The organism is Tatumella terrea, assembly GCF_039523755.1.
GTDB lineage: Bacteria > Pseudomonadota > Gammaproteobacteria > Enterobacterales > Enterobacteriaceae > Tatumella > Tatumella terrea.
Genome location: NZ_BAAAFX010000006.1, coordinates 288,357 through 346,027, shown reverse-complemented (window position 1 = coordinate 346,027; position 57,671 = coordinate 288,357). Strand labels below are relative to the sequence as shown.

The 57,671-nt window shown below is 54.6% G+C and carries 55 protein-coding genes and 1 pseudogene (2 of these 56 cut by a window edge); 27 read left to right on the top strand and 29 right to left on the bottom strand.

The annotated features are described in order from the left end of the window. Both pmrA and pmrB read left to right on the top strand, forming a co-directional pair. Positions 1-151, top strand: partial view of a two-component system response regulator PmrA gene (pmrA, locus tag ABD035_RS04640; protein ID WP_212712798.1) — the 3' portion only. The gene continues 548 nt to the left of window position 1, outside the view; only the last 151 of its 699 coding nucleotides appear in the window; its start codon lies off the left edge, out of view; it ends in the stop codon at positions 149-151. Then, positions 135-1,238, top strand: coding sequence for a two-component system sensor histidine kinase PmrB (pmrB, locus tag ABD035_RS04635; RefSeq protein WP_343868228.1), 1,104 nt, complete (start codon positions 135-137; stop codon positions 1,236-1,238). The genes pmrA and pmrB overlap by 17 nt, the downstream gene beginning before the upstream one ends. A 221-nt stretch (positions 1,239-1,459) precedes the next feature. Here pmrB and phoC read toward each other — a convergent pair whose 3' ends face one another. Then, entirely contained in the window at positions 1,460-2,209 is a 750-nt protein-coding gene (phoC, locus tag ABD035_RS04630; RefSeq protein WP_343868052.1) for an acid phosphatase PhoC, read from the bottom strand. A gap of 122 nt (positions 2,210-2,331) precedes the next feature. Continuing rightward, entirely contained in the window at positions 2,332-3,231 is a 900-nt protein-coding gene (gene kdoO / locus ABD035_RS04625) for a Kdo hydroxylase KdoO (RefSeq protein WP_343868050.1), read from the bottom strand. Positions 3,232-3,657: 426 nt separating this feature from the next. On the opposite strand from kdoO, the gene ABD035_RS04620 reads away from it, so the two are divergent. The 3 genes from ABD035_RS04620 (at position 3,658) to dld (ending at position 7,821) form a co-directional block, all read left to right on the top strand. Then, complete coding sequence (locus ABD035_RS04620; RefSeq protein ID WP_212712795.1) at positions 3,658-4,275, top strand: trimeric intracellular cation channel family protein; 618 nt, start codon at positions 3,658-3,660, stop codon at positions 4,273-4,275. 136 nt (positions 4,276-4,411) lie between these two features. After that, a complete protein-coding gene (gene nfsB, locus ABD035_RS04615) occupies positions 4,412-5,056 on the top strand; it encodes an oxygen-insensitive NAD(P)H nitroreductase (protein ID WP_212712794.1) in 645 nt (214 codons plus the stop codon). A gap of 1,067 nt (positions 5,057-6,123) precedes the next feature. Then, positions 6,124-7,821 carry a D-lactate dehydrogenase gene (gene dld / locus ABD035_RS04610; RefSeq protein ID WP_343868046.1) on the top strand — a complete coding sequence of 566 codons (1,698 nt, stop codon included), beginning with the start codon at positions 6,124-6,126 and terminating at the stop codon, positions 7,819-7,821. A 28-nt stretch (positions 7,822-7,849) separates the two neighbouring features. Here dld and pqqF read toward each other — a convergent pair whose 3' ends face one another. The 11 genes and pseudogenes from pqqF to ABD035_RS04555 form a co-directional block, all read right to left on the bottom strand. Beyond that, the gene (gene pqqF, locus ABD035_RS04605) at positions 7,850-10,219 is read right to left on the bottom strand and encodes a pyrroloquinoline quinone biosynthesis protein PqqF (protein WP_343868044.1); all 2,370 of its coding nucleotides are present in this window, start codon (positions 10,217-10,219) and stop codon (positions 7,850-7,852) included. A gap of 4 nt (positions 10,220-10,223) precedes the next feature. Further along, entirely contained in the window at positions 10,224-11,363 is a 1,140-nt protein-coding gene (gene pqqE / locus ABD035_RS04600; RefSeq protein WP_343868042.1) for a pyrroloquinoline quinone biosynthesis protein PqqE, read from the bottom strand. Beyond that, positions 11,350-11,631 (bottom strand): pyrroloquinoline quinone biosynthesis peptide chaperone PqqD, encoded by a 282-nt coding sequence (pqqD, locus tag ABD035_RS04595; RefSeq protein WP_343868040.1) that lies wholly within the window; start codon positions 11,629-11,631, stop codon positions 11,350-11,352. Before pqqD ends, pqqE begins: the two co-directional genes overlap by 14 nt. 2 nt (positions 11,632-11,633) lie before the next feature. Continuing rightward, on the bottom strand, positions 11,634-12,389 hold the full coding sequence (gene pqqC, locus ABD035_RS04590) for a pyrroloquinoline-quinone synthase PqqC (protein WP_343868038.1): 756 nt from the start codon (positions 12,387-12,389) through the stop codon (positions 11,634-11,636). Positions 12,390-12,392: 3 nt separating this feature from the next. After that, positions 12,393-13,310: a pyrroloquinoline quinone biosynthesis protein PqqB gene (gene pqqB, locus ABD035_RS04585; RefSeq protein WP_212712787.1), complete on the bottom strand. Its 918-nt coding sequence runs from the start codon at positions 13,308-13,310 to the stop codon at positions 12,393-12,395. Positions 13,311-13,370: 60 nt separating this feature from the next. Beyond that, positions 13,371-13,442, bottom strand: coding sequence for a pyrroloquinoline quinone precursor peptide PqqA (pqqA, locus tag ABD035_RS04580; protein WP_071846626.1), 72 nt, complete (start codon positions 13,440-13,442; stop codon positions 13,371-13,373). A gap of 150 nt (positions 13,443-13,592) precedes the next feature. Continuing rightward, positions 13,593-14,621 (bottom strand): dipeptidase, encoded by a 1,029-nt coding sequence (locus ABD035_RS04575; RefSeq protein WP_343868034.1) that lies wholly within the window; start codon positions 14,619-14,621, stop codon positions 13,593-13,595. A 54-nt stretch (positions 14,622-14,675) separates the two neighbouring features. After that, positions 14,676-15,584: an NAD(P)-dependent oxidoreductase gene (locus tag ABD035_RS04570; protein ID WP_343868225.1), complete on the bottom strand. Its 909-nt coding sequence runs from the start codon at positions 15,582-15,584 to the stop codon at positions 14,676-14,678. A 42-nt stretch (positions 15,585-15,626) separates the two neighbouring features. Continuing rightward, positions 15,627-16,052, bottom strand: a complete 426-nt coding sequence (locus ABD035_RS04565) for a helix-turn-helix domain-containing protein (protein WP_343868032.1) — start codon at positions 16,050-16,052, stop codon at positions 15,627-15,629. After that, positions 16,049-16,348, bottom strand: a complete 300-nt coding sequence (locus ABD035_RS04560) for a type II toxin-antitoxin system HigB family toxin (protein ID WP_343868030.1) — start codon at positions 16,346-16,348, stop codon at positions 16,049-16,051. The genes ABD035_RS04565 and ABD035_RS04560 overlap by 4 nt, the downstream gene beginning before the upstream one ends. Before the next feature lie 225 nt (positions 16,349-16,573). Then, positions 16,574-17,175, bottom strand: a pseudogene (locus tag ABD035_RS04555) (LysE family translocator). Positions 17,176-17,462: 287 nt separating this feature from the next. Between ABD035_RS04555 and ABD035_RS04550 the strand changes: the two are divergent. Next, on the top strand, positions 17,463-18,041 hold the full coding sequence (locus tag ABD035_RS04550) for an NADPH-dependent FMN reductase (protein WP_343868028.1): 579 nt from the start codon (positions 17,463-17,465) through the stop codon (positions 18,039-18,041). Positions 18,042-18,138: 97 nt separating this feature from the next. On the opposite strand, the gene ABD035_RS04545 is transcribed toward ABD035_RS04550, so the two are convergent. After that, entirely contained in the window at positions 18,139-18,441 is a 303-nt protein-coding gene (locus ABD035_RS04545) for a putative quinol monooxygenase (RefSeq protein WP_343868026.1), read from the bottom strand. Positions 18,442-18,524: 83 nt separating this feature from the next. Between ABD035_RS04545 and ABD035_RS04540 the strand changes: the two genes are divergently transcribed. Together ABD035_RS04540 and ABD035_RS04535 are read left to right on the top strand one after the other, a co-directional pair. Further along, a complete protein-coding gene (locus ABD035_RS04540) occupies positions 18,525-18,761 on the top strand; it encodes a hypothetical protein (RefSeq protein WP_343868024.1) in 237 nt (78 codons plus the stop codon). A 717-nt stretch (positions 18,762-19,478) separates the two neighbouring features. After that, positions 19,479-19,676: a hypothetical protein gene (locus ABD035_RS04535; RefSeq protein WP_343868022.1), complete on the top strand. Its 198-nt coding sequence runs from the start codon at positions 19,479-19,481 to the stop codon at positions 19,674-19,676. Positions 19,677-19,911: 235 nt separating this feature from the next. Here the strand turns inward: ABD035_RS04535 and ABD035_RS04530 are convergent, their stop codons facing one another. After that, on the bottom strand, positions 19,912-20,244 hold the full coding sequence (locus tag ABD035_RS04530) for a hypothetical protein (protein ID WP_343868020.1): 333 nt from the start codon (positions 20,242-20,244) through the stop codon (positions 19,912-19,914). Positions 20,245-20,723: 479 nt separating this feature from the next. Here ABD035_RS04530 and pqqU point away from each other — a divergent pair, with 479 nt between their 5' ends. Continuing rightward, complete coding sequence (gene pqqU, locus ABD035_RS04525; protein ID WP_425579704.1) at positions 20,724-22,856, top strand: TonB-dependent receptor PqqU; 2,133 nt, start codon at positions 20,724-20,726, stop codon at positions 22,854-22,856. Positions 22,857-22,899: 43 nt separating this feature from the next. On the opposite strand, the gene ABD035_RS04520 is transcribed toward pqqU, so the two are convergent. After that, positions 22,900-23,955, bottom strand: coding sequence for an AbrB family transcriptional regulator (locus ABD035_RS04520; protein WP_343868018.1), 1,056 nt, complete (start codon positions 23,953-23,955; stop codon positions 22,900-22,902). Positions 23,956-25,013: 1,058 nt separating this feature from the next. Here ABD035_RS04520 and ABD035_RS04515 point away from each other — a divergent pair. From ABD035_RS04515 to ABD035_RS04505, 3 genes are all read left to right on the top strand, one after another. Then, complete coding sequence (locus ABD035_RS04515; protein WP_343868016.1) at positions 25,014-26,273, top strand: benzoate/H(+) symporter BenE family transporter; 1,260 nt, start codon at positions 25,014-25,016, stop codon at positions 26,271-26,273. A gap of 157 nt (positions 26,274-26,430) precedes the next feature. Beyond that, entirely contained in the window at positions 26,431-27,654 is a 1,224-nt protein-coding gene (locus ABD035_RS04510; protein ID WP_343868221.1) for an SrfA family protein, read from the top strand. Further along, the gene (locus tag ABD035_RS04505) at positions 27,654-30,575 is read left to right on the top strand and encodes a virulence factor SrfB (RefSeq protein ID WP_343868014.1); all 2,922 of its coding nucleotides are present in this window, start codon (positions 27,654-27,656) and stop codon (positions 30,573-30,575) included. The genes ABD035_RS04510 and ABD035_RS04505 overlap by 1 nt, the downstream gene beginning before the upstream one ends. Here the strand turns inward: ABD035_RS04505 and ABD035_RS04500 are convergent. The 5 genes from ABD035_RS04500 to ABD035_RS04480 form a co-directional block, all read right to left on the bottom strand. Beyond that, positions 30,567-30,878: a barstar family protein gene (locus ABD035_RS04500; RefSeq protein ID WP_343868012.1), complete on the bottom strand. Its 312-nt coding sequence runs from the start codon at positions 30,876-30,878 to the stop codon at positions 30,567-30,569. The genes ABD035_RS04505 and ABD035_RS04500 overlap by 9 nt on opposite strands. Before the next feature lies 1 nt (position 30,879). Beyond that, positions 30,880-31,350: a ribonuclease domain-containing protein gene (locus ABD035_RS04495; RefSeq protein WP_343868010.1), complete on the bottom strand. Its 471-nt coding sequence runs from the start codon at positions 31,348-31,350 to the stop codon at positions 30,880-30,882. A 797-nt stretch (positions 31,351-32,147) separates the two neighbouring features. Continuing rightward, complete coding sequence (locus ABD035_RS04490; RefSeq protein WP_212712640.1) at positions 32,148-32,498, bottom strand: helix-turn-helix domain-containing protein; 351 nt, start codon at positions 32,496-32,498, stop codon at positions 32,148-32,150. A gap of 177 nt (positions 32,499-32,675) precedes the next feature. Then, positions 32,676-33,170 (bottom strand): RrF2 family transcriptional regulator, encoded by a 495-nt coding sequence (locus ABD035_RS04485; protein WP_212712479.1) that lies wholly within the window; start codon positions 33,168-33,170, stop codon positions 32,676-32,678. A gap of 111 nt (positions 33,171-33,281) precedes the next feature. Then, positions 33,282-34,211 (bottom strand): ROK family protein, encoded by a 930-nt coding sequence (locus ABD035_RS04480; RefSeq protein ID WP_212712478.1) that lies wholly within the window; start codon positions 34,209-34,211, stop codon positions 33,282-33,284. Positions 34,212-34,400: 189 nt separating this feature from the next. On the opposite strand from ABD035_RS04480, the gene tus reads away from it, so the two are divergent. Further along, positions 34,401-35,342: a DNA replication terminus site-binding protein gene (tus, locus tag ABD035_RS04475; protein WP_343868218.1), complete on the top strand. Its 942-nt coding sequence runs from the start codon at positions 34,401-34,403 to the stop codon at positions 35,340-35,342. Here tus and fumC read toward each other — a convergent pair. After that, a complete protein-coding gene (gene fumC / locus ABD035_RS04470) occupies positions 35,334-36,743 on the bottom strand; it encodes a class II fumarate hydratase (protein WP_343868008.1) in 1,410 nt (469 codons plus the stop codon). The genes tus and fumC overlap by 9 nt on opposite strands. Positions 36,744-37,154: 411 nt before the next feature. Here fumC and ABD035_RS04465 point away from each other — a divergent pair, with 411 nt between their 5' ends. After that, entirely contained in the window at positions 37,155-38,645 is a 1,491-nt protein-coding gene (locus ABD035_RS04465) for a YdgA family protein (protein WP_343868006.1), read from the top strand. A gap of 121 nt (positions 38,646-38,766) precedes the next feature. Here ABD035_RS04465 and ABD035_RS04460 read toward each other — a convergent pair whose 3' ends face one another. After that, positions 38,767-39,015 (bottom strand): hypothetical protein, encoded by a 249-nt coding sequence (locus ABD035_RS04460; RefSeq protein WP_212712475.1) that lies wholly within the window; start codon positions 39,013-39,015, stop codon positions 38,767-38,769. A 230-nt stretch (positions 39,016-39,245) separates the two neighbouring features. Here ABD035_RS04460 and add point away from each other — a divergent pair, with 230 nt between their 5' ends. From add to dtpA, 9 genes are all read left to right on the top strand, one after another. Continuing rightward, positions 39,246-40,244 (top strand): adenosine deaminase, encoded by a 999-nt coding sequence (gene add / locus ABD035_RS04455; RefSeq protein WP_343868004.1) that lies wholly within the window; start codon positions 39,246-39,248, stop codon positions 40,242-40,244. 178 nt (positions 40,245-40,422) lie between these two features. Then, complete coding sequence (gene rsxA, locus ABD035_RS04450; protein ID WP_025901956.1) at positions 40,423-41,004, top strand: electron transport complex subunit RsxA; 582 nt, start codon at positions 40,423-40,425, stop codon at positions 41,002-41,004. Then, on the top strand, positions 41,004-41,582 hold the full coding sequence (gene rsxB, locus ABD035_RS04445; RefSeq protein WP_212712473.1) for an electron transport complex subunit RsxB: 579 nt from the start codon (positions 41,004-41,006) through the stop codon (positions 41,580-41,582). Before rsxA ends, rsxB begins: the two co-directional genes overlap by 1 nt. Next, positions 41,575-43,977: an electron transport complex subunit RsxC gene (rsxC, locus tag ABD035_RS04440; protein WP_343868000.1), complete on the top strand. Its 2,403-nt coding sequence runs from the start codon at positions 41,575-41,577 to the stop codon at positions 43,975-43,977. Before rsxB ends, rsxC begins: the two co-directional genes overlap by 8 nt. Continuing rightward, on the top strand, positions 43,978-45,036 hold the full coding sequence (gene rsxD / locus ABD035_RS04435; RefSeq protein WP_212712471.1) for an electron transport complex subunit RsxD: 1,059 nt from the start codon (positions 43,978-43,980) through the stop codon (positions 45,034-45,036). A 3-nt stretch (positions 45,037-45,039) separates the two neighbouring features. After that, entirely contained in the window at positions 45,040-45,669 is a 630-nt protein-coding gene (gene rsxG / locus ABD035_RS04430) for an electron transport complex subunit RsxG (RefSeq protein WP_343867998.1), read from the top strand. Continuing rightward, positions 45,666-46,388, top strand: a complete 723-nt coding sequence (locus ABD035_RS04425) for an electron transport complex subunit E (RefSeq protein ID WP_343867996.1) — start codon at positions 45,666-45,668, stop codon at positions 46,386-46,388. The genes rsxG and ABD035_RS04425 overlap by 4 nt, the downstream gene beginning before the upstream one ends. Continuing rightward, complete coding sequence (nth, locus tag ABD035_RS04420) at positions 46,388-47,020, top strand: endonuclease III (RefSeq protein ID WP_212712468.1); 633 nt, start codon at positions 46,388-46,390, stop codon at positions 47,018-47,020. The genes ABD035_RS04425 and nth overlap by 1 nt, the downstream gene beginning before the upstream one ends. 559 nt (positions 47,021-47,579) lie before the next feature. After that, complete coding sequence (gene dtpA / locus ABD035_RS04415) at positions 47,580-49,043, top strand: dipeptide/tripeptide permease DtpA (RefSeq protein ID WP_343867994.1); 1,464 nt, start codon at positions 47,580-47,582, stop codon at positions 49,041-49,043. 507 nt (positions 49,044-49,550) lie between these two features. Here the strand turns inward: dtpA and ABD035_RS04410 are convergent. Continuing rightward, positions 49,551-50,450: a LysR family transcriptional regulator gene (locus ABD035_RS04410; protein ID WP_343867992.1), complete on the bottom strand. Its 900-nt coding sequence runs from the start codon at positions 50,448-50,450 to the stop codon at positions 49,551-49,553. Between the two features lie 116 nt (positions 50,451-50,566). Between ABD035_RS04410 and ABD035_RS04405 the strand changes: the two genes are divergently transcribed. Then, positions 50,567-51,325, top strand: coding sequence for an SDR family NAD(P)-dependent oxidoreductase (locus ABD035_RS04405; RefSeq protein WP_343867990.1), 759 nt, complete (start codon positions 50,567-50,569; stop codon positions 51,323-51,325). Positions 51,326-51,450: 125 nt separating this feature from the next. Here ABD035_RS04405 and pdxY read toward each other — a convergent pair whose 3' ends face one another. From pdxY to anmK, 4 genes are all read right to left on the bottom strand, one after another. Beyond that, complete coding sequence (gene pdxY / locus ABD035_RS04400) at positions 51,451-52,314, bottom strand: pyridoxal kinase PdxY (protein WP_343867988.1); 864 nt, start codon at positions 52,312-52,314, stop codon at positions 51,451-51,453. 68 nt (positions 52,315-52,382) lie between these two features. Continuing rightward, a complete protein-coding gene (gene tyrS / locus ABD035_RS04395; protein ID WP_343867986.1) occupies positions 52,383-53,657 on the bottom strand; it encodes a tyrosine--tRNA ligase in 1,275 nt (424 codons plus the stop codon). Between the two features lie 134 nt (positions 53,658-53,791). Continuing rightward, complete coding sequence (pdxH, locus tag ABD035_RS04390) at positions 53,792-54,451, bottom strand: pyridoxamine 5'-phosphate oxidase (protein ID WP_343867984.1); 660 nt, start codon at positions 54,449-54,451, stop codon at positions 53,792-53,794. A 66-nt stretch (positions 54,452-54,517) separates the two neighbouring features. Beyond that, entirely contained in the window at positions 54,518-55,660 is a 1,143-nt protein-coding gene (anmK, locus tag ABD035_RS04385) for an anhydro-N-acetylmuramic acid kinase (protein ID WP_343867982.1), read from the bottom strand. A gap of 261 nt (positions 55,661-55,921) precedes the next feature. Between anmK and ABD035_RS04380 the strand changes: the two genes are divergently transcribed. Then, positions 55,922-56,389, top strand: coding sequence for an outer membrane lipoprotein (locus ABD035_RS04380; protein ID WP_212712460.1), 468 nt, complete (start codon positions 55,922-55,924; stop codon positions 56,387-56,389). A 165-nt stretch (positions 56,390-56,554) separates the two neighbouring features. On the opposite strand, the gene slyA is transcribed toward ABD035_RS04380, so the two are convergent. Continuing rightward, a complete protein-coding gene (slyA, locus tag ABD035_RS04375) occupies positions 56,555-56,992 on the bottom strand; it encodes a transcriptional regulator SlyA (RefSeq protein WP_212712459.1) in 438 nt (145 codons plus the stop codon). A gap of 147 nt (positions 56,993-57,139) precedes the next feature. Between slyA and ABD035_RS04370 the strand changes: the two genes are divergently transcribed. Together ABD035_RS04370 and ABD035_RS04365 are read left to right on the top strand one after the other, a co-directional pair. Continuing rightward, complete coding sequence (locus ABD035_RS04370) at positions 57,140-57,376, top strand: DUF1656 domain-containing protein (protein WP_212712458.1); 237 nt, start codon at positions 57,140-57,142, stop codon at positions 57,374-57,376. A 6-nt stretch (positions 57,377-57,382) separates the two neighbouring features. Continuing rightward, positions 57,383-57,671, top strand: partial view of an efflux RND transporter periplasmic adaptor subunit gene (locus ABD035_RS04365; RefSeq protein WP_343867979.1) — the 5' end (the start) only. 566 nt of this gene lie beyond the right edge of the window; the window shows 289 of its 855 coding nt (coding positions 1-289); it begins with the start codon at positions 57,383-57,385; the stop codon falls past the right edge of the window.

Genomic DNA, 57,671 nt, shown 5'->3' with positions numbered 1-57,671 from the left:
CGAGCCTGCCACTAACACCCTGGAGGTGCATATCCATAATCTGCGCAAGAAAATCGGCCGGTCATCGATCCGGACTCTGCGTGGATTTGGCTATGTCCTGATGAAGAATAAAAACCGTCCTGAGGAGCCGCACCCTGAACATATCGCCTAAAACGACCACGTTACGTCGCCGGCTGCTGATCACCGTAGGCTCGATATTGTTGTTTTGTCAGGCCATCAGCGTGCTGTGGCTATGGCATGAAAGCAAAGAGCAGATAGATTTACTGGTGAAAGGTGTACTGAGCCACCAGAATGAGCAATGGCATGTGGACAAAGAGATCCATGAAGCACTGGCCAGCCTGGCGATCCCCAGTGTTGTGATGATCAGTCTGGCACTGGTGCTCTGCTGGCAGGCGGTGCGACGGATCACTCAGCCCCTGTCTGATCTCTGTCTGCAACTGGAGAAACGCTCCGGGTCTTCTGCCGGGCCGCTGGAATTCCACAGCAGGATCACCGAAATTGACGCCGTCACCCATGCGATTAATGATATGGTCGCCCGTCTGACCGATACCCTGAACCGGGAACGGTTATTCACCGCTGACGTGGCCCATGAGCTACGCACGCCATTAGCGGGGCTACGTCTCCATCTGGAACTGATGGCCCGCCAGCACAAACTGGATATGTCTTCGCTGATCCTGAGGCTGGATCAGATGACCAGTAGCGTGTCGCAGTTATTGCAACTGGCGCGGATCAGTCAGTCCCTGACGGAAGGCCATGACCAGCCGGTGTTACTGCGTAAATCCGTAATTTTTCCGTTACGGGACAGTCTGCTGACCATGATTAAATTACGCCACCAGCAACTGATCCTGCCGGACGGGGACCGTGATTTCAGCGTGCAGGGCGACCCGACGCTACTGCAATTGATTGTGCGCAACCTGACCGAAAATGCCCATCGTTACAGTCCGGAACACAGTACCCTGAGCATCAGTCTGCAGCCTGCTGTCACAGAAGAAGGAAAACCGGGGGTTGAGCTGGCGGTGGAAGATGAAGGGCCAGGTATTGATGAAACCCGGGCCAGTGAACTGAGCCGGGCATTTGTGCGAATGGATAGCCGCTTCGGAGGCAGTGGCCTGGGTCTGAGTATTGTCAGCCGTATCTGCCAGCTGCATCATGCCCGTTTTACCCTGACTAACCGGACAGATCGTCAGGGCTGCCGGGCCTCGGTCATTTATCCGTTAAGCGGAGACACAACGGCTTAGAAACTGGTAAACCAGACCAGCAGAAAGAGCGCCACGGTACACAGACTGAGCAAGGTCACACTGAGTTCACTTGCGGAAAAAGCCGCTTTATTCTCCATCATTACTCTCCTGTCAGGGGGTGTCAGCAGAGTATTTCAGGCAATGATTAAATTAATATTAAGCCGGTGAAAAAATCACCGGCGATGACCCTGCCTGCAGCGAACAGAGTGAACGCAGTCCGGTCAGGCCTGAGGGCCGCCGGATTCAGCCTTCGCTTTTTGTAACTGAGCCGCAAACTGCGGCGACGTATGCAGCGTTGCCACCACCGCTGCCCCCACCAGCCTTGCCGCATCTACATCACTCTGCCAGTGATACCCGCAAATTACCCGACTCTGTCCGAGTTCATACCCGCGTTTCAGGATCTCATTCTGTCGCGCAGGGTTGATTTCGGCCAGAACCAGTGCGGTTGCCCAGCCGATGGCCGTATGTCCGGAAGGATAAGAGCCGTTAGACGCCAGCTCTGCCTGCTGACGCGTATTACAGGTCGCTACCTGATAAAAAGCAAACGGACGGATGCGCATATAGTGTTGTTTTGCTGACCGCGTCGCCAGATCACCGGCATCCTCAATCATATTGGTGAGTAATTTATACAGCTGCGGGGTGGCTGTGGCACTGATTTCACGACCAAATGCCCCGGAGAATGCCGTGGCAACCCCGCCACTGCTGAGGTTCGCATCTTCGGCGGCCAGTTTACCCCGTGGCGTCTCGCGTAACAGCCGGCCCTGTTCATACATCGCCTGATCGTTGAGAAACATCAGGCTGCCGGGGGCGGGCGGCGGCGGCAGTAAGGCCAGACTGTCAATCGCCTGACTGTTCGTCAGATAGTAGAGTTCAGGCCGGGTGGTGGCATCATCGCCAGCCGGGATGGCGGCCTGTAGAGTCCCGCTCAGCAGCCATGCCGAGACCAGTAACGCTGGAAGTTTTTTACCCATAGGGAACATCCTGTAAGAAACGGTGGGAGTTAACGACGTTACCATGTCACATTTCGATTAACTCCTGCACCGATCACAGTTCAGGCTTTCCCCGCCGGCAGCGACGGGCAGGAAGGCGGGGATCAGAGCAGCCGTGCCCCTGTCAGTTTTTCCAGTATTTTCAGCGGGGAGCGTTGCGGGTCCGCCATCGCCTCTGCGGGCAGTGCATAAGTCTGTTCCAGCATAAACTGTCCCGACATAGCGGCATGCGGTGTCTGATCAGAGAAACAAATCCAGCTGCTGCCGGGCGGAAAGCGCACCTCCAGTTGCAGGCCGGACAACTGATATTCCGCATCCGACTTCATGGCATCATGTAAGCCCAGCATCAGGTGGTCATAACGGGTGCGATACCGTTTGGTAATCCCTAGTTTGTGTTGGAGGGCGCACAGCCACGGAGAATAGTGACCGGTTTTCGGCAGAAAACGGGTTGCTACGGCGGTAAACGGTTCCCCGATCCGCCAGACTCTGGATTCTCCGTGCGGATTAATGTTAGTAAAAATACGTAATATTCGTTCGCCCTGCATCGGCCGGGAGGGAAACGCATCCACGTGCAGGCGGGTATCATCCTTTCGCCAGGAACTCCCCTTTTTCCAGGCCGTAACGGGATGCACTCTCAGGGTATTGACGGGGGTGTGCAATGCCCCCGTGTAATGCGGCAACAGACTTCGGACCAGGGTCTCACAGGCCTGATGGTGACGTTGTAACAAACTGCGGATCAGATCTTCGTCCTGAGGATGTGCAACGCCGGTTATCTTTCCGCTGAGCGCGCGGTAACTGATATTTTTACGCCCTTTTTTCACGGTGCCTTCATTAAGGCAGCGCATCTCTTTCGCATTCAGCGGAAACTCCAGTCCCGGCAGGCTGATAATCTGTCCCTGTTCCAGCGCTGTTAATGCAGACTGGCTGAACGGTTCTCCCCCGGACCAGCCGGTAAGGGGTACCGTAAAAAATAACTCCTCCGAACGCAGGCTTTCTGGCTGCATCACTGACTCCCTTGTTGACGCATTATATTGCGAAGCGTAGTTGAGTTTACTCAATATGAGAATCATGAACGTGATGAAGCGCATCTATCGTACAAAAGAGACAGCCCCGTCGCCATCTTACACCGCCCTGCATCGTACTGGCGGCCCCCCATTCCGTCCGGACCGGGTTCAACCGCCCTGTGCGTTCTGTCGCCACTGACCTTCAGCGGTTCCCCGTGGATATCCCGGCCCCCGCACGGTCAATGTTTCTGCCGACAGGAAGGCTCAGGCCACAGGTGCTGCCCTTTGCCGGTGATTACCGGGGAAAGCATTTGCGCAATGCCGCTGAAACATTTATTGTTCCTGCGTCTGACAAACCGGGCGGACGTCATCAGGCTTCAGTCAGGCGTGCTTTTAACCATTGTCGTGCAGTAACGTCGGGAATTTATGGACTTATTTTTACACTTTATCGACCTGTTCGGGACCTTTGTCTTTGCCCTGAGTGGCGCCATTGTCGGCGTCAGACACCGTTTCGACTTATTCGGCGTTTTTGCACTATCGAGTGTCACCGCCATTGGCGGCGGCTGTATCAGGGATATTTGTCTCGGTGCCACCCCCCCGCCCGGGCTTGTAAATATTGAGTACTTTTTTTGCATCGTTCTGGCGATCGCCTCCCTCTCCTTCTTCCAGAAACTGGTTTTCTCGTTCGGGAAACCATCACTGTTTTTCGATGCGCTTGGTCTGGGATTTTTCGCGGCATTCGGGGCCAATAAGACCTGGCTTTATACCCACAGCGTACAACTTTCGATTCTGTTAGGCTGTGTCAGCGCGGTGGGCGGCGGTTGCCTGCGGGATGTTCTGGTCGGTAAGACGCCGGTGATCTTCACGAAAGAGATCTATGCCAGTGCGGCAATGATTGGGGCAGCCATTGAACTGCTGGGGTCGGCCAACATTATCCCGGAACGCTACAGTATTTTGCTGTCGATATTTGTCTGCACCCTGATCCGGATGGTCTCGCTAAAATACAATATTACGCTGAAAACTATCGCGAATAAGTATTTCTGACCGCCGGTCATGCCACATTTAACCCTAAATGCGACCGGTCCGTTTCGGGCTGGTTGTCGCCGGGTCCGGATGTTACTGTAACAGCCTCCGAATTAAGATAATTACTGAATACTGACTGTTTTCTGAGGCGATTATTATGTCTATTGTTGAAGTCGTTAAACAACGTTTTACTACCAAAGCCTACGATGCTTCCCGCAAGCTGACCGCACAGCAGGAACAGGAATTACTGGATATCCTGCGTTACAGCCCGTCATCCCTGAACCTGCAGCCATGGCACTTTTTTGCCATCACCAGCGATGAAGGCAAAGAGACAATCCTTCCTGGGATCCGTGATTTTAACGCGGCAAAAGTGCGCGATTCGGCGATGGTCGTTGTTTTCACCAGCAAAGACACTCTGGATGATGCGCAATTCAGCAATGTACAGCAGCAGGAAGCTGCGGATGGGCGCTTTAAGGATGAAGAAAGCAAAAACGCCAACGATAAAGGACGTCGCAATTATATCGCCGCGTATGGCGGGTCTGAGGACGACCTTCGTCACTGGATGGAACGGCAGACCTATATCTCTATGGGGTTCCTGCTGCTGGGTGCCGCAGCGATGGGGCTGAACGCCACACCGATCGAAGGTATTGATCCTGCACTGCTGGATGAACGCCTGGGACTGAAAGAAAAAGGGCTGCACAGTCTGGCCGTGGTCGCTATCGGCCATAACAGTGAGAAAGACTTTAATGCGTCGTTGCCAAAATCACGTTTAAGTGAAGAAACGGTGATCACGCGTCTGTAATTGCCCGCCGCTCCCTGCCCTCAGGTGGCGGCCTGAATACCCGACTTATATACTGCACCCCCCTGACTGGCTGCCCTGCCTTATATTAGCGCCTGTTCCTCCCGTGCGGCTGTTGCCGGTATTTCCCTTCACTGGTCGTCCCTGATAACCGTTAAACCGTCGCCCGCAATATTGACCTGTTGACTGGTGGCTGACTGCCCTGCCTTACTTAGCGCCTGTTCCTCCCGTGCGGCTGTTACCTGTATTTCTCTTGCCAGGTCGTCCCTGATAACCGTTAAACCGTCCCCCGTAAAATTGACTTATTAACTGATACACTGCTCTGCGTCGCCTCTTCGGATGCGCCAAAGCTCTGGCCGGAAGGCAGTCTGTTCCCGCTGGCGTACACTGCCCCGGATTGCCAGGTGGCTGGCTGGCCAGCCTTACATTAACGCCTGTTCCTCCCGCGCGGCTGTTGCCGGTATTTCTCTTCACTGGTCGTCCCTGATAACCGTTATACCGTCGCCACTATGCAGCTATATTTCCCTGTTGCCCTGTTGACCGAAGTTATAAGCTGCGGAACCTGTCCACACGCTGCCAAATCTTCGGCAGGAATTCCGCCCGTACCGGCCTCCGCGTCCCCCCTGTAAGCGGAGGCCTGACGTCGATGGTATCCGGTGATGACCCGCCCGCCGACTGAGTTTATCCCCGCGTCCGGCGCGCTGCTCTCCCTTTACCGGCCATTCACCCTCTTCAGGAGGTTCTGCCCCCGCTTCCCGGTCATAGGTTCTCCCGGATGCCGGGGTTAAAGGATCCGCCCTCAGCAATGTTAACAGTTTGTTTAATGGTGACCGATAAACAACATAAAATACTGTCATCTTCAGTAAAGCCTGATTATCGACTGAGCGTAATAAGTTTTTTTTATTTTGCCCCTTTCCAGCCAGTGAAAAACGCGCTTTTATATACCTGTAAGCCGGTAAGTTATCGCACTGCAGATCGCAGAAAATATCACACCTGATGTAACCGGCCAGTCTCACCTCAATCCGGCTGTAGGCTTGAAACAGAATGAAAAATAAAGGCAGAAAGGATAGATGAATAACCGTCAGGAGCTGACCCGCAAGCTGCACGAAATCGCGGGAGAAAAACAGGTTTTACTGAGTGAAGACGACAAAGCCTTTTACACCAAAGGATTCCGTGTCGGTCAGGGTGAAGCCCTGGCCGTAGTACTGCCACAGACGCTGTTACAGCTCTGGCAATTGTTAGAAGTTTGTGTGGCCGAAGATGTGATCATTCTGATGCAGGCCTCAAACACCGGCGTCACCGGAGGCTCCACGCCGGATGGCAATGATTACGACCGCGATATTGTCATTATCAGCACCCGTCTGCTGACCGGGGTTCAGGTCATTGATGATCACCAGCAGGTCATTGCCTTCCCGGGCACGACCCTCACCGAGCTGGAAGACACCCTGAAGCCTCTGCAGCGCGAACCCCACTCGGTGATCGGTTCTTCCTGCATCGGTGCTTCTGTCATTGGCGGTTTATGTAACAACTCCGGCGGCTCGCTGATCCGCCGTGGCCCGGCATTTACCGAAAAATCGCTGTTTGCACGCATTACCGATGACGGGCGCCTTGAGCTGGTCAACCATCTGGGCATCGAACTGGGGGAGACCCCGGAAAAAATGATCCATGCGCTGGAAACACGTGAGTACACGACCGGCGATGCTGCCGACTGGCAAGGCAAAATCTGGGCGGATGATTATTCAGAACAACTGCGCGATACACAGGCGGCGTCTCCGGCCAGATTCAACGGCGACAAACGCTATCTGTATGACAGTGCCGGATGCGCCGGTAAAGTGGTCGTCTTCGCCGCACGGTTACCGACCTTTGCCGCCAGCGAAGCCACCCGGACCTTTTATATCGGCAGCAATGATGAAAGCGAACTGATCGGTTTACGCCGCTTCCTGCTGGAAAAAATGGATGAACTGCCCTTACAGGCGGAATATATTCATGCCGGCGCGTTTGACCTGACGCTGCGTTACGCAAAACACATGTATCTGGCGATCCGTAAACTGGGGCCGCAGGCGATCCCCGGGTTAATGGCTAATAAAGCGCGCTGGGATGTGCGTATCAGGCATGCCCGTTTTCTGCCGCACAATTTCACCGATAAACTGATTCAGGGCTTTAACCAGGTGACCCCCTCGTTTATCGCGCCACGTATCATGGATTACCGCCGGCGCTTTGTGCATCATCTGATGATTAAAATCGAAGCCCGTCAGGCGGAACAACTGACGGCATTACTCGAAGAGTATTTCAGCCAGCGTCCGGGGGAATATTTCCTGTGCGATGACCGGGAAGCTGCCGACGCCTTTCTGATCCGTTTTGCGGTGGGTGGCTGTACCATCTCTTACTGTGACTACCTCGGCTATGATACTAATCAGCGATTGATTGCCTTTGATGTGGCTCTGCGTCGTAATGATGACCAGTGGCGGATCCACCTGCCGCCTCATCTCGCGGCACAGGTCCAGGCGGACTCCTGTTGCGGGCATTTCTTCTGTTTTGTGAACCACCAGGATTACGTTCTGAAAGCCGGTGTGGATGCGAAGCAATTTAAACAGGAGGTGATGGAGTATCTGGAACAGCGCGGCGCGCGATACCCTGCCGAGCACAATGTCGGGCATCTGTATCAGGCATCCTGTGAACATGAGCAGCACTGGCGTAAACTTGATCCTACCAATACCTGCAACCCGGGGATCGGTAAAACCAGTCGTAAAAAATTCTGGGGTCAGTAACCGCTGCCGGTTTTGCCTGCGGCCGGGGCTACCGGCCGCAACTCAGGATCACCGCCCGGCCCACGGCGTCTTCCCAGCGCCGGTGTAACTGTTGCAGTTGCCACACAGATATGGGTTCCTCTAATGCCGGTCGCAGCCCCCCGGCCATCTGATTCTGCAATTCGCTGGCCAGCGCGTCTGGCGGCAGGCTACTGACGGACGCTTCTGCTGGCAGCCCGTCACCGTCGGTCATCTGCATGATTTGCTCACGGACACGGCCAAAAAACTGACGGCACCATGCGATCAGTTGCGCGCAATCATAACGTGGCGATTGCAATGCACAAAGGATCCCCTGACGATCCGCAAACTGTTCAAAACGGCAGGAAACCACATACCCTGCCGAGAGCTCTTCCCGTAACCAGTGATAAAACGCAGGCTGATAAATGGCTCCCAGCCGTTGGGCGGCCACCAACGCCTGAGGATCATCGCTACCCAGAGGCAGGAAGTAAAGCACCGCATTATCCCCGTCCGATACCGGCAGATGGCGTGCTTCCCCCGCCAGGAGGGGCAGAGCAGGCTGCTGCCGTTGCAGCAGCAGTGTCTGTTGCAGCGAGTGGCTGATCCGCGAAAAAAGTGCGTCCTCCTGACAACGGATAATACAGGACCAGACGGGGGTTTGCTGTGTGACGGCCAGTCGCTGCGGAAACTCTGCCAGTAAACGACGGATCAGGATCTCCTGTGTCGAGTCTTCAGCGATTCCTGCCGCAGAAAGATCCGGCCAGAGCGAGCACAACAGCCGGATAAGTTCCAGAGCCTCCCCGGCAACCGGTAGCATCATCCTGATCTGCGGGACGCCCTGGTGCAGTGCCACACTGGCCTCGCCTCCGGCATGCCTGACGCGGCTTATCCAGGGATGCAGACTGTATCTGAGCTGTGATAATTGCCCCCCGGTCAGAGTGCTGCCGCGCAGAGGCCGGAGGATGATCCCCGCCTCCGGGCCAGCCGTTTCTGAACGAAAGCAGCGCGGAACGGTGGCCGGGGGAAGCGGAGTCGCTTCCGGCAGCCAACGGGCCCCGGCCGGACTTGCGGTTTGCGGATAGAAAACAAAAGCCGGTACAGACTCAGGGGAACCGTCTTCGCTCTCCGGGGCCGGCGACCACCGGCACAGGAAGCCCCGGGCCGTCAGGGTCTGCCCGCCATCAGACGGTTCAGTCTGTAATTCACAGGGGGACGCACTAAGCATGGCCTCTGCCAGTGCCGCGCTGTCGGGTTCCCCGGCAACGACCTCCCCGCTGGCAACCTTTCTCACCTGTTCCATCGGGCTAAGACGCAGAAAATCCTGCCGGGCCAGCCGGAGGTAATGAGCCTGCCGATCCGCACTGAGATGACGAATTTGCGTCAGCCAGTGACGGAACAGACGACTGAATCGGCCGGCCGGGCGTGCCGGCCCTGCGGGTCGCGTCAGCCGGATCAATAGCCACAGATAGCCCGGGGCTGCGCTCACCACCTCCGCAGAGGCGTGATGACATAGCCCCTGTCTGCGCCCGGCATCGATAAAGGACCCTGGCGCCGCATCACTCAGCAACACCTGTAATAAAGGGACCGCGGCACGCAGCCGGCTGTCCGGGTCGGCCAGCAGATAGCTCAGACAGTGCTGACCTTCTCCGGCCATATATAACACCCCTGAAGTCTGCCGTTCGTTCACCGGCACCGGGGCCCTGTCGGGTAACGGTAGCGAGCGGTGGGCCGTCAGCGGCATCAGCTGGTGGGACCCGGTCTGTGAGAGAGCCTGACTCAGGGCTGCGGACAGGTCAGCCAGCGACAGCGGTGCACGGATGATCAGGCAGAGACGACCGGGAGAGTAATATTGCCGATGGAAAGCCAGTAACGCCTCGCGCAGGGCGGGAAGGTCACCGTCCAGGCTCTGCCGGTTACCGGCCACAAAACGACGGAACGCCGGCGGCTGATGGATACCGGTCGCCAGTAAGGCAGTGATCAGGGTCGGTGTATGGCGACTCAGCATGCCATATTCCGCATCGATAACCGGAATTTCGCGGCGGATCGCGTCAGCAGAGAATTCCGGTAGTAATGCCATATCCAGTAACCGGGCGATACCTTCACTCAGTTCTTCGGATCGGACATCAAAATAATAGAGCGTCCTGCAGGCTTCCGTGGTGGCATTTACCCGTCCCTGGCGGGCTGCCACCCAGGGCATTAACCGCTGCGGACCGGGAAAACGCTGCCCTCCCTGGAACAGTAAATGCTCCAGCAGATGCGCCAGACCCGGCCACCGGTCAGGTTCATGGTGACTGCCGGCGTCCACCCGCAGGCAGACCGCCGCGGCCGACAGGTCAGCCACCGGCTGCAGCTGAACCGCCATACCATTGCTGAGATAATGCAGCGACGTGGACTCACTCATCCGGTTACCCGCGGGAGGTGAAGATCACCTTCGAGTTTTTCTGATTACGGAACTGCAGTTGGGCGACACGAATATCACTGCAATCGGCTTCACGCCGCGCCTGCAGGATTTTATCGTGGTGAGGCGATTTACTGCACACCGGGTCCGCATTGTCTGCGTTACCGGTCAGCATAAAGGCCTGACAGCGACAACCCCCGAAATCTTTCTCTTTTTCATCGCAGGAGCGGCAGGGTTCCGGCATCCAGTCATAGCCACGGTAGCGATTAAAGCCAAAGGACTGATACCAGATGTGCTGCAAGCTGTTATCCAGCACCGACGGAAACTCTATCGGTAACTGACGGGCGCTGTGACAGGGTAACGCAGTGCCGTCCGGTGTCACGTTCATAAAAATTGCGCCCCAGCCCCCCATGCACCCTTTCGGACGTTCTTCATAGTAGTCCGGCGTCACAAATAACAGATTGGTCAGATTGCCGTCGGCCTGCATCTTCTCGCGATAACGTTTTACCACCGCTTCCGCCCGCGCAATCTGATCCCGGGTCGGTAATAACCCTTCGCGGTTCAGTTGGGCCCAGCCATAAAACTGGCAGGTGGCCAGTTCAACATCATCCGCTTCCAGCTGAATGCATAACTCAATGATGCGGTCGATCTGATCAATATTATGCCGGTGCAGAACAAAGTTAAGCACCATCGGATAGCCATGGGCTTTGATCGCTTTCGCCATTTCCAGTTTCTGATGGAAGGCTTTTTCCGAGCCCGCCAGGGCGGCATTCAGCGTTTCATCACTGGCCTGAAAGCTGATCTGGATGTGGTCCAGCCCCGCTTCGGCAAAAGTATCCAGTTTTTTGCGGGTCAGCCCGATCCCGGAAGTGATCAGATTGGTGTAAAACCCGAGCTCACGCGCCCCGGCAATCAGTTCCGGCAGGTCTTTACGGACTAAAGGCTCTCCGCCGGAAAAACCGAGTTGTACACTGCCCATCTCACGTGCCTGACGAAAAACGGTCAGCCACTGCTCCGTGGTCAGCTCAGACTGCTCTCTGGCAAAGTCGAGCGGGTTCGAGCAGTACGGGCACTGCAGCGGACAGCGATAGGTCAGCTCTGCCAGTAGCCAGAGCGGGGCTTTAATCTCAGGATTAATTTGCGTCATGGAACATAATCCATTTCTGCTTACCGGCCGCCTGCAGGAAATCGGTCACATCGTCATCCACGCCGCCTGCCTCCGGAAAACGCTGGTTCAGCAGGTCGATGATCTGCGCCACTGTCCGCTTTCCGTCCACCTGTTCCAGGATGATCGCTGCCGTTTCATTCAGTTTCGCCATACCTTCCGGGTAAAGAATGACATGACAATTCTGGGCGGCTTCCCATTGCATGCGATATCCGCGGCGGAAAATGACCACCGATTGTTCAAAACTCATGGTTATACCAGTCGGGTTGTGTGCCAGACCGGCTGATCTGTCACGGTATGATAAGGAGGGCGTTGCAGGCTGTAGGCCATGGTCATGGCATCCAGCATCGTCCAGAGAATATCCAGCTTGAACTGCAGAATTTCCAGCATCCGGTTCTGTTTGTCTGCGGTGTCAAAGTGGTCAAGCGCCAGTGCCAAACCGTGTTCAACATCGCGGCGGGCCTGGCTCAGACGGCTGCGGAAATAGAAGTAACCTTCCTCTTTGATCCACGGATAGTGCTGAGGCCAGCTGTCCAGACGGGACTGGTGAATTTGCGGAGCAAACAGTTCCGTCAGAGAGCTGCAGGCGGCCTCTTCCCAGCTGGCGCGCCGGGCAAAATTCACATACGCATCCACCGCGAAACGCACGCCGGGTAAGACATGTTTTTCAGACAGTAATTCTTCACGCGATAACCCCACCGCCTCGCCAAGCTGTAACCAGGCTTCGATTCCGCCTTCACTGCCGTCTGCACCGTCATGATCAAGAATACGCTGCACCCACTTGCGCCGGGTCGCCGGGTCCGGACAGTTCGCCATAATTGCCGCATCTTTCAGCGGAATGTTGGTCTGATAATAGAAGCGGTTCGCAACCCAGCCCTGGATCTGTTCACGGGTCGCCTGACCGTTGTGCATGGCAATATGGTAAGGGTGATAAATATGGTAACAGGCACCTTTGTCCCGCAATGCCTGTTCAAAAGCCTGCCTGCTCAGGGGGGTGGTTATCGTCATGTTTTAATCCTGTAGCTGTATCGCCATTCCGTCCCAACTGACCTCGATGCCCTGCTGTTGCAGGAACCGGCGTTGTGGCGAATCCTCATTGAGGATGGGATTGGTGTTGTTGATATGAATAAGAATTTTGCGGCTGGCAGGTAACGATGCCAGCAGTGTCATCAGCCCCTGCTCTTCGGCGAGTGCCAGATGCCCCATGGCCCGGCCGGTGTTTTTACCGACGCCGGTGCTCAGTAATTCATCATCCTGCCAGACGGTGCCATCGATCAACAGACAGTCGGCTTTTTTCAGCCACGGCAGGATCACGTCATCCGGCTCACCCAGTCCGGGGGCGTAGAATAACGATTGGCCATTCGCTCTGTTTTCAATGAACAACGCGACATTGTGTCCGGGCAGAGGACGATCACGGTAAGGTGAATAAGGGGGTGCATTACTGAGAATAGGCACCGCGGTAAATGTCAGGTTACCGCAGACCGTTACGCTGAAAGGTTCAAGCGGACGAATAGCATGGTGCTGCAGACCACCATTCCAGTGTTTCAACATCGGGAAGACCGGAAAGCCGGTGCTGAGATCCTGATGGACTTCGTCTGTACACCAGACGCGGTGCGGACAGCCTTCACGCAGGCTTAAAAGCCCGGTGGTGTGGTCTATCTGGCTATCGGTCAGAATAATATCCCCGATGGCGGTACCGCGCAGTGCACCTTGCTTTACCAGCTCAGGGGTCAGGAAAATTTGTCGGGAGATATCCGGAGAGGCGTTACATAAGACCCAGTCCTCACCGTTATCACTGACGATGATGGAAGACTGTGTTCTGGCGTGAGCATTGATGGTACCGTCACGCAGCCCTTTACAGTTGCTGCAATTACAGTTCCACTGCGGGAAACCACCACCGGCAGCAGAGCCCAGCACTTTGATAAACATAAAATACTCTTTACTAAAGGTAAGTGCCGCCCGAAAGCGGCCACTTATGACACCGGATAATTAACGGTTGGAAATGTACAGAGTCACTTCCATACCCAGGCGCATATCGACGAATTCAGGTTTTTTCCACATAATTATGACCTTAATACTTAGAATGTTAATGTCCGAAACATAGCCTGTGACCGGATGCGGCCCGGTTTCCCCGCAATCCACACCCTCACAAGGCCGACAAATGTTGCGCCTTTGTCAAGCAGAGGTCAATGAAAAGATGACTAAATTCTTTTAAGCTGCCATAAAATGTTCAACAATACGTAACCAGTTATAACGGCAGACTTTGTCGATCACTGCCCCGCTCAGCCCTGCCCGGTGCAGACTCTCTTCGATGGCCGGCAACCCGGTGACATCCTTCAGGGCAGCAGGCACGCTGGCGCCGTCAAAGTCTGAGCCCAGCGCCACATGGTCTTCACCGGCATGGTTGATCATATAACGGATATGTCGGGTGATCAGTTCCGCCGGGGTATCGTCATTGCGCTGACCGTCCGGTCGCAGAAAAGCATTACCGAAATTGATACCTGCCACCCCGCCACTCTCTGCCAGGATACGTAATTGCTCATCGGTCAGGTTACGCGGCTGGGGGCAGAGTGCATGGGCATTAGAATGGGTCGCCACCAGTGGCTGATGGCTGTAGCGCGCGGTATCAAAAAATGCCTGCTGGTTCATATGCGAGACATCGATGATCAGGTTCAGCGCACCGAGCTGGCGGATAAAATCGATCCCTTTGTCCGTCAGCCCCGGTCCGCTGTCCGGTGACCCCGGGAAACTGCCGGTCACACCCTCGCCGAACCGGTTGGGGTTATTCCAGAACGGACCGACACTGCGAACCCCACCCTGATAAAACTCGTTCAGTAACACACCTTCCGTATCCAGCGCGTCCGCCCCTTCAATATGGGCAATCATCGCCAGTACACCGTTTTCCAGGCAGTGACGCACCTCTGCGGCCGTGCGGCAGATTCTGGCCTGACCGTCTGAAAACTGTTCCAGACGACCGAGAATAGCCAGCTGTTCGCGCATGACGGTGACACTGTCACCTAATGCCCCGAGGCGCTGTGGAAAATGCCTGGCGACATAACTTTCCGGCGGGACGAAGAGAGCAAAAAATGCCGCCCCTAACCGGCCCTGGCGGATGCGGCTAAAATCCAGATGACCGTCGCAGCCGGTGCGGAAGAAGTAATGTTCCGGATTTTCCGGATGTTGCAGCCACAACTGCATCAGTAAATCGTTATGGCCATCAAAATAAGTCGTTATCGTCATACTGTCTGATCCATAGGAAGGCAGAGGGCTGTGATCCCCCTGCTCCGGGACAATTTACTGACGTTCAGCCAGATAGCGGCTGATCACTGCCAGATCCTGCTCACCGAGTCCGTCATCCACCGCCTGTTGCCAGAGACGGGTGATGTTCTCCAGTGCCGGTAACTGTGCGGCATTACCGGCATCAACGGCCAGCTTCGCATCTTTTAATGCCCAGATAAGCTGCATTTGCGGCGAAAAGTCACCACTTTCGATCATCTGCAATTTAACTTTCGCATAGGGTGCAGCCAGTGGGCCGCCTTCCAGGGCCTGCCAGAAGTCCTGCGGACCAAACCCCAGGCTTTCTGCCAGACGTTCACTTTCTGCCAGGCTCTGCATCAGACCTATCAGCCAGCTGTTCACCACCAGCTTCATCCGTGAACCGGCCCCGGCGTCACCCTGCCAGAGCGTGGCTTTACTGATGGCCGCAAACACCTGTTCTGCTGCCCCGGCACGCGAACGGTCACCGCTGGCCAGCACAGTAATCTGCGCATTTTCCGCCGGGGCTTTGGTGCCGGAGACCGGCGCATCGAGAAAAAGAATATCCGGACGCTGCTCGCTCAGCAGCCGATGTAACTTTTCCGTCCCTTCCACACCGAGGGTCCCCATCTGACAGACGGTCGCTCCCTGCGGTATCGCGTGCAGTGCCTGGGTCAGTACTTCATGGGTCGTCTTTTCGTCCGGTAACATGGTGATGATCACCGACGCCTGGCTGACTGCCGCGGCGGGAGAATCCGCCAGCGTGAAACCCGGTTGTCTTAAATCTTCGCCCTTTTCCGGGCTACGGTTCCAGCCATAAACGGCAAACCCCTTTTTCAGCAGGTTACCGGCAAAGGCGTGCCCCATGGCACCCAGTCCCAGTACTGCGACTTCAGGTTGTTTCATATGACCTCCGTTACTCGTTGATTGGGCCGAAGCCCCTGTCAGCAGGCCCTCCCGGCAGGAGGACCCACGCTACATTAAGGTCATTCAGGCGTGTAGTGTCAGGCCCGTCGCCGTGCGGCGCTGCCGGTCTCTGGCGACCTGAACATCAGACAACAGCGACTCTAACGGGATCCCTGTTTGCTGGTGGAGTGCCAGAATCTGTGCCTTGGAAAGCTGCCGGGTTCCGTTGAGTATTTCGTAGACCCGGGAAGATGTCGCCCTGATCATTCGGGCGACATCCTGCACACTCAGCGCCTGCTGCTCCATACGAAACTTAATTGCCTCAACCGCGGTGGGAGGTGCAATTTTGTGATGGATATCTTCATAGGCCGCAATCAGGGTAACCATCACTTCCATAAAGTCACCCTCTTCGGTACCTGGCTCTGGCTGAGAGTCAAACAACGGCTCAATGAGCGCCAGTGCGTTAAGATAATCCGTCTCATTGCGGATAGGCTTAACCTGATATGTCATAGTGTCACCTTCTTTGCATCAATTTTACTGTATTCAGCATGAGTGCCAACAAACTTAATGAATACAGCTTGTTGGGCATAAGCAACGCTACCTATGATCCGATAAGTGTTGCCCTTGATGTCAAAAACAACACGGTGATGTTCTAAAAAATCAACTGAGCGGTATTGGCGCTTTATGTCCTGCGGTGAATGCCAGTGTGCTTTACTGACTTCCTGGTACCAGGCCGACACCGGCCCTTTTGCGTCAGCATGTATCGTACAGAAGTCTGCCAATATCCTTTTTGCTGCAACATTCATATTCACTCCCTGAGTCCCAATATGGGATTGACTATACACCTCCCAAAACGGGACTCAAGCACTTCTGTCAAAAAACCTTTGCGGTCGGCGATCTCTCTCACATAACACAGAATGCTGGCTTTCACCGGGTGTGATGTCCGGGTCTGAAGGCTATCATTTCCGGCCGGTATACTGGTCTCGTGGCTGAGCAAACAGCGTGGTGAAATGATTACCCATACCGGCCGTTCAGCAGAAGAGACTGTGCAGGGACGATACGATAAGCAATACACCGCCTGCCATGTTAATGACTTTTTTAATACCAGGGTATCCGTTTTTGTTGCAGAAAATACAAGCACCTGGCTAACCGCGACCAGCCAGAGACTCATGACGATCACATGGACGGAAGCCAGCATCAGATAATGGCTTACGCCCTCCTGCTGTCCGGCAAACTGTGAAACAACGGTCAGATAAAAAATGATCGCTTTGGGGTTGAGGATATTGGCTGTCCACGCGCCCCGCAGACTGACCGGTTGCGCGGTCTCCGGCAGAACGCCCTGCGTGGCCTTCATCCCGCTGCGGATGAGTGCGACCCCCAGCCAGAGCAGCCAGAGAGCACCGGCGATTTTCAGTACTGCAAAGAGTGCCGGTACCGTGACAATGACCGCCGATATCCCTAATCCGATAAGGAGCGCATGGGTGTAGATCCCCAATGCGGTTCCGGCGAGCGTATTGAATAACCCCCGGCGTCCGCCCGATAATGCGCTGCTCATCACCAGTGTAAAACTGGCCCCGGGGGTCAACGCCACCGGCAGTAATGCAGGCAGAAAGCCGATAAGATTTATTTCCATAAAATACAACAACACATGCTTTAACAAATCCCCTGTCGCCAGTGCGTGACGGCACAGCGTAATGAAATCAGTAAACCCGCCCTGTTTTGCCGGGCAGCGATTGTTTCTTCCTTTGGCAGCGTCTGAGGATAACCTCACGAACCCGGCCCGTCACGGCAAGGAGAACCGGCGCACTGTCCCGGTGAGGTCACAACCCGGCAGGTGTAGCAAAAAAACGTTCTGTGCTAAGTCATTACTGACTATAGTAGAGAGACTGATCGAATTTTTATTTCACAGGATGACACAGCATGCCTGATGCATTCAATGTCCTGGCCGTTTCCGGAAGCCTGAGACAGGCATCTGTTAATAGTAACTTTTTACACGCCCTGGCCCGACTAAAACCAGACAATATCAACCTTCATTTTCAGACAGGGTTGGGCTCGCTCCCGTTATTTAATCCTGATAATGAGACAATACCTGTCGCTGAGGTTACGGACTGGAGAAGCAACCTGCAGGCCGCGGATTGGGTCATTATTGCCAGTCCTGAATATGCTCATGGGGTCACTGGTGTCATTAAAAATGCGCTCGACTGGAGTGTATCCAGCGGAGAGTTCACAGATAAACCGGTATCGATACCCAACCTCTCCCCCCGGGCCGGCATCGCGCATGCTCAGCTAATCGAAATAATCACGGTCATGGGCGCGCACTATAGCGAGGAATGCAGCCCTGTTGCCACACTGACTGAGCCTTTAATTATTCCCGGGTTGTCTGCCGCAGAATTATGCGATCAGCCAGAGATTCATTCACGTTTGCGCCGGTTGTGGGAAATTATTCTGCTGACACTGACGAACCGGCATCATGGGGTTCCGCGCAGGTTTAATCACTGACGTTTCCGTCACCGGAAGTCATCCGCCGGGGTGACGGCCCGGTGATAACGGGCCTGATGACCCGAAGCGTGTAAGACTTCGTCAGGGTAAACAGGGATTAGATTGTGACGGCCTCAATTTCACCGCCATTGATAAACAGCACATCAAACGTTCCGTTTTCTACACACTCTCTCATCAGGGGGACGTATTTTTTTACGTGACTTTGAGCCAGATGTTTATCTAAGGCTGCCTGGTTCGCCCATCTCTCCAAAGTTATAAATGTCGTCCCGTCGATGTAAGATTCATATTGGATACAGTCATCCTCTTTAACTGAGTATTTATGCTGAAGAAGATTAGCTATGCGCCTCAGTTCATCTTGCTTACCGTCACGAATACATCCTTTAACTATTGCTGTGATCACTGTCGTTCCTCGCAAGTTTGATTACTCACGTTTCTATCACATGCGATCATCGGACGGGTTAGCGGTTTGAGCGATGTGGCGCTTTGTCATACGATAACCGGGCTTCAGAAGAAAGTGTCCTGAAATACTATCAACTGGCCCTGAATGAACCATTATCTGACGACGATTACTTTGAAGCCACATTCGGACTGGCCTGTACCTCTCGGGGTCACGGCAAGTTCAACGATGCGGAGCGCGCTTTCGAAACTCTTGTCGGCGATTTCTCCCGGGAAACAGAAGCCGTTCTGTTTTTTTACTCTCTGTTCAATGTCATCAGGTAAGAAGGATTTGCACATAACACCCTCTCAGCACGTCTGTTCAGGCTCCCCCCCTGCAGATGCTGTATCTGACTGTAGCAGAGCACTGACAGTGTTACCCTGACAAGCGATATCGTCGTTTCGCGCAAGATGCCCGCTGACCCGACACTTAGCACGAATACCACCGGCAGTGCCTCAGAGCGAACAAATCCAGCGGGAAGCCTGCAAGGCAAAGGACGCCGGCGGTAGCTACTGTTATTCAACAGTTACCGGCCTGCGCCTGTGAATATTAAGGGACTACGGTTGCGGGATTTATTCCTCATTCACCGGAGGCTTACTTGGTCGACGGTAAAAGACTTTCTGAGTTACCTTTTATAACGGCGTGGTGTATGCCCAGTCTGACAAACACATGCAGGATAGTAGTAAGTTCGCAATCTTTGAAAAACGATTCGCATTCTTTAAAAGATTACGCCTTACTATCCTGTGCTTGCAGAAAGCTTATTTAAAACCCAGTCAGCGTAACCTTCCTGTTTTTTTTAAAATACATCATGTGCTATGTTTTGTGAAAATGAACCACGGGACAGGATATGTTTTGTAACACTGCCACTTTTTGCCGGCACCCAAAACGGATAGTCATTACTGCGTCCCGACATCCTGCCAGCGCCTCACGCCCAGATAAAAAAATTTATCCGACCGATCTCAGTTTATATATGCATTTTTTTAGTTAATAGGAGGTACACGATGATGAATGATGCTGAATTTATGGCACTGAAAGAAGAAGTCGATCGGCTTTATGAGCTACACATGACATCATTCAATGACCCATCGATCTCTCTTGAACAAAAACAAGCAATAGCGGCTGATTATACCAATAAATACAGAGAGCTAGACCATGCATCTTCGGAAAGAATATCTGAATATCGAGATTGTGAGGACTAGTTCTCCGCTTGAATCGCACAGGTTATAAACCGTGTTGCTTTGGGCATTTCATTGGATTTGAGCCGCTAAAATTTCTGCCTGGCATACGGATGCATAAAGATTCATCCCTCAAGATTCACCAGTGCAGTTTGGAAGGTTTTAGGGGGGAAAGACACAGGGTTTACAGCGTAGGCCCCAGAATAGCTCTGAGGCTGTCTGAGCGGCGCGCGTAAGATGACCTTATGATAAATAACGCTTAACTTTTTTTATCCTCGACACTGATAACATCACCTTTTTTAATAAGCCTTTCAGCATCTTTGGCGCTGTACCCAATTATATCGATTTTATCGCCATTTTTTCGTCTTATAACAATGCGTTTATGCTTATTTTTGTTGATATAAGCGATGAGAACCCTTGCTAAGGGCATGGAGTACACCAGTAGGCTTATGTAGGTGTACACCACATCACCCGAATCGAACGTCATTCGGTCTCTAGCTGGCGTTTCATATTTTATTTCAGCATCAAGTAGCGCCTTAGATAACTCACGATCCTCTCTAGGTAAAAGCAGCGTTATTTCTTCACTTCTCATTATTTCCCCTTTGGTGGATGGTTCGTTTTGACAAAAGAATACCTAATTCACCCTTGATGGGAATATAAAAATCACTGGGAGCGTAGCGACCTTCGTCACGATAGCAGGCGGAGGTTCCATCCGCTCCCCGCCACTATATCCCTGTTTATTCCCTGAGGGGACTATGCCTTTGGGGATACGAAATCCCTCCTCTAAGCCTCTGACATCGTAACCACAAACAGCCCTTGAAGATAGTGAACGTACTGTCCATTTTGTATACCAGATCCCCGGTCAGGCGGACCGGTTTTTTGTCTCTGTATCGCGAAAGATTATGGAATAGTATGCTGCATTTAAAAGTAAATTGCCGCCGGAAGGTATTTTTTTCCTCCTTAAACCGATTACATTTTAACAAGCCTTGAAAAAAGAGGTAACATCGCCGACGATTCAGTGAAATTTAATATTTCCTGCTACGCATTAACCTATTGCGAGCTTTTAATATAATGAAAATTAAACTACCACAGCTTAAAGCCAGTCTGATCCTGCCGGTTATCTTCCCGGCGGCAGGCCTGGCTGCCACCCCGTCACGGACGGAGACTTCATCGCCGGTGATGATCGTTACTGCCACTCCGGTCAACCACGGTCTGTCTGAACTGGATACCCCGGCGGCCGTCAGTGTCGTCTACGGTGAAGATATGCGCAGAGCCCAGCCTCAGGTAAACCTTTCTGAAGGTCTGGCCGGGGTTCCGGGGCTGCAAGTCCTCAACCGCCAGAACTATGCCCAGGACTTACAGCTCTCGATCCGCGGCTTTGGTTCCCGATCCACCTTTGGTGTCCGCGGCATCCGTATTTATGTGGATGGCATTCCGGCCACCATGCCGGACGGACAAGGCCAGACATCGAATATTGATATCGGGTCGATTGACCATGTGGATGTGCTGCGCGGTCCTTTCTCCGCGCTTTATGGCAACAGTTCAGGCGGGGTCATCAACGTGGTGACCAAAAAAGGCCAGCAACCGGATACCCTGAAAGTTGGTAGCTGGTATGGCAGCTATGGTAGCTGGCGCAACAGCCTGCAGGCCAGCGGGTCGACCGGCGACGGCACCCATGCCGGCGATGTGGATTACACGGCGTCCGTTTCACGCTTCACCACCCACGGCTACCGGGACCATAGCGGTGCCAGCAAGGATCTGGCCAATGCCCGGCTGGGGGTGCGGATCGATGATGACAGTACCCTGACCCTGCTGGTTAACAGTACCCATATTCAGGCCGATGACCCGGGCGGACTGACGCCGGAGGAATGGCGGGCAAACCCTGAACAGGTCGCGCCTAACGTCAGCCTGTACAATGCCCGAAAAACCGTCGATCAGACACAGGCCGGCCTGCATTATGAGCGTTCTTTCGGGGATAACGATGACCTGAGTGTCATGACTTATGCCGGGATCCGTGAGACCACACAGTACCAGTCAATTCCTTACACCGCGCAGACCAAAAGTCAGAAGTTCGGTGTGATCGACCTGACCCGCCACTATCAGGGCATCGACACCCGCTGGACGCACCGTGATACCCTGTTTTCATTGCCGGTCAGCGCCACCGTCGGCCTGGATTATGAAACGATGTCAGAGCAGCGTAAGGGTTATCAGAACTTTTCACAGAGTGGCAGCAGCTACACTGACTTAGGTCAGAAAGGGGCTCTGCGCCGTGATGAAACGAATCTGATGTGGAACCTGGACCCCTACTTCCAGACGGCCTGGCAGCTTTCCGATAAATGGTCACTGGATGCGGGTGTACGTCTGAGTACCATCAGTTTTGACTCGGATGACCATTACCTGGCGAACGGCGATGACAGCGGTGATAAACGCTACCACCAGTGGTTACCCGCAGCCTCGCTGAAATATGCCATTGATGACAGCTGGAATACCTATCTCTCTGCCGGTAAAGGGTTCGAGACGCCGACCATTACCGAGCTGTCTAACCGTCCCGACGGGCAAAGCGGTCTGAACCTGGGGCTGAAACCGTCCACGAATAAGACCATTGAATGGGGCACCAAAAAACGTATCGGTTACGGTCTGCTGAATGCGGCGGTCTTCCAGACAGATACCCGTAACGAAATCGTATCGGCAGATAACAGCAACGGGCGCGCCACCTACAAAAATGCCGGTCAGACCCGGCGTCGGGGGATGGAGCTTGGATTTGAACAGCAATTTGCCGGAGACTGGCAGCTGACCACATCCTGGACGGTGCTGGATGCCCGCTACCGCAGTAATGCCTGCTCCGGCAGTGACTGTACCGGGAACCGGATCCCGGGGATTGCCCGCAACATGGGTTACCTCGGGCTGGAGTATGCACCGTATTCCGGCTGGTACGGCGGTGCCGATATTCGCTATATGAGTAATATCGAAGCCAATGACGAAAATACCGTCAGTGCCCCGTCGTACACCGTCAGCTCGCTAAACACCGGGTATAAATGGCTGGTCGACAACTGGACGGTGGATCTTTCCGGGCGCATCGACAACCTGTTTAACCGCAAGTATGTCGGTTCAGTCATTGTTAACGAAAGTAATGGTCGTTATTACGAATCTGCGCCGGGCCGTAATTACGGTGTCGGTCTGAACGTTAGCTACGCCTTCCGCTAAAGCGGATAAGGTCACAGGCAATCACCCGCCTGTGACCTTTCACCTACACCCAGCGAACCATCCACTTTGCCATCAGCGGCCCAAGGATCAACACCGCAATAAACCGCCCTGTCTGCATCGACATCACAAAGGGCTGATCCACATGACTCGATGACGCAATGATAGCGACCGAATCCGCCCCGCCGGGACTGGTGGCCAGGTAGGCTGTCAGCGGATCAATACCGGCGTAATGCACCAGCAGCCATGCAAAACCACAGCAAATCAGTAATAAAGTACAGACCGATACCAGAACGCCGGGTAATGCATGCAGCGCGTAGCGCAGGATCTGTCGCGTGAACCGGAATCCGATAGCCCATCCGATGACCGTATAGGCCAGCGCCAGAAACCAGAGCGGCAGCTCAATCCGGAATCCGAAAAAATTCTGCAACAGGCAGGCAAAGAACATACTTAACAGCATCGGGCCGGCCGGCAGACGGATAACTCCCGCCAGTAAGGTACAGCCAGCGATCAGCGCCAGAGTCAGCAGAAAGGCATGCAGATCCAGCGGCGCGAAAAGCACCGGTACCGGTATCGCCTGACCACTGTTTTCGGTAAAGAAGTGGCTTACCAGCGTCGCGAGTAATGCCACCATCAATACCCGCAGATATTGCATAAACGCAACCAGCCGGGTATCGGCCCCGAAATCACCGGCCATCAGGGTCATGGCGGTTGCCGCGCCGGGAGAAGAGCCCCATAACGCGGTACTGCCCGGCAGCACCCTGAGTTTTGCCAGTATTCCGCCCAGCAAGGTGCTGGCGATAATGACACTGAAAACGCTGAGGATGAACAGAGGCCAGTGATGCTGCATTTCAGTAAATACACCGGATGGCATCGCCCTGGCAATCATACTGCCGACAACAGCCTGTGCCAGTCGCTGCCAGCGGGGTGCTAACGCCAACGGCTGGCCGGACGCTGCAAAAATTATCGCCGCAAACATCGGCCCCAGCAGCAAGGCCGCCGGCAGATGAAAGTACTCCAGCACGATGACGGCCCCTGCAGAGCACAGGACCAGCAGCAACCAGCGGAGCGGGCCCGGAATACGGGAAGAGGCTCTGTTCATCCGGCCACTCCGTACCCGCCCCCGGCCGTTGCCACTGCCACGGAAGGGTCTGCATCGTGATGACTGCCGGAGGACGACAGCCTGGTAAGGACAGGGATATTGGACAGGGAAAACGGGCCGCACGGCAGCATAACCATTGGGGATCTCCATATACACCGGGGCAGGATGGCTCAGGCAGCCGGTAAATGATCTGACCCGCGCATCGCAGCAAGGGTATCTTCCTGAACCTGTTTTTCGCCCGCAGAATCTGGCAGGACCGATAAAAGACCTGTCGCTTTTTCGCCCGGGACTGAGTTCATTCGCAGTAGCATAACCAGCTTCCGTATCCGCCGCAAATATCTGCTACCGGCAGAGGGTACTGCGGCTAAGGCGGGGATACGGGAATATCGCCATCAAAATGCCGTACTTTTTACCGTACCGGTATGTTAAGACCGCTGCGTCTGAGTCAAACGCGGATTCAGGGTTGAGGGTTGAGGGTTGAGGGTTGAGGGTTGAGGGTTGAGGGTTGAGGGTTGAGGGTTGAGGGTTGAGGGTTGAGGGTTGAGGAGTCAGGGTTCAGGAATCAGGAGTCAAAGTTCAGGTGTCAGGTGTCAGGTGTCAGGGGTCAGGTGTCAGGTGTCAGGTGTCAGGGGTCAGGGGTCAGGAGTCAGGAGTCAGGAGTCAGGAGTCAGGTCAGGTCAGGTCAGGTCAGGTCAGGTCAGGTCAGGTCAGGGTTTCAGCCAGACGGTAATATTTCGGTGTAAATCCCGATACAGCAGGTTTACGCCCTTTCCCTTACGGCAGAGCCAGACAGTCAGACTCCCTTTTCAGTCACCACAGATAACCTGCGCATCACCATAACTTAATCAGAAAAGGAAGTTAGCCGCCAGACCATGGGGCGATGTACCGGGAGAATGCAGCCCCGGATACCTGTGGCACGCTATCGTACCCCGTCGGCAAAGACCGGCTGTAAGCCGCATCAGCTGTGCGCTCAGGGGCTATGGCCGGGCGATGGAACCGCTTGTCCGGGGATAGCGGCAATGCTATGTTGTGCTCCTCTTTACCCCGGAGTCTGACTGATGTCCCTGCATTCCCGTTTACCGGCCATTACCTTACCGATGGTGATATCCGGCGCTGTTGCCGTACTTATCGGTTATGCCAGTTCGGCCGCCATTATCTTCCAGGCTGCCCGCGCCGCCGGCGCAGATACCGCATTAACTGGTAGCTGGCTGGGTATGCTGGGCGTCGGGATGGGGATCACCTCTTTCGGCCTCTCTCTGCGTTACCGGATGCCAATCCTTACCGCATGGTCTACCCCGGGCGCCGCTATGCTGGCGACCAGCCTGAATGGCGTCAGCCTCTCTGATACTATCGGGCTGTTTGTCTTCACTAATCTGCTGATCGTTATCTGTGGCGTCAGCGGACTGTTTTCAAAACTGATGCGCTATATTCCCGCTTCTATCGCGTCCGGGATGCTGGCGGGGATCCTGTTGCACTTCGGGTTACAGACCTTCAGCGGACTGCAGCAAAATTTACCGCTCTGTCTGGCGATGTGTCTGAGTTTTCTGCTGGCACGCCGCTGGTCCCCCCGTTATGCGGTGTTTTTCACCCTGCTGACCGGCGCATTGGTGATCATCGTTCAGGGACAAACCTCTCTGTCAGGGGTCAGCTGGCATCTGTCGGCACCGGTTTTTATCAGCCCGTCGATCAATATTCCGCTGTTACTGGGTGTCGGTTTACCCTATTTTCTGGTCAGTATGGCTTCTCAGAATGCCCCCGGCATCGCCACCCTCAATGCTCACGGCTATCCGGTGCCGGTCTCACAGGTCACCACCCTCACCGGCGCGGTTGCCCTGTTACTCTCTCCGTTTGGCGGTTTTTCGGTGTGTATTGCCGCTATTACTGCCGCCATCTGTATGGGCGAAGACGTGCACCCGCAGCGTAACCAGCGCTGGGTGGCGGCGGCGATAGCCGGCCTGTTCTATCTGGTCACCGGGGTGTTTGGCTCAGCGATTGCCGTGCTGTTCAGCACACTTCCTCCGGTATTTATCCATACCGTGGCCGGCCTGGCCTTACTGACCCCGCTGGCCGGCAGCCTGCACCGTTGCCTGGAGCGCCCGGAACAGCGGGATACAGCGATAGTGACTTTCCTGATCACTGCGTCCGGTGTTTCTCTCGCCGGTGTCGGCCCTGCCTTCTGGGGGATGATTGGCGGCAGCCTGTGCCATATTCTGCTTAGCCGGCGGGTGGTGACTATATATCGTCCGTCCCGGCCCTCCGGTTACCGCTGGCAAAAACCGTTCCGTCGCAACCGCGCCGGACACAGGGTAAAAAAATGATCTCCCGCCTGCGCCCCCCTTGCCGGCACGGCAGGTAATGGTCCGGTAAGGCGGTCAATTTATCGTTTTATGTCACGTTTTGCTGAGTATCCGGCTGCGTAATATCTGCCTGTAATTTTGCTGGCAATTTCTTACACCGCGAAAGGCATTCAATGACATATACATTCCTTACCGGTCCCCCCCCGGGGGCTGCGCCCCGTCCGGACTGCGCGGCCTGCCGGTCACTGAATACAGCGATCAATTCCATGCCTTGTTACAACTGCAGGGAATGCCGGAGATCGCCGCCTGTTTCGCCCTCCCGATCAAAGGGCCGCACAGTGCGGTCGCTGAGTGGTTTACTCCGCTCGAAGGCCCGGTGATCCCCTGGAAAGAGGCAAATGAAACCCGCCAACAGCAAGCCATTGGTTTGTTACAGTCAGCCTTTACCCGCCTGCAGGCACTCCGTGAGCAGTGCCTGAACTCCGGGTATCCGGCAGGGCTGTTTTATGCCGAATTGCTCGATAAGATTGCCTGCTTTCCGGGGCCTGACTCACTCTGGCTGGCCGGTAACCAGCCGGTGATCACCGGCTGGGGCTTCCGAAGCAGTGATGGCGGAGCGGAAGAACTGCTGCAACAAATGGCCATTCAGTTATCACCACCAGACCTGCCGGTGATCGGGGTGGCTATCCCGGTCTGTCACGATCTTACGGTCACAGCCCCTCTCCCTGAACAGGTAATGACCCGGCGGACACCGTTGTTCAGACGGTCCCGACGCCGATACGCGATACCGCTGGTTTCAGGGGTATTGCTGACGCTGCTGGTCGTCTATGGCGTATCCCGACGTCCTGGTCAGTTGCCGTTACCCCCGCAGCCCCGGCCGCCGGCCGCCGTAGTTAAACCACCGGCCCCGGAGGAGGTGACAACGTCACAAAATACTTTAACCGCAATCCACCTTCCCCGGACTCCGGCAGTTCTGCAGCCCATAGCGACGGAGCACAAGTCCCCGGTGACACAGCAAAAACCGCCGCCGGAACGGTTGAAGTTACCGCAACAGGCGCAGAAAGCGGGCGATATCGGCTTTATGAATGGCCGCTGGTTTGCCCTGCTGAACAACGGCGGTCAGCCTGTACGGCTCCGCTTTACTTATAAAGATGGTCAGGGAGCCGTAGTGATGTCTCTCAGCAATAACGTCCGATGTCAGGCGAAGAGCCAGGCCGGATGGTTACCCTCCGGTAAACTCTCATTGCGCAGCCGTTACCGGGCCACCTGCAGCAACGGTCGCCGGCAGCCCGCACCCGATATACTTTGTACCCGCTCAGGTGACAATACAGCCTGTACCATTGCAGAGAATAATCAACAGCCCCCCCGCCCGGTTATCCTTTACAGCGGGGAGCCTGAATAATGTCATTAAGCTCCCTGCTGGCTCAGCGGTTCGTCCTGCTGGCGAACAGCGGCATTCAGTTTGCTGATTTTTCCCTGCCGCCTGCCCTGCGCGATCACGACAGATACTTTGTCCGTCAGACGGCAGCCGGCCCCTTAGTTCGTGTTTATCAGTCCGGCCGTCCGGGCCGCTTTGTTCTGCCGGACGGTGATCATAGCGGTGAAGAGATCGTCCGTCCGGAATATCATGCCCGACTGAAGGACAGTCTGCGTCATTACCGGAATGTGTGGTTGCCGTTACCTTTTTTCCGCAGTCTTTCCCCGGGTCACTATGGCCAGGGGCCGGTTAACTGGGTACGGGGGTTTATCACGGCCGGAGAGGATGCGGCAACGGATTGCTACACGCTTTCCCTGGCCTTTGATACCACAACGGGAGAAGACCCGTTGCTGCAACCGGATAGCAGCGATTGCGATAACCAGCGGACCTTCGGGCTTTGCTGGCAGGATACGGAAATCGCCGGTTTTATCCGACAACGCTGGCTGGATAACTGGCTGCGGGCGGTATTCAGGGAGGAAACTGCCGGCCAGACAGAGCCCGCCTCGTCTTTTGACAGAAATAACCGCCGGAATTTTACGCATCAGGCCCACTATCTGAATCTGCTGGAGCTTTTCCACCGCGTGCTGGGAGAAGAGCCGGTCGTGATTTTTCCGGCGCAAACCGCCCGCGACCCTGTCCCCGTTGATCTGATCCTGGATACCGGTAACAACCGCAGTTGCGGGGTCATCAGTGAAGAGCACCCGGGTGAGAATAATGGACTGCAATACAGCCGGGAGCTGAAGATCCGCCAGCTGTCGGCGCCGTCACGCGTCAGCGAAGGATGTTTCAGCAGTGAAATCGCCTTCGCCGTATCCCCGTTTGATCAGGGGAGATTTTCCGCCGCCAGTGGCCGGGCAGATGCCTTTTGCTGGCCTTCGATGGTCAGAACCGGGGATGAAGCGCGGCAACTGACCCGTCCGTTATATTGCGGTGATGGCCGTCAGGGCGTCAGTAACCCCTGCCGGGCGCTGCGGGATGACAGACCGCTGCATAATGGCTGGGAGTATCCGCACCACCAGCCCTTTCATGGCAAAGCCATTTTGTCCCCGTTTACCTGCCTGTTAAATGATCAGGCTGAACTTCTGAGTGACTTACCGCCCGGCACCCGCTTTCCGGTGACGGAGGCCTCTTTTCCGCCCGCCAGTCTGATGATGTTTATGCTGTGTGAACTGCTCAGCCACACGCTGAGCCAGATAAACAGTCCGCAGCACCGCCGGCAGATGCCGGACAGTCACCGCTTTCGGGCGATCCGTTCGGTAACGCTGGTGCTGCCGGGGACCACCACGGCCATCGAAAAAGCAAAAATTCAACGGCTCACCGGCCAGGCCCTGGCGCTGGTTCATCAGCGACTGACCGGCGGTCGGGCCAGCGGACAACAAAACGACGCCATTGATCCGGGCCGGGTAGAGATTATTCTGCGGGATAATAATTACGGGCAGTTGATCTGGCTGTATCAGCAACTCTGTCTCGCCGCGGATCCCCGCCAGCCCTGTGCCGGTCTGATACGCCAGTGGCAACGCGCTTCCCTGACCGGCACCCCGCAGGAACTCCGCATTGCTACCCTTGATTGCGGGGCAGATTCACTGACTGTTGTTGTTACCCGCTATCGGCTTGCAGAGGTTAGCGGCCCCGGCCTGAGAGGCTTGCAGACCACTCATAGTTATCGCGGTGCCTATCCTGTGGCCGGCGAATCACTGTTAACAGATATCACGCGATGGTTTTTCCTGCCGGCACTGGAACAACACCTGCAACGGTCAGGGATCGCGCGGCCTGCCGGTGTACTCCGTCAGCTATTCACCCCCGGGGTCAGTTGTGACGGTGATAATGGCTGGCGAAGACAATTTGTGACTCAGTTTCTGCGGCCGCTGGCGATAACACTGCTGCAACGCTACCGGCAGGCGGAGAGATCATTGCTACTGATGGAAGGCAAGGCGACAGAATATCTGCCGGCCCCCCCCGACCCGCAGGTAATCAACTATTTTTCCGCCAGGGTGAGTGAATTATCGGCATGCATGCCGGTCTGTGACCCGACAGAGATGCCGCTGACCATTGCTATGGCAGAGGCTGAAACGTTTTTCAGTGCAGAAAACTGCCGGCTCAGTCAGCTATTGTCACTTATTTGTGACAACGTCACAGAACACCGTCCGGATATTATCCTCTGCTTCGGCGGCAATGCGACACTCCCCTTTATCCGGCAGCGACTGGAGAGAGGCCTCTCGCTGCCTCCTGAACGGGTGATTACACCAGACAGACTGCCGATCAGCGAGATTGTCCCGTTCTGTCGCGAAGGAAAGTTACCGCACGGGAAATACGGCAGTGTCCTCGGTGCCTTAATACACCGGTTAATCACCCGCAGAAAATTGCTGGCCGGCTGCTTTTCCACCCATACACTTCCCGAGGTCAACCTGCTGCGGGTGACGGGGGTTCTGAACGACAACGGGAGGATCCCTGCTTCTGAGGTATTACTTTCGTTACCGGAATTCCCGGATGCCCATGCTACCGCACAAATTAAGCTCTTTTTGCAGCACCGGACAGTACTGGGCTTCAGGGGGGCGGACAGTGAAACCGGCCCGGCCATACCTCTGCTGACCCTGCAGCCGGAGACTGCCGGATTGAGTGACGAAGACATCACCCGGGGATTGTGGGTCACATTACACTGGCAGGCGGATGACCAGGGCCGGTTCAGCCGTCTGCCGGAGGTGACCCGGGTGACGGTGGCTGGGGGACGGGTTCTGCCAGCGGCGACGGTCAGCATAACACTCAGCCTGCCGGAAGGGTCTGACTGCCCGGATGCCCTTTGCTGGCTGGAGGATGGGCGTATTGCAGGCTATCCGCCCTCAGTCTGACGGTGCCGGACGATCCCGCTGACTGACTTCGCCGGCCGGTGCTCCACTCACCAGGGATAACCGGCCGTCCAGCGCCGCGGACGCTTCATGCAGCACCGCCAGCACCGGGGTCAGTTCATCGGTCACACAGGACAGATTCTCCAGCCGGAACACCGCCGGTAGCGTCATTCCACCGGTCAGCCAGTCCCACAGCGCATCCAGGTTATTACCGAAGGCCGGAGGGCAATGGCTGTGCTGCACCAGATGGTGATAAAACGCAGTCCGGCTGGTGAGTTCGCGGAAATCGAAGACTATCGTCAGCATTTCAGGGGATCCTTGTAAAAGTCCGATAGTGGTCGGTCGTCAGATAGACCATCCCGTCAGACGAATAAAGCAGACGATCTGCATTACGGTGTCCGCAGCGGTAATTGACATCCGCTTCATACCAGCGCCGCCCTGCGGCATCCGGCAGCCGCCCTTCGCGGTTAGAGAAATGGTCACCACCGATGGCTTTGCCAGGCAGAACGTCACACAGATTAGCCCGGGCAGGATCCCAGCCATCATGACGGGCTTCCCCTTTTCTCACGTAGTAGTCCGGTAACCGATGGTACTGGTGGATCCAGGCCGCCACTGTCTGTGGTGAAGTCGCTGCGGTGATATCACTGGCTGCGCCCGGTTCTGCACTGTGTGTACGCACCGTGGTCGCTGCCGTTGACGGGTTATGTAACGCAGGTTTAATTCCGAGCCAACTGGCAATCAGGGCGATAACTAATGCGCCCCAAAGTTTCTTTGACATAATCATTCCCTTAAACAGAACGGGATGACTATACCTTTAATCTGTACCGGCTGTCAGCGTTGGTTCTGTATCAGCGTAGTGAAAACCCTGAAACACCCGGCCTGCTGACGAAGGTGCAGCAGATCAACAGCCCGGATGACCCCTTAGAAGTTTCCCCTCTGCGGCGGTGACAACATAGTTTACCTCCGGCGGTACCGGGCCTGGGATAAATCCCCCCGTCAGACCCGCTCACAAAGGATATGCGCAAAGCCCTGGCCGGTGGCGGAAGTCACAGGCATAAATACAGATGCCGGATCATGCCACGGAGGAATACAGTCCGTCAGATTTGGTCACGACACGAGGGATATGCGCAAAGCAATGGCAGGTGCCGGTAATCACGCACATAAATACAGATATCGGATCAGGCCACGGAGGAATACAGTCCGTCAGATTTGGTCACGAGACGAGGGATATGCGCAAAGCAATGGCAGGCTCAGGAAATCACGGGCATAGATATATGTCTGGTATTATCGCCGCCGGCAGAGAATAGACAGCCCTCTCAGGCAAACCAAGGTACCGGCAACAGACCACCTTAAGGCCCTCCCGTCTCCCCCGCAATCGCCTGCCGCTGCCGGATCAGGCTCATAACGAATGACGTTTACCTCACTGGACATACACAGGGAGGAAATGTCAGAGATGAACAGGGGCACGGGAGAGCAGATACCGCCGGCAGGCGTCGCTGACATTATGGTTGCCCTGGTGTGGCGCATAATATGTCAGCGGGAAGCTGCCGGGGAGACGGCGGATGCCGTAACGGATTAATGCAGGTATTGCGGGCTGCTGTGCGTCGAGGAACGACGCCAGGTGCCGGGCGCCATACCAAATTCCCGCTTAAAGCTACGATTGAACGATTGCTGCGAATCAAACCCCATCGAGATAGCTACGGTCAGAATAGGATCATTGGTGGACGTCAGTCGGCAGGCTGATTTTTCCAGCTTTTTCTTACGAATGTATTCACCGAGGGCATAACCCGTGTGTTCTTTAAACATCCGTTGTAAATGCCATTTTGAGTAACCGGCCCGTTCCGCTACCAGATCCAGGTTTAACCGGTTTTCAATGTGATTATCGATCCAGCTGATCAGGTCGTTGAAAAAAGCGCTGTTCATCAGTCTCTCCATCCGGACTTAAAGAAATAGTATCTGTTGCAGTTGCATTTAATGGTGCGCCAATAATCGCTAAAATGCAAACATTATAGTTGCATTAAATGCCTTACAATGGGCGGGGATATTGGGTCAGTACGGGAAAAGTACCGTGACAACAGAAGGATAGCTGCTGTCACGGGGATATTAACTGTCGGGAATTTCGCTGACGTGATTATCTGCAGGGTGATGTTCTGCCGCAGGTGGCTTTGCTTGTGCACGTACGGTGATTTCGGCCAGCGCATCGGCGACCGAGCGTTTCGCCAGCACATTCAGTGATGCCTGTTCTGCTTCTTCGGCCAATGATTTGAAATACCAGCAGACATTGGCACTGACCACGCAGCAGGGTTTCTTCACATCCGGGCGTGAATTCAGCAGCTTCTTCTCATCCGTCACCGACAGATAGATATCGCGCAGCGAAATATCCTCAGCCGGGCGGGCCAGGTGGATAGATCCGGTACGCCCGAGGGTGGTGGCAATAATGCCATCACGGGTTAAGGGCACCATCAGTTTGCGGATCAGGCTGGGGTTGGATTCCATGCCCTGCGCGAGGATAGCACTGGTCGAGCGTTTTCCGTGCTGCTCTGCCATAGCAACACTCAGTACCATCTGTAGTGCTGTAGGAAAGCGATAGTCTAACATTCCGGTTCCTCTGAGAGGTGATACTTATAAAATTACAGTCTGAAACATCATCAAGTTTAACAAACTATCCCTGACGTGAGAAGCAACCCCCGGCCTGCACCGCACAGAACTTTAAGTCAGCCCCCTCGCCAGTCTGCCGGCGCCCAGTAAACCGCCCTGCTGCTGATACCGGGCTTGTTCGATAATTGCTCCCCGGCAGGGACGTAATATCCTGGCCCTCAGGTCCTCATCCAGCCGGGCCATCAGTTCCGGCACAGAAGCCAGGCCGCCCCCGGCGACGATCCTGTCCGGCCCGAGGGTATTTACCACCACCGCCAGCACTTCACTGACCAGCTGGCTCCAAAGGGTCACCACCTTCAGGGCATCCGCGGAGTGATTCAGCCACTGTTCAATAATGGCCCGGCTGTCTGCGGGGCGTCCCAGCAGATGCTGATACAGGCGCTCCAGCCCTCTGGCCCCGCCCAGCGTATCCAGGCAACCGATCTGCCCGCAGCCACAGCGCAAACGAGGCAGATGCAGGATCTGTCCCTGGTAGTCGAACTCTGTCCTCGTGATCGGCCCGTGCCCCCACTCACCGGTCAGCCCGCCGGGACCGCTGATGATTTGCTGATTAATGACCAGCCCCCCGCCAACACCACTGCCGAGGATAATTCCCAGCAGAACAGACTGGCCCTCACCTCGCTCGGCTGAGGCCTCTGCCAGAGTAAAACAGTCAGCATCATTGGCTATCACCACCTGACGCTGTAAAAAGGCACTCAGCTCACGCGCGACGGTTCGTCCGCGAAACGCCGGAATATTTCCGGCCAGTATGGTGTCGGCGCGCGGGTCAACCACACCGGCTGCAGAAATAGCGACCGGTGAATCCTCTGTCAGGTACGGTGCGGCGGCATTCAGTAACTGCTGCAGTGCCCGGCAGAACGCTGGCCAGTCATCGGCCGGCATCGTCACCTTACCGGTTTCTGTTAAGGTGTTATCTCCGTGATACACCGCACTCTTAATAAAACTTCCGCCCACATCGAAACACATGACTGCTTTGTTCATTCTCTCTCCCCGTCCCGGCCAATTCTCCGGCCGCAGTATAAAGGGAATATTCCGCGGGGGGTATCCGTCATCGCCCTCAGAGGCCGCGATGGCCTGACTGACCACGAAAACCGCACAGACTTGCATTTCTCTGTATCGGCACCGACAATAGTATGTTGTAACTAAACAAACAGTTAAACGGAGGAGTGTCTGATGCGCTATACCCTGGTCTCTGAAATGCGACAGTGTATTGATGAAATGGAGCAGCGGCTGGGCGAACTGACCGCCGTGCTGGAAGCCCTGCCCTTGCTGGCCGCTCGTGTTTTCACCCTGCCGGGGGTGAAAAAAGGTGATGAACAACGCCCTCTGGATACGATTCCGGTTCATCCCTATAGCGGTACTACCGCACGACGGCTGGCGCTGGAACATCTGAAATTACTGTTTATGCAACAGCAGTCCGAAAGCCTGAGTACCCGCTCTGCGGTCAGGCTGCCCGGTGCGCTTTTTTTCCAGGCAGATAAAGCCTGCCTCAGCGCTTTACAGGACCAGACCGGCGAAATAAACCGGCTGAAACAACACCTGGAAAGACTGATCACCCGCGATTCCGGTCTGCCCTCCGAGGCCCGTTTCCCGTTTGTCCACCAGCATTTTCCGGGGCTGATTACCCTGAATGCCTATCGTTCTGTCACTCTGGAACCGGCCCCGGCTTCGGTCCATTTTGGCTGGGCAAATAAGCATATTATTAAAAAAGTGACCCGGGATGATATCTGTCAGCAACTGGAAAAAAGCCTGAAGGCCGGACGGGCACGTGCGCCGTGGACGCGGGAACAGTGGGCCGAAAAAGTCTCACAGGAACTGGAAACTTTGTTATCGTTGCCGGCAGATGCTCCCCTGAAGATCAAACGTCCGGTGAAAGTTCAGCCCATTGCCCGGTTGCGCGAGGAAGGCAGCCGTAAACAGCGACAACTGCCCTGCCCGACACCGTTATTGTTTTGCAGTGAATCGCGGCGCATCCCCGTGACCGGTGAACTGAATGATTATGATCAGAACAGCATCACTCACCGTCACAAACCTGCAGCCCGTGCGATGACGTTACTCATCCCACGGCTCTGGCTGTGGCTGGATCCGCAGGCGGATGCGCGCTCAGTCTGAATGTGATGCTTTCAGGTTGCCGACCATATCCTGCGGCCTGACCCACTGGTCAAACTCGTCTTCACTCAGGTAACCCAGCTGTAAAGCCGCCGCTTTCAGGGTCAGCCCTTTCTTATGCGCTGTTTTGGCAATGTCAGCGGCTTTATCATAGCCGATATGAGTGTTGAGGGCTGTCACCAGCATCAGGGAGTCATTAAGTAACTGTTCTATGCGTGGCCGGTTAGGTTCAATGCCTTCCACACAATGGCAGGTGAAGCTATCGATCCCGTCTGCCAGCAACCTGACCGACTGCAGAAAGTTGTGAATAATCATCGGCCGGTAGACATTCAGTTCAAAATTACCGGAGGCTCCCCCGATATTGATTGCCACATCGTTGCCCATCACCTGACAACACAGCATGGTCATCGCTTCACACTGTGTCGGGTTGACTTTACCTGGCATAATAGAACTGCCTGGTTCGTTTTCCGGTATCGAAAGTTCGCCGATCCCGCACCGCGGCCCTGAAGCAAGCCAGCGGACATCATTCGCAATTTTCATCAGCGAAGCGGCCAGCCCTTTCAGTGCGCCGTGGGCATGTACCAGTGCGCCACAGCCAGCCAGTGCTTCAAATTTATTCGGGGCAGTAACAAAAGGCAGCCCGGTAAAGGCCGCCACCTCAGTGGCAACTTTGACCGCATACTGCGGATGCGTGTTTAACCCTGTACCGACGGCCGTGCCGCCCAGAGCCAGCTCGGAAAGATGAGGCAGGCTGTTCTCCAGATGACGCTGATTATGCTGCAGCATCGCGACCCAGCCGGAGATCTCCTGGCCCAGCGTCAGGGGCGTGGCGTCCTGCAGATGTGTGCGGCCGATTTTCACGATATCCGCAAAGGCCCGGGATTTCTGTTGCAGCACCGCTATGATTTTCCCGAGCTGAACACTTAGTGTGTTATGCAGAGCTATCACTGCCGCAATATGCATCGCCGTCGGGAACACATCGTTAGAACTCTGGCTTTTATTCACATCATCATTCGGATGGATCAGGCGTGACATTCCACGCTCACCGCCCAGCAGTTCGCTGGCACGGTTCGCCAGAACCTCATTCATGTTCATGTTGGTCTGGGTGCCGGAGCCGGTTTGCCAGACAGCCAGCGGAAATTCCGTATCATGTTTCCCGGCCAGCACTTCATCGGCGGCGGCGATAATTGCCTGACTTTTTTCGGCCGGTAAAAGCGTCAGCGACTCATTGACGACGGCTGCAGCACGTTTGGTAATGGCCAAGGCGTCGATCAGGGCTTTCGGCATTTTTTCCGAGGATATACGGAAATGCTCCAGAGAACGCTGGGTCTGTGCCCCCCAAAGCTGGCTGGCCGGAACTTCAATTTCACCCATTGAATCTTTTTCAATTCGCTGAACTGCCATGTCACTCTCCTGATTATACGGATAAGAATTTCGGGACGAATTATTTCAGGCACAACGCCGCCGCGTTATAAGGAAACAATTCTTTAACATTATGCACCTGCCCGCCGGCAGGCTTTATCACCGGGTGCGGTTATTTCTCTCTAACCGTAGAACATCCTGCTACCTCCGCAACCCCGGCCCCGGGGAAAAGCCAGACCGCCCTTCCGCCTCTGGCGTTCAGCTTCTGTTCGGCTTGTGCCTGAAAAAATGCTATCGTTATCACTGAACGACGGAAAATCCGTGAACTATGAGTCTTCTGACGACCGGATATCCCGGCGCCGCTCCGGCGGGAAAGCGGGCAGCCCGGGAACAGCAATAGGCGGTATTCACGGGTCAGAGGCTGAAATTTAGAGATAAAAGGACAACTCGGTGATGAAGAAGACAAAAATTGCTCTGGGTGTGGTTATTGCACTGGGTGTGGTTTGGACGGGTACCGCCTGGTACACCGGCAAACAGATAGAAGCTAACATGGGTCAGCTGGTGGATAACGCGAATCAGCAGATTAGCCAATACCTGCCGGACAGTCACCTTGTGCTGACTCAGCAGGATTTCCGTCGCGGTATTTTCAGTTCACATGTACAACTGGTTTTACAGGGTGCTGCTAACGCAAGCCAGGATGATCCTCTGGCCGCTGGTCAGAAAGTGATTTTCAGTGAATCCATCGATCACGGGCCGTTCCCGCTGTCACAGCTGAAACACCTGAACCTGATCCCGGCGGCCGCCTCAGTACATTCTGAACTGGTGAATAATGATACGGTGAAGGGATTGTTCAGCCTGAGTGACGGGCATTCGCCGCTCAGTGCAGAAACCCGCCTCGGCTATGATAAATCCAGTGCGACGGCCATCGACGTCACTGCACTGAATTATACCGACAGCACCGGAAAAATTTCAGCCCAGCCTTCAGTCTTTAATCTGGCGGCAGACGGTCAGCAGAATAACATCCGTTTCAGCGCCGATGTCGGCGACGTAACAGCACAGTTTAAAAATGACAGCAATCTGCCGGTAGATATGACTATTGCCGGGCTTGATTTCTCCGGTGATACTCACCTCAGCCCGGAAGGCTTGCGACTGGGCAACCAGGCGCTGACCCTGAAATCGCTGTCTACCGCGGTCAATGGTCAGCCGGTGCTCTCGGTGTCCGGCGTCAATATGAACAGCGATTTCGATAACAATGCCGGCAAGACAGGCGGTAAAATCAATTATGTTGTCGATAAAGTGCAGCTGAAACAGCAAACCCTGGGCAGTGCGGCGTTGACCGTGTCGCTGAATAATTTCGATACCGCCTCGGTAAAACAGTTCTATGACAATTATAACGACGTGGTGAAACAGAACCTGGCCGATATCGCCAGCGGTAAACAGGACGATCCTCAGGCAATGCAGCAGTCTGTGAATCAAACCATTCTGCAGAATCTGCCGCTGATCCTGAAAGGCGCGCCGGAGCTGTCTGTCGATTCTCTGACGCTGAAAAATGAGAAAGGCGAAAGCCGCTTCTCGCTGAAAGCCGACTTTAATGACCCGTCTACCGTGACCACTGCACCGCAATCGCTGGGCCAGGTCGCCGACGGTTATATGAAAAATCTGAATGTCACCCTGTCAGTGAATAAGCCGATGGCTCAGCAATTACTGACGATCATCGGACAGTCTCAGGGATACAGCATCGAAGATGCCGGTAAACTGGCTGTGCAACAGATTCAGGGGTTATCCGCGATGGGTGAAATGTTCCATCTGGCGACCGTTCAGGGAGACAATATTGTGTCTTCGCTGCAATACAGCCAGGGCGATGTGACGGTGAATAGCCAGAAAATGCCGCTGGAACAGTTTATTCAGCAGTATGTTCCGGCAGGCCCGGCCGCCGGCGAGTGATACGGAAGGTTCAGGCGCTGGCAGACAGCGCCTGAGGTTCTGTCCATAAAAAAACGAATCCCTGTGGATTCGTTTTTTTTTGACTCGCGGACTGACAAGTTTCAGTCGTTAGCAGAGATGTTTACAGTGCATCCGTCAGGCGGTCAACCACAATCCTGCCGCTTAAATCACGCTGGGTGATACGGTAGTTGGCTGAATAAGAACGCCGGCAATTCAGTTTGTCAGAGAGTGAAACAGTACCCTTCTGTGCACCGTCTTTACCCACGATAATCCATTGATTGACTTCTTCCTGACCACGATTTTTCAGCTTAACAACGTCAGCATGTTCCAGCTGGTCGCCTTCATCAATTTTAAGATAATCTTTTAACATTTTACTGACCCCCGATTGACCTCCATTACTATATTGCGAAACATTTATCTATTCAATCGAATATATTAATCGAAGTAACCATACAATAAATAAGGCCTTTAGGATTATAATGGTCTGTTTTTCAGTCAGATAACCTTAACTATGACCTAAAGAGAAAGTAAATCTCTGGCCTTTTACCCCCGGATATTTTTATAATGTGTCGCACTTTTTTAAACTAATCCGGGTGCACGATGATCGATACCACACTTCCCCTGACAGACCTCCACCGTCACCTCGACGGTAACATCAGAGCCAACACTATCCTTGAGCTGGGCAGAGAATTTAATATTGCCTTACCCGCCAATGATCTTGCCTCTCTGCTGCCCCATGTTCAGGTGATGTCTACCCAACCGGACCTGGTCAGCTTTCTGCAAAAACTCGACTGGGGTGTCAAAGTCTTAGGCAGTCTGGATGCCTGTCGGCGGGTGGCACTGGAAAATGTGGCCGATCTCGCGCAGGCCGGTATCCATTATGCTGAACTCCGTTTTTCACCTGGCTATATGGCGATGAGTCACGGACTGCCGGTAGAAGGTGTGGTGGAAGCCGTCATCGAAGGCGTCCGTCAGGGCTGTCAGCAGTATGGTGTCCAGGTCAGACTGATCGGTATTATGAGCCGGACTTTCGGTGATAAAGCCTGTCTGCAGGAACTGGAAGGGTTACTGGCGCACCGCGACCATATCACCGCCGTCGATCTGGCCGGCGATGAGCTGGGCTTCCCGGGCGATCAGTTCCTGACTCACTTCACCCGCGCCCGTGATGCCGGTTTCCGTGTGACCGTCCATGCCGGCGAAGCGGCCGGTCCGGAAAGTATCTGGCAGGCTATCCGCGAGCTGGGTGCAGAACGTATTGGTCACGGGGTTAAAGCCATACAGGACCCGGCACTGATGGATTATCTGGCTGAACATGGGATCGGTATTGAATCCTGCCTGACGTCCAATATTCAGACCAGTACCGTCGCGTCACTGGACGTTCATCCGCTGAAACAGTTCCTGCAGCACGGTGTCATGGCCTGTATTAACACCGATGACCCTGCAGTTCAGGGCATTGAATTACCGCATGAATATCAGGTGGCTGCTCCGGCTGCCGGTCTGAATGCCGCCGAAATTCGTCAGGCACAGGAAAACGGCTTGTATATGGCGTTTTTGAGTGCTGACGAAAAACAGGCACTGCGCCGCAAGGTGGCTGCTTAAGTTGCCGTTAACGGCCCTGCTTTCCGGGGCCGTTATCGTTTTCCGCCGGCAGATTGCTGTGTAATTGTTCAATAATTTAATTCTGAGTGCGATACCCCGCTGCAAAAGATTTAACGCGGTTGTTATAGCCAGCCTGATCCCTGATAATACACACCTTTCAAAACCCCATGGCACGACAATGACTGATTATTTATTGCTCTTTATCGGCACAGTGTTAGTGAATAACTTTGTGCTGGTGAAGTTTCTCGGCCTCTGCCCCTTCATGGGTGTTTCCAAAAAACTGGAAACCGCCATCGGGATGGGACTGGCGACGACATTTGTTATTACCCTGGCCTCCATTTGTGCGTGGCTGGTCAATCACCTTATCCTGGTTCCGCTGGACCTGGTCTATCTGCGTACCATGGCGTATATCCTGGTGATTGCGGTCACCGTCCAGTTCACGGAAATTGTGGTGCGTAAGACCAGCCCGTCACTCTACCGTCTGCTGGGGATCTTCCTGCCGCTGATCACCACTAACTGTGCGGTGCTGGGGGTTCCTCTGCTGAGTGTCAACCTGAAGCATACCTTTCTGCAGGCCGCGCTTTATGGTTTCAGCGCTTCGCTCGGTTTCTCTCTGGTGATGGTCCTGTTTGCCGGTATCCGTGAACGTCTGGTACTGGCGAATGTGCCGGCACCGTTCAAAGGTTCTTCTATTGCCCTGATCACTGCCGGCCTGATGGCGCTGGCCTTTATGGGCTTCAGCGGGCTGGTGAAGTTCTGATGAGTGCTATCTGGATTGCGATTATTTCGCTGAGTATCTTAGGTCTGGTATTCGGTGCTCTGCTGGGTTATGCCTCACGCCGTTTTAAAGTGGAAGAAGACCCGATCGTCGAACAGATCGATGAACTGCTGCCGCAGAGTCAGTGCGGTCAGTGCGGTTATCCCGGCTGCCGGCCCTATGCGGATGCGGTCGGCAATCAGGGAGAGATGATTAACAAGTGTGCTCCCGGTGGAGAGCAGACCATGCTCAAACTGGCCGCGTTACTGAACGTTGAACCTCAGCCGGTGGATGGCGGAGAAGAAGCCAAAGCACCTGAACGTAAGGTTGCCTGGATTGACGAAAGTAACTGTATTGGCTGCACCAAGTGTATTCAGGCCTGCCCGGTCGATGCCATTGTGGGAGCCACACGGGCCATGCATACGGTACTGACCGACCTCTGCACCGGGTGTGACTTATGCGTTGCCCCGTGCCCCACCGACTGTATCGAGATGCGTCCGGTTCCCACCACCACTGCTAACTGGAAATGGGATCTGAACGCCATCCCTGTCCGTGTTATTCCGGTAGAACATCATGCTTAATCTGTTTTCTCGTTTTCGTGCCGATAAAATCTGGGACTTCAAAGGGGGCATCCATCCGCCGGAGATGAAAACCCAGTCGAACGGTACACCGTTAGCGGAAATCCCGTTACCGGCACAATTTATCATTCCGCTGAAACAACATATCGGTCAGGAAGGTGAGTTGCTGGTTAAACCCGGCGATCATGTGTTGCGCGGACAACCTCTGACCTTCGGACATGGGCGGATGTTACCGGTACATGCCCCGACATCCGGTACGGTCACGGCCATTACACCCCATATGACAGCCCACCCTTCCGGTCTGGCTGAGCCTTCGGTATTTATCCGCCCTGACGGTGAAGATCGCTGGATCGATCGTCAGCCCATTGCTGACTACCTGCAGGCGGACCGGCAGGAGATTATTCGCCACATTCATGCGGCCGGCGTCGCCGGATTAGGCGGAGCCGGCTTTCCGACCGCCACAAAACTGAAAGGCGGCCTGAGTGGTGTGAAGGTGCTGATCATCAATGCGGCTGAGTGCGAACCCTATATTACGGCCGATGATCGGCTGATGCAGGACTACGCGGCAGACGTGCTGACCGGTAGCCGCATCCTGCGTCATATTCTGCAGGCTGACCAGGTACTGATTGGCATTGAGGATAATAAACCTGAAGCCATCCGCAGCCTGAAAGCCGCCCTGGGCAGTGATAATGATTTACAGATCCGCGTTATTCCGACCAAATACCCCTCCGGGGGGGCAAAACAGCTGACCAAAATCCTTACCGGGCGTGAAGTGCCGCACGGTGGACGGTCGGCTGATATCGGTGTGCTGATGCAGAACGTGGGAACGGCCTATGCGGTAAAACGCGCGGTAATCGATGGCGAGCCACTGACTGAACGTGTCGTGACTCTGACCGGCGAAGCCTTGAGCCAGCCACGCAACGTCTGGGGCCGGCTCGGTACACCGGTCAGCCATCTTCTGCAATTTGCGGGCTTTACCCCGGATAATAAGCAGATGGTGATCATGGGCGGGCCTCTGATGGGCTTTACGCTGCCCTCTCTCGATGTGCCGATGGTGAAAATCACTAACTGTCTGCTGGCCCCGTCGGCTACAGAAATGGGTAATAACGAAGAGGAACAGTCCTGCATCCGCTGCAGTGCCTGTGCCGATGCGTGCCCTGCCGGCCTTCTGCCACAACAGCTGTACTGGTATTGCCAGGGCGGTGACCATGACAAAGCCAGAGCTTATCACCTGAATGATTGCATAGAGTGCGGTGCCTGTGCCTATGTCTGCCCGAGCAACATTCCGCTGGTACAGTATTATCGCCAGGAAAAAGCAGAGTTGCTGGAGATTGATCTCGAAGCACGGCGCACCGCTGAAGCGAAGGCCCGTTTCGAAGCCCGTCAGCAACGACTGGAACGGGAAAAAGAGGCCCGTGAAGCCCGTCATGCCGAAGCGAAACGTCGTGTTTCTGCCAGTGAGCAACAGCAAATCGCCGCGGCGCTGGAAAGAGTGAAAAGTAAATCTGCCACGACCGAAGGTGATGTCGTGGTTCAGGCAGGGGCTACACCGGATAATTCTGACGTCATTGCGCAACGTGAAGCCCGTAAAGCGCAGGCCCGTGCCCGTCAGGCAGAAAAAGCCGCAACCGGGACAGATACCGGTGACCGTAAAGATGCCGTCGCTGCGGCGATAGCCCGTGCCAAAGCCAAAAAAGCCGCTCAGACCGCGGATGCGGCCGGTGAACCGGTCGCTACTGCTCCGGACGCCGAAACCGCTGCGGAAGACCCGCGTAAAGCGGCCGTCGCTGCCGCGATTGCCCGGGCCAAAGCCAAAAAAGCCGCTCAGACCGCGGATGCGGCCGGTGAACTGGTCGCTACTGCTCCGGACGCCGAAACCGCTGCGGAAGACCCGCGTAAAGCGGCCGTCGCTGCCGCGATTGCCCGGGCCAAAGCGAAAAAAGCCGCTCAGACCGCGGATGCTGCCGGTGAGCCGGTCGCCGCTACCCCGGACGCCGAAACCGCTGCGGAAGACCCGCGCAAAGCGGCCGTCGCTGCCGCGATTGCCCGTGCCAAAGCAAAAAAGGCCGCTCAGGCCGCGGATGCGGCCGGTGAACCGGTCGTTACTGCCCCGGACGCCGAAACTGCTGCGGAAGACCCGCGCAAAGCGGCCGTCGCTGCCGCGATTGCCCGTGCCAAAGCAAAAAAGGCCGCTCAGGCCGCGGATGCGGCCGGTGAACCGGTCGTTACTGCTCCGGACGCCGAAACCGCTGCGGAAGACCCGCGCAAAGCGGCCGTCGCTGCCGCGATTGCCCGTGCCAAAGCAAAAAAGGCCGCTCAGGCCGTCGCCGGAACCTCAGGTTCCGAATATCAACAGCCCGCGACGTCTGTGTTGCAGAATTCGACCTCCGAGGATTAAATGGCTTTTCGTATTGCAAGTTCCCCGTATACCCATAACCGACGCAGCACTAACCGGATAATGACGCTGGTACTGCTGGCTGCCGTGCCGGGCCTGATGACCCAGTGGTATTACTTCGGCTACGGTAACCTTATTCAGGTCGCTCTGGCCGCCATCACTGCCTGGGTGGCGGAAGGCCTCGTCCTGCGTTTACGCCGTCAACCGGTGTTGCCGGTACTTTGTGATAACTCGGCATTACTCACCGCCCTGCTGCTCGGTGTCAGTTTACCTCCGCTGGCCCCCTGGTGGCTGATTGTGATCGGCACGACCTTCGCTATTATTATCGCGAAACAGCTGTATGGCGGACTGGGTCAGAACCCGTTTAACCCGGCGATGGTCGGTTATGTGGTGCTACTGATCTCATTCCCGGTACAGATGACCAGCTGGCTCCCTCCCGAGACACTGCAGTCGGTCAGACCAGGATTGACAGACTGTCTGAGTATGATTTTTACCGCCCACACTACCGGCGGTCTGTCGATGCAGGCCCTGCAACTGGGGGTTGACGGTATCAGTCAGGCCACTCCTCTGGACGGTTTCAAAACCGGACTGCGGGCCGGGCATACTGCCGCGCAGTTACTGTCTGAACCTATCTTCAAAGGCATCCTGGCCGGTCAGGGCTGGCAATGGGTGAACGTGGCATTTCTGGCCGGTGGCCTGTTTATGCTGGTAAACCGGACTATCCGCTGGCATATCCCGGTCAGTTTTCTGGCTTCGCTGGCTCTCTGTGCCGCACTCGGCTGGTGGTTCTCGCCGGGGCATCTCGCCTCACCGATGATGCACTTATTTTCCGGGGGCACAATGTTGTGTGCTTTCTTTATCGCCACCGACCCGATTTCGGCGTCGACAACCGATAAAGGACGTCTGATTTACGGTGCGCTGATCGGTTTACTGACCTGGCTTATCCGCAGCTTTGGCGGTTACCCTGACGGTGTGGCATTCGCCGTGTTACTGGCAAATATCTGTGTCCCGTTAATTGATTATTACACTCAGCCACGGGTGTATGGCCATCGTAAGGAATAACCGATGCTCGATACTATCCGTAAAAATGGCATCACACTGGCCGTGTTTGCTGCGGTCACTACCGGGATGACAGCAGTCATTAACCTCGTGACCAAGCCGACTGTTGAGCATCAGATGGCGCTGGAACAGAAAACGTTGCTCGACCAGGTGGTACCTCCGTCGCTGTATAACAATAAATTACAGCAGGAGTGCTATATCGTCCGTAACCCGGCACTGGGGAATATGGACCCGCACCACCTCTATCTGGCCAGGAAAGATGGAAAACCCGTCGCGGTAGCACTGGAAACCACCGCCCCCGATGGTTATTCCGGTAATATTCAGATGCTGGTCGGTGCCGATTTCCAGGGTAAAGTACTGGGCGTGAGGGTGACCGAACAGCATGAAACCCCGGGACTGGGGGATAAAATTGAACTGCGTATTTCTGACTGGATCACCCACTTCTCCGGGGTGGTTTTGCACGGCGCGGATGATAAACATTTTGCGGTGAAAAAAGACGGGGGGGATTTTGACCAGTTTACCGGGGCGACTATCACACCCCGTGCGGTGGTGAATGCAACAAAACGCACTACCCTGTATATTCAAACCCTGCCATCCCAACTTTCATCGCTGCCTGACTGTGGAGGAAACCCATGAGTGAAGCGAAAAAACTACTGGTCGGAGGCCTCTGGAAAAATAACTCGGCTCTGGTGCAGTTACTGGGCCTCTGCCCGTTACTGGCGGTAACGTCAACAGCGACCAATGCCCTCGGCCTTGGCCTGGCAACCACACTGGTACTGACCATCACCAACAGTGCAATTTCATTATCACGCCGCTGGATGCCTTCGGAAATCCGTATTCCGATTTATGTCATGATTATTGCCTCCGTGGTCAGTTGCGTACAGATGCTGATCAGTGCTTATGCCCACAGCCTGTATCAGTCGTTGGGAATTTTTATTCCGCTGATTGTGACCAACTGTATTGTGGTCGGTCGTGCCGAGGCGGTGGCGTCAAAATCGAATGTTGCCCTGTCGGCACTGGACGGGTTCTCCATCGGGATGGGGGCGACCTGTGCGATGGTCACGCTGGGTTCACTGCGGGAAATTATCGGTAACGGTACGATCTTTAATGGTGCCGACCAGTTGCTTGGCCCGTGGGCAAAAGTGTTACGGGTTCAGGTGGTTCACTTCGATTCACCGATGCTACTGGCGATGCTGCCTCCCGGTGCGTTTATCGGCCTGGGGATGTTACTGGCGGCAAAATACCTGATCGATCAACGCACCCGTGAGCGTGCCGCGCGTAAAGCCGAACAGGCTGCAGGTACGGTGACTGGCCCGGCAGTGACGGCGGCACAGGTATCCGCAGGGAAAGCGTAGTGAATAAAGAGAAACGCTATCAGATTCTCAGTCGCTTGCGGGAAAACAATCCCCATCCGACAACGGAACTTAATTTTGCCTCCCCGTTTGAATTGCTGATTGCAGTATTACTTTCTGCGCAGGCAACCGATGTCAGCGTCAATAAGGCAACCGTCGGATTATTCGCCGCCGCCCCCACCCCGCAGAAAATGCTGGAACTGGGTGTGGAGGGTGTCCGGGAGGCCATTAAGACCATCGGATTGTTCAATACTAAAGCGGCCAATGTGATCAAAACCTGCCAGATACTGACAGAAAAACATCAGGGACAGGTGCCGGAAAACCGTGAGGCGCTGGAAGCGCTGCCAGGTGTCGGGCGTAAAACCGCCAATGTGGTGCTGAATACCGCCTTCGGCTGGCCAACCATCGCGGTGGATACGCATATTTTCCGTGTGTCCAACCGCACCGGGTTTGCCCCCGGTAAAAATGTCGACCAGGTGGAAGCCAGGCTGCTGAAAGTCGTTCCTGCTGAATTTAAAGTGGATTGCCACCACTGGCTGATATTGCACGGTCGCTATACCTGTATTGCCCGTAAACCGCGCTGTGGGTCCTGCATTATTGAGGACTTATGTGAGTACCGCGAAAAAACCGAATAGCACGCCGATCAGAATCAGCCCTGTGTCCGTCAGGGCTGATAAATCCCCCCCCGCCCCCATTTTATTCACCTTATTCACCTGCTTATTCACCTGCGCTTATTTTTTATCAGCAAAAAACCGCTCTTGCTGACAAATATTTCTGCCATTGTGGTCACATTTTTGAGAAAAGAAGAACAGAAACATAATCCGGATTTATGGAGATGCATAGCATCTGATATTACACTTAAGTGTTTTGATACTTCTTTATGCTGATCATAAGCCTGAAGGCGGGCTTTGCGTCGGAGAAACATTATTTTGCATTATGCGGGGGAATTTATTATTCTCCTTTTAGGAAAATTCGCCATTTTCCAATATTTAATAACATTGAGTACTGTGTTAACAACTTTAAAATCTACGCAATGTAGTCTGTATGCTATTTCATCATGCTCCTGCTCTGCCTGCTTTTATTGTCACTTTCTAACGCAAGTTTCTCAATACATAACAAAATCATGTGAAAAGTTACGCATGAAAAGCACTTAATTCCTGACGTTAAACAGGGTTAACACACACCGAGGTTAAAGTGTCTGCTGCAAACAAACATAATGAATCCGTCAGCCTGAACGCATTCAGGCAACCGAAAGCGTTCTACCTGATCTTCTCCATCGAACTGTGGGAACGTTTCGGATTTTACGGGCTACAGGCTATTCTGGCCGTGTACCTGGTCAAACAACTGGGCATGTCCGAAGCTGATTCCATCACACTGTTCTCATCGTTCAGTGCGATGGTGTACGGCATGGTGGCTATTGGTGGCTGGCTGGGAGATAAAGTCCTCGGTACCAAACGCGTGATTACCCTCGGGGTAATTGTGCTGGCTCTGGGCTATGCTTTCATTACCTTCTCCGGCCATAACGTCAGTATGGTTTATGTCGGAATGGCAACCATTGCGGTCGGTAGCGGGCTGTTTAAAGCGAACCCGTCTTCTCTGCTGTCAACCTGCTATGAGAAAGGTGATTCCCGTCTCGACGGTGCATTCACGATGTTCTATATGTCCATTAACATCGGTTCACTGTTCTCAATGATGCTGACACCGTGGCTGGCCACGAAATACGGCTGGAGCGTTGCGTTCTCTCTGTCGGTTGTCGGACTGGCGATCACCCTGATTAACTTCCTGAGCATGAAGTCTCTGGTGAAGAACTATGGTTCTGCACCGGATTTTGCGCCGCTGCATTTCGGAAAGCTGATCGCGACCCTGGTCAGCGTGGTAGTACTGATTGCTATCGCCACTATGCTGCTGCATCACCAGAGCGTTGCCCGGTTGGCACTGCTGGTGATCGCTATCGGTATTCTGCTGGTCTTTGCTAAAGAGACCTTCTCACTGAAAGGTGCGGCACGCCGCAAAATGATCGTTGCATTTATCATGATGCTGGAAGCGATTGTCTTCTTTGTGCTGTATATGCAGATGCCGACTTCACTGAACTTCTTTGCTATCCGTAACGTTCAGCATGAAATCCTGGGGATCCATTTTGAGCCGGAGCAGTTCCAGGCGCTGAACCCGTTCTGGATCATGGTTGCCAGCCCGCTGCTGGCGGCGGCTTACAACAAGCTGGGTAACAGCCTGCCGATGCCGCTGAAATTCGCAATCGGTATGTTCCTGTGTTCAGCTGCCTTCCTGGTGCTGCCGCTGGGTGCGCAGTATGCCAGTCAGCAAGGGATTGTTTCTGTAAACTGGCTGATCCTGAGCTATGCACTACAGAGCGTCGGTGAGCTGATGATCTCCGGTCTGGGTCTGGCGATGGTCGCACAGCTGGTTCCTCAGCGTCTGATGGGCTTCATTATGGGCTCATGGTTCCTGACCACTGCCTGCGCCGCGGTAATTTCCGGTAAAGTGGCCGGCCTGATGGCAGTACCTGATAATGTCACCGACCCGCTGATGTCTCTGAGTGTCTACAGCCATGTCTTCAAAGAGATCGGGGTTTGTACCTTAGTGATTGCGGTCGTGATGCTGATTTCAGCACCACTGCTGAATAAAATGATCCGCGACTAAGTTCGTCGTGGCTCTGCCAGGCCAGTCAGCATTGCTGACTGGCTTTTTTTTTATCCGGTGACCCGGGAATGATTTTGCGGCGGTTTGCCCGGGGGGCTCCCGGAGCTTGTCCGGTCTATGCTGACCCGGTCGAGGGGTTAGCCGGCAATAAACTGATGCCGCTGACAGTTCCAGAGGCGATGTATTTGGTCATGCCCCGTGCGGGTCGCAAACCTGCGATCGAACGACAGGAGTCTGAGCGGTGGCCGTGGCGTTAAGTGTTAATCTCCGCCCTTCTCTGTCAATGCACTCTCCGGTCGTTGCCCGGAAGTTATACCGGTATTCTGCGCGGACCGTGTTTAGTGTTAATTCACCCTTCTCTGTCAATGCACTCTCTGACCTTTGCCCGGAAGCCATACCGGTGTCTTGCGCAGACCCTGTTTAGCGTTAACCCTGCCATTTTCCCTGACATTGGCCTGACAATGATACCGGAGCCGTATTTTCTGCGTGCCGTGGTCCGTGCACCAGTCAGTCAGTGTATTCCTGTAAAATCCCGCTCAGCCAGTCCATAAATACCCGTACCCGTGGAGGAACATTCCTGCGATTAGGATATAGCAGGGACACCGGCATGGGTCTGGCCGGATAGTCTGCAAGCACTTCCTGTAATGCGCCCTGAGCCAGCAATACGCTGACACTTCTTGCCGGCACCTGAATGATCCCCAGACCGGCAAGACAGGCCGCCCGGTAGGTTTCGGTACTGTTGACAGTCAGTGCGCCAGGCACCGGGAAATAGTGGCTTTTTTTGCCGTCAAAATATTCAAATCCTGAGCCAGGTTTCCCAAGATACTGTGTGTAATGAACCATGGCATGCTGTGCTAACGCTTGCGGTGACAGAGGCAGCCCGAAACGGGCAAGATACCCGGGGCTGGCGCAGTTAATCATCCGGTGATACCCGATATGACGTACCATCATGCCGGAATCGGCCAGTTCTCCCACCCTGACCACACAGTCAAGTCCGTCACGGATCAGGTCAGCCTGGCTGTCGCTGCTGCTCAGTTCCACACGTAATTCAGGGTACTGTTGCAGAAATTCCGGTAACCGGGGAAGCACGAATCCGGTCGCCATCGCGACCGACATATCCGCCCTGACCGTCCCGTTAAGCGTGGACGGTTCCTGGCGGAACAGGGTATCCATATCCTCCAGCATACCCAGCAGTTCAAGGCAGCGGTGATAATAGAGTTCCCCGTCACGCGTCAGACGGACACGCCGTGTCGTGCGCTGCAATAAACGGGTGCCGGTATTTTTTTCCAGTGCCTGTATCTGTCTGGAGACACTGCCCTTCGGCATCCCCAGGCTGTCCGAAGCCGCCGTGAAGCTGTTGGTTTCCGCAACGCGGACAAATACCTGCATTGCCTGTATTTTATCCATAATCCCGCCAATTGTTGTTCATATTGAAACAGTGATATCTGTTTTAGCGACTTTATCACATCACTGGTGTTCAATATGATGAATTCCTTTAGCCAGTTTATTGCCGGAGAGAAACGATGAAAAACAGCATTGCAGTCATTACCGGGGGCAACCGTGGTCTGGGTAAAAACGGCGCGCTGAAATTGGCCGCCCGTGGCGTCGGAATTATTCTGACCTATCGCTCCCACGCCGAAGAAGCCGAGGCCGTGGTCAGAGAGATCCGCGATCTTGGCGTAAATGCCGTCGCCTTACCCCTGGATGTGGGAGTAACCGCACAGTTTGAGCTTTTTGCTGAGCAACTTCGCCAGGTGTTACAGGAGGTCTGGCAACGTCAGGATTTTGATATCCTGATCAATAATGCAGGACATGGTCACTACCAGTTATTTACTGAAACCCGCGAAGAAGACTTTGATGCGCTGGTCAATGTCCACCTGAAAGGTCCGTATTTTCTCACTCAGAAATTACTGCCCTTACTCCGCGACGGAGGCCGTATTCTTAATATATCCAGCGGCCTGACGCGCGTCACCTTCCCGGGGTCTGCCACTTATGCGGCGGTCAAAGGTGCCATGGAAGTCCTCACCCGTTATCAGGCCAAAGAGCTGGGTGAACGTCGCATCAGGGTGAATGTGCTGGCCCCGGGGGCGGTGGAAACTGACTTTGGTGGCGGACGGACCCGGGATAATCAGCAGGTCAATGCGGCTATCGCTTCACAAACTGCGCTGGGACGCGTCGGCTTACCTGATGATATTGGCGATGCTATTGCCATGGTGCTGAGCGATGAGAGTCACTGGATTAACGCACAACGGATTGAAGTTTCAGGAGGGTTAGCACTCTGACGGGGTCGCTACTCACCGGTAAGCAAACCGGACACTCTTATTCAGGATAGCGATGCCCGGGTTTGAGAAAAAACGGGCATGAAACGACCGCCGGCCGGACTGACCGGCGGTCTCTGTTAACTGAGTTAACTGATTTTTTCCGCCGGGAAATGCTGTTCAGGGCGGGCAATCTGATCCTGCGCGGCGACCAGCTGCAATTCGTATTCGCCCATCTGATGCGTTTTGATCATTACTTCGTAGACCGCTGCCGTAACATGTTCCAGGGCTTCCGGTAAGGATTTGCCCTGCAATAAATCCACCAGCAATAGTCCGCTGGTCAGGTCACCGACACCGACCGGCTGACGCACACCAAAGTCCACCAGCGGACGCTGGATGTGCCAGGCTTCACCGGCGGTTACCAGCAGCATTTCGAACTGATCACTGCGACGTCCGGCACGGGATAAGTGTTTCACCAGCACCACCCGGGGTCCGCGGGAAATCAGTTCGCGGCAGGCTTCGATACACTCATCGATGGTGTGTAACTGACGCTCACTGAGCATCTCCAGCTCCAGCAGATTCGGCGCGATAATATCGCTGGCAGGCAGTGCATAGCGGCAGTGGAATTCGGCGACACCCGGCGCGACGATACATCCTTTTTCAGGGTGGCCCATGACCGGATCACAAAAATACCAGGCTCCGGGGTTGGCTGCTTTGACTTCCCGGACAATTTCCAGGATCTTTTCGCCCTGTTCAGCCGAACCGAGGTAACCACTCAGCACGGCATCACAGGTTTTCAGGCGATCAATTTCTGCAATACCCTTCACAATGTCGGTCAGATGTGCGGCCGGCATCACCGTTCCCGTCCAGTGACCGTATTGTGTATGGTTGGAAAACTGTACCGTATTTAACGGCCAGACATTGGCGCCCATCCTGCGCATCGGAAACTCAGCGGCCGCATTTCCCGCATGACCGTAGACAACATGTGATTGTATTGCAAGAATATTTTTCATTAGCCGATGACGTCTTATCTTATTGGAAATGTAAAAAAGGCCGGAAACCGGCCTTTATCATAAACGTGTTATTGCCAGTTGATCAGGCAGTAATGTTTTTTACCACGACGCAGGACGGTATAACGACCGAACAGTTTGTCGTCCTCACTGAAACGATATTCCGCATCCGCTTGCTTCTGGCCGTTGATCGCCACCGCATTAGAGGAAATCAGCGTCCGGGCCTGGCCACGGGAAGGGACCAGCTCAGCGGTTACCAGCGCCTGTTGCAGGTCATTGCCCTGTGACAGGGTGATCGCAGGCATACCGTCCTGAGCCAGCTGGGCCAAATCCGCCTCGCTGAGGTCGCTCAGGGTCCCGGCGAACAGACTCGCGGTAATCCGTTTTGCGGCACTCAGGCCTTCTTCACCGTGAACCAGACGGGTAACCTGTTCCGCCAGCACATACTGTGCACGGGGGGCTTTGCCGCTTTGCTCATCTTCTGCCTGCAGGGCATTGATCTCGTCAATGCTCATAAAGGTGAAGAATTTCAGGAAACGATAAACATCGGCATCCGCCGTGTTGATCCAGAACTGGTAGAATTTATACGGACTGGTTTTCTTCGCGTCCAGCCAGACCGCACCACCTTCGGTTTTACCGAATTTGGTGCCATCCGATTTAGTGATCAGTGGAACCGTCAGGCCAAACACCTGATTCTGATGCAGTCTGCGGGTCAGATCGATACCCGAAGTAATGTTGCCCCACTGGTCAGATCCCCCGATCTGCAGACTGACGCCGTGGCGCTCGTTCAGACAGGCAAAATCATATCCCTGCAGCAGATTGTAAGAGAATTCAGTGAAAGAGATCCCCTGGTCATCACGGTTCAGACGCTGTTTCACCGCTTCTTTGTTAATCATCTGATTAACGGAGAAATGCTTACCGATATCCCGCAGGAAGGTCAGCACATTCATGCTGCCAAACCAGTCGTAGTTATTCGCGGCAATGGCACTGTTGTCACCGCAATCGAAATTCAGGAATGGCGCAACCTGCTGACGGATTTTCTCCACCCACTCGCCCACCGTGTCGGCGGTATTCAGCTTACGCTCACTGGCTTTAAAACTCGGGTCACCAATAAGTCCCGTTGCGCCGCCGACTAATGCCACCGGGGTGTGGCCAGCATCCTGAAAACGTTTCAGGCAAAGTAACGGTACCAGATGGCCCAGATGTAAGCTATCGGCGGTAGGATCAAAGCCGCAATACAGCGCGATCGGCCCTTGTGCCAGTCGCTCTGATAACGCTTGTTCGTCCGTTACCTGGGCGATCAGGCCCCTTTCCTGTAATTGTTGTATCAGGTTACTGCTGGTCATCAACGACTCCAAATTGAACAGACTGCACCTTTGCTGCAACGCAGCTTTCCGCGCAGTCGCGGAAAAAAATCAGGTGCATAGAATAAAACGGTGCGGCGAACTGTTCCAGTAGTGAAACAGCTTATTTTACCAAATCAGGGGGCCAGGCGATCAATTTCCCAGCAGTCATCCGTTTTCTGATAGATGAAGCGGTCGTGCAGACGTTTTGCACCGCCCTGCCAGAACTCCATGGTATGAAAACGGACACGGTATCCCCCCCAGAAATCGGGCAGTGGGACTTCACCTCGCATAAATTTCTGGCTGATTTCCAGGAACTTGCCTTCAAGTACCCCACGGGCGGAGATACGGCTGGATTGTCGGGAGACCCAGGCCCCAATCTGGCTGTCACGCGGGCGGCTGTGAAAATACTTTATCACCTCTTTGGCGCTCAGTTTTTCGGCCTCACCCAGTACCATCACCTGACGTTCCAGCATATGCCAGGGAAAGTGTAAGGAGATTTTCGGGTTCCGGCTCAGGTGTTGCGCCTTACGGCTACCGAGATTGGTATAGAAAATCATGCTGTTATCGTCGTACTCTTTCAGTAAGACAATCCGCTGATACGGCTGTCCCTGCTCGTCGACGGTTGCCACACACATGGCCGTCGGGTCCGGCAGTTGCGCTTCACAGGCCTGGCTGAGCCATTGGGTGAACAGGGTCATCGGCGCTTCGGGTAAATCCTTGCGTCTGAGGCCACCACGGGTGTATTCACGTCGCAGATCAGCGATATTGTTTAAAGATTCCTGTTGGATAGTCATTGTTTCTAACTCATCAAAGCACTTCATCACCGACAGTGTTGCTGCAGGCGGCAGCACTGTCCCCTTTTATCTTTTCCCCGGCACGGCACTCCCTCCCGCAGGGGCATAGGCCGGGAAGATGGCCCCCAGGGTGGTAAAATCACGCGCCCCGGTGACGGCAGGCAGATTGCCGGGTAATCCGGAGAGTGTACGGAACGCCAGCCAGGCAAAGGCCAGCCCTTCCATATCGTCACTGCTGATCCCCGCATCATCCGTTTTACCTACATCGGTACCGGGCATCAGTGCGGAAATTCGCTGCATCAGTAAGCGGTTATGGCTGCCTCCACCGCACACCAGTAACCGGTCACAGTGACCACTTAATTGTATCTGCCGGACGATAGTCATGGCCGTCAGTTCCAATAACGTGGCCTGAATATCACCGGCATCGAGCCCCGGAAAGCGCTGTAACTGCTTTTCGATCCAGGACAAATTAAAATATTCACGGCCGGTACTTTTCGGGGCCGGTAAGGCAAACCACGGGTCATCCAGCATCTGTTTCAGCAATACCGGAACGACGTTCCCCTGAGCTGCCCACTGACCGTCTTTGTCGAACCGCTGCTGACACTGTTGCCAGATCCAGGCATCCATCAGGATATTGCCAGGCCCGGTGTCATAACCGCGGATATTCTGGCCGGGAAATAGCAGAGAGATATTCGCAATACCGCCAATATTGAGGACCACGCGCCGTTCCAGCGGGTGCATAAGCACTGCGCGGTGAAAGGCAGGCACCAGCGGTGCGCCCTGACCGCCTATCGCCATATCACGCCGGCGGAAGTCGCCGACTACCGTGACGCCGGTACGGGCCACAATCTGATTATTATCCCCCAGTTGCATGCTGAAAGGCGCTTCCCCTTCCGGTTCATGCCAGACCGTTTGTCCGTGACAGCCGATACCGACAATATCTTCAGCACTCAGGGATTCCCGTTGCATCAGCGTTTCAATCGCTTCGCTGAACAACCGGCCGAGGCGGGTATCCAGGCGCCCTAATTGTGACAGCGTCACGGGCTGACCCTGGCAGACATCCAGGATCATCTGCCGGATCTCCAGCGGCATCGGGTGACAATAACTCGCCTGCCGGGCGACAATATGCTCATCGATCGCCGCCAGCACCACATCCACACCATCCAGGCTGGTTCCCGACATGACTCCGATATAACGTCCCGATTTCATCTTAACCTCAACTCACGGCTCCACAGACCAGCCCTCAGTCTTGCAAATCTTCACGGCTAATACTATGAATAAAATGGTGATCATCGATCAATTTATCGTAAAGGAATGCCGGTCGATTGAATTATTGTTTATCCGGCCGGTCTTAAAATGCCGCATTGTGAGTTTGCAAAAATCACTTCGGTATGCACAATTTGCTTTATACTGGAGAAACAACGTTATAAAGGGTGCGCTTATCGCGCTGATTTTTGAAAGGAGTTTCTGATGATTAAACGTTTAACGACTTTAGCGGTAGCCGCCTGTGTCCTGACCGGATGCGTAAATGATAACTCGCTTTCCGGGGATGTTTATAGCGCCAGCGAAGCTAAACAGGTCCAGAGCGTTACCTACGGGACACTGGTTTCTGTCCGCCCTGTTAAAATTCAGGGGGGCGATAACGACAGTATGCTGGGCGCAATTGGTGGTGCAGTCATCGGGGGCTTCCTCGGTAACACTATCGGTGGTGGCGCAGGCCGTAGCCTGGCGACCGCAGGCGGTGCAGTCCTCGGCGGACTGGCCGGTCAGGGGGTTCAGAGTAACCTGAATGAGTCCAACGGGGTGGAACTGGAAATCCGTAAAGATGACGGTAACACTATTATGGTGGTTCAGAAACAGGCTGCCAGTCGTTACTCTGCCGGGATGCGTGTTGCTTTAGTCTCGAACGGCAGCCAGGTGACCGTTTCACCACGCTAAGCACTCGTCTGCTGCCGTCAGCTTCACCGGGATAAACCGGCGAGTCAGACGGCATGTTGAGGCTACCGCCGCCAGCCCCTTTTTTACTAACCCGTCCTGATGACGGGTTTTTTTTACCTTATCGCAGGGGCCGGGGAAAATCGCGTGGCGACGAACCAGGCCGCACTACCCCTCTTTTCCTTGCAGTTCGACAATGTTTTTTTCCAGTCTGGCGATTACATTGACCATCAGATCGATTTCTTCGGCGGATATTCCGCTCAGGATATCTTCGCGGCTGCGGTTGATGACCCTTTCCAGTTGTTCGATGACCGGGGCGGCTTCTTCTGTCAGAGTAATACGTTTTGCCCGGCGATCATCTGCACAGGGAGTCCGGCTGATAAGGCCTTTTTGTTCCAGCTGATCCAGTGTTCTGACCAGGGACGGTTGTTCAATACCAATCGCTTTGGCCAACTGGATTTGTGACTGGTCCGGCGGTAACTGATGAATATTGTGCAAAGTGACCCACAGTGTCTGCGTCAGACCAAGAGGTTTCAGTCTGTTATCAATCACTGCACGCCACATACGAACCAGTCTCGCCAGATCAGTGCCCAACGAAGATTCCATATAAGCTCCTTATAATTAGCTTGCTAAGCAATGTCGTCTTTCTTACACTATTTTGCGTTTTTTAAGGAGCAAATACAAATGTCTGATGAAAAGCGCCTTTTTTGCCAGGTTTTTATTTCCGATATCTGTCTCAGAGGATAAGCCACAATGATTTGGACCAGCCCTCCTCCGTTAACCGCACTCACTGAACTGGTGTTCGGAGACTCTCTTTTTTTTCCGCCGATGTTTAAATCGGTATTGTCTGGCTTTTTTCTATGGCTGGTCATCCATCCGTTAATCAGAACGCGTATTTATTCCGGGCGTTTCTGGCATCCGACGCTGATGGATCTTTCCGTATTTATATTGTGTGTCGTTTCCTCCTTTGGGTTACTTAACCTGAGATAATTTTCGATGAAAGTGAATCTTCTGAAGTACTTTTCGACGTTATTTGTCTTTGCTGTTGCACTGATCGCCGGCTGGTGGATGTGGAACTACTATATGCAGTCTCCCTGGACGCGTGACGGAAAAGTGCATGCGGAACGGGTGAATATTACCCCGGAAGTCTCCGGACGGATTGTTTCGGTGGCGGTCAGTGATAACCAGTACGTTCATAAAGGGGAATTGCTGGTAACTCTGGATACCGTTCCGTTTCAGATTGCCATCGATAATGCGGCGGCAGAACTGGCTAAGAGTCAGGCCG

Coding starts and splice junctions, on each gene's coding strand:
- phoC (WP_343868052.1), bottom strand. CDS start 2,209: ATGGGTAAAAAACTTCCAGCGTTACTGGTCTCGGCATGGCTGCTGAGC.
- kdoO (WP_343868050.1), bottom strand. CDS start 3,231: ATGCAGCCAGAAAGCCTGCGTTCGGAGGAGTTATTTTTTACGGTACCC.
- ABD035_RS04620 (WP_212712795.1), top strand. CDS start 3,658: ATGGACTTATTTTTACACTTTATCGACCTGTTCGGGACCTTTGTCTTT.
- nfsB (WP_212712794.1), top strand. CDS start 4,412: ATGTCTATTGTTGAAGTCGTTAAACAACGTTTTACTACCAAAGCCTAC.
- dld (WP_343868046.1), top strand. CDS start 6,124: ATGAATAACCGTCAGGAGCTGACCCGCAAGCTGCACGAAATCGCGGGA.
- pqqF (WP_343868044.1), bottom strand. CDS start 10,219: ATGAGTGAGTCCACGTCGCTGCATTATCTCAGCAATGGTATGGCGGTT.
- pqqE (WP_343868042.1), bottom strand. CDS start 11,363: ATGACGCAAATTAATCCTGAGATTAAAGCCCCGCTCTGGCTACTGGCA.
- pqqD (WP_343868040.1), bottom strand. CDS start 11,631: ATGAGTTTTGAACAATCGGTGGTCATTTTCCGCCGCGGATATCGCATG.
- pqqC (WP_343868038.1), bottom strand. CDS start 12,389: ATGACGATAACCACCCCCCTGAGCAGGCAGGCTTTTGAACAGGCATTG.
- pqqB (WP_212712787.1), bottom strand. CDS start 13,310: ATGTTTATCAAAGTGCTGGGCTCTGCTGCCGGTGGTGGTTTCCCGCAG.
- ABD035_RS04575 (WP_343868034.1), bottom strand. CDS start 14,621: ATGACGATAACGACTTATTTTGATGGCCATAACGATTTACTGATGCAG.
- ABD035_RS04565 (WP_343868032.1), bottom strand. CDS start 16,052: ATGACATATCAGGTTAAGCCTATCCGCAATGAGACGGATTATCTTAAC.
- ABD035_RS04560 (WP_343868030.1), bottom strand. CDS start 16,348: ATGAATGTTGCAGCAAAAAGGATATTGGCAGACTTCTGTACGATACAT.
- ABD035_RS04550 (WP_343868028.1), top strand. CDS start 17,463: ATGCCTGATGCATTCAATGTCCTGGCCGTTTCCGGAAGCCTGAGACAG.
- ABD035_RS04535 (WP_343868022.1), top strand. CDS start 19,479: ATGATGAATGATGCTGAATTTATGGCACTGAAAGAAGAAGTCGATCGG.
- ABD035_RS04530 (WP_343868020.1), bottom strand. CDS start 20,244: ATGAGAAGTGAAGAAATAACGCTGCTTTTACCTAGAGAGGATCGTGAG.
- pqqU (WP_425579704.1), top strand. CDS start 20,724: ATGAAAATTAAACTACCACAGCTTAAAGCCAGTCTGATCCTGCCGGTT.
- ABD035_RS04520 (WP_343868018.1), bottom strand. CDS start 23,955: ATGAACAGAGCCTCTTCCCGTATTCCGGGCCCGCTCCGCTGGTTGCTG.
- ABD035_RS04515 (WP_343868016.1), top strand. CDS start 25,014: ATGTCCCTGCATTCCCGTTTACCGGCCATTACCTTACCGATGGTGATA.
- ABD035_RS04505 (WP_343868014.1), top strand. CDS start 27,654: ATGTCATTAAGCTCCCTGCTGGCTCAGCGGTTCGTCCTGCTGGCGAAC.
- ABD035_RS04500 (WP_343868012.1), bottom strand. CDS start 30,878: ATGCTGACGATAGTCTTCGATTTCCGCGAACTCACCAGCCGGACTGCG.
- ABD035_RS04495 (WP_343868010.1), bottom strand. CDS start 31,350: ATGTCAAAGAAACTTTGGGGCGCATTAGTTATCGCCCTGATTGCCAGT.
- ABD035_RS04485 (WP_212712479.1), bottom strand. CDS start 33,170: ATGTTAGACTATCGCTTTCCTACAGCACTACAGATGGTACTGAGTGTT.
- ABD035_RS04480 (WP_212712478.1), bottom strand. CDS start 34,211: ATGAACAAAGCAGTCATGTGTTTCGATGTGGGCGGAAGTTTTATTAAG.
- fumC (WP_343868008.1), bottom strand. CDS start 36,743: ATGGCAGTTCAGCGAATTGAAAAAGATTCAATGGGTGAAATTGAAGTT.
- ABD035_RS04465 (WP_343868006.1), top strand. CDS start 37,155: ATGAAGAAGACAAAAATTGCTCTGGGTGTGGTTATTGCACTGGGTGTG.
- ABD035_RS04460 (WP_212712475.1), bottom strand. CDS start 39,015: ATGTTAAAAGATTATCTTAAAATTGATGAAGGCGACCAGCTGGAACAT.
- add (WP_343868004.1), top strand. CDS start 39,246: ATGATCGATACCACACTTCCCCTGACAGACCTCCACCGTCACCTCGAC.
- rsxA (WP_025901956.1), top strand. CDS start 40,423: ATGACTGATTATTTATTGCTCTTTATCGGCACAGTGTTAGTGAATAAC.
- rsxB (WP_212712473.1), top strand. CDS start 41,004: ATGAGTGCTATCTGGATTGCGATTATTTCGCTGAGTATCTTAGGTCTG.
- rsxC (WP_343868000.1), top strand. CDS start 41,575: ATGCTTAATCTGTTTTCTCGTTTTCGTGCCGATAAAATCTGGGACTTC.
- rsxD (WP_212712471.1), top strand. CDS start 43,978: ATGGCTTTTCGTATTGCAAGTTCCCCGTATACCCATAACCGACGCAGC.
- rsxG (WP_343867998.1), top strand. CDS start 45,040: ATGCTCGATACTATCCGTAAAAATGGCATCACACTGGCCGTGTTTGCT.
- ABD035_RS04425 (WP_343867996.1), top strand. CDS start 45,666: ATGAGTGAAGCGAAAAAACTACTGGTCGGAGGCCTCTGGAAAAATAAC.
- ABD035_RS04410 (WP_343867992.1), bottom strand. CDS start 50,450: ATGGATAAAATACAGGCAATGCAGGTATTTGTCCGCGTTGCGGAAACC.
- ABD035_RS04405 (WP_343867990.1), top strand. CDS start 50,567: ATGAAAAACAGCATTGCAGTCATTACCGGGGGCAACCGTGGTCTGGGT.
- pdxY (WP_343867988.1), bottom strand. CDS start 52,314: ATGAAAAATATTCTTGCAATACAATCACATGTTGTCTACGGTCATGCG.
- tyrS (WP_343867986.1), bottom strand. CDS start 53,657: ATGACCAGCAGTAACCTGATACAACAATTACAGGAAAGGGGCCTGATC.
- pdxH (WP_343867984.1), bottom strand. CDS start 54,451: ATGACTATCCAACAGGAATCTTTAAACAATATCGCTGATCTGCGACGT.
- anmK (WP_343867982.1), bottom strand. CDS start 55,660: ATGAAATCGGGACGTTATATCGGAGTCATGTCGGGAACCAGCCTGGAT.
- ABD035_RS04380 (WP_212712460.1), top strand. CDS start 55,922: ATGATTAAACGTTTAACGACTTTAGCGGTAGCCGCCTGTGTCCTGACC.
- slyA (WP_212712459.1), bottom strand. CDS start 56,992: ATGGAATCTTCGTTGGGCACTGATCTGGCGAGACTGGTTCGTATGTGG.
- ABD035_RS04370 (WP_212712458.1), top strand. CDS start 57,140: ATGATTTGGACCAGCCCTCCTCCGTTAACCGCACTCACTGAACTGGTG.